The 57,671-nt window shown below is 38.4% G+C and carries 52 protein-coding genes (1 of these 52 running past the window's edge); 41 read left to right on the forward strand and 11 right to left on the reverse strand.

Translation table 11 applies throughout. The annotated features are described in order from the left end of the window. Nucleotides 1-120: 120 nt before the first annotated feature. Genes AAIB49_RS08970 through AAIB49_RS08985 form a run of 4 tightly spaced genes read right to left on the reverse strand, consistent with a single transcriptional unit; the run spans nucleotide 121 to nucleotide 2,659 of the window. The gene (locus AAIB49_RS08970) at nucleotides 121-777 is read right to left on the reverse strand and encodes an ABC-2 transporter permease (RefSeq protein ID WP_343457868.1); all 657 of its coding nucleotides are present in this window, start codon (nucleotides 775-777) and stop codon (nucleotides 121-123) included. A gap of 12 nt (nucleotides 778-789) precedes the next feature. Next, on the reverse strand, nucleotides 790-1,428 hold the full coding sequence (locus tag AAIB49_RS08975; protein WP_339213703.1) for an ABC-2 transporter permease: 639 nt from the start codon (nucleotides 1,426-1,428) through the stop codon (nucleotides 790-792). Nucleotides 1,429-1,433: 5 nt separating this feature from the next. Then, a complete protein-coding gene (locus tag AAIB49_RS08980; RefSeq protein ID WP_339213705.1) occupies nucleotides 1,434-2,282 on the reverse strand; it encodes an ABC transporter ATP-binding protein in 849 nt (282 codons plus the stop codon). Next, nucleotides 2,279-2,659, reverse strand: a complete 381-nt coding sequence (locus AAIB49_RS08985) for a GntR family transcriptional regulator (RefSeq protein WP_339213707.1) — start codon at nucleotides 2,657-2,659, stop codon at nucleotides 2,279-2,281. Before AAIB49_RS08985 ends, AAIB49_RS08980 begins: the two co-directional genes overlap by 4 nt. Before the next feature lie 161 nt (nucleotides 2,660-2,820). On the opposite strand from AAIB49_RS08985, the gene AAIB49_RS08990 reads away from it, so the two are divergent. The 12 genes from AAIB49_RS08990 (at nucleotide 2,821) to AAIB49_RS09045 (ending at nucleotide 14,928) form a co-directional block, all read left to right on the forward strand. After that, a complete protein-coding gene (locus tag AAIB49_RS08990; protein ID WP_343457869.1) occupies nucleotides 2,821-3,720 on the forward strand; it encodes an AEC family transporter in 900 nt (299 codons plus the stop codon). Nucleotides 3,721-3,925: 205 nt separating this feature from the next. Beyond that, entirely contained in the window at nucleotides 3,926-4,693 is a 768-nt protein-coding gene (locus tag AAIB49_RS08995) for a GntR family transcriptional regulator (protein ID WP_343457870.1), read from the forward strand. A gap of 170 nt (nucleotides 4,694-4,863) precedes the next feature. Beyond that, nucleotides 4,864-5,784 carry a 2,4-dihydroxyhept-2-ene-1,7-dioic acid aldolase gene (gene hpaI / locus AAIB49_RS09000; RefSeq protein ID WP_339213713.1) on the forward strand — a complete coding sequence of 307 codons (921 nt, stop codon included), beginning with the start codon at nucleotides 4,864-4,866 and terminating at the stop codon, nucleotides 5,782-5,784. A 13-nt stretch (nucleotides 5,785-5,797) separates the two neighbouring features. Beyond that, nucleotides 5,798-7,285 (forward strand): 5-carboxymethyl-2-hydroxymuconate semialdehyde dehydrogenase, encoded by a 1,488-nt coding sequence (gene hpaE / locus AAIB49_RS09005; RefSeq protein WP_339213715.1) that lies wholly within the window; start codon nucleotides 5,798-5,800, stop codon nucleotides 7,283-7,285. Between the two features lie 12 nt (nucleotides 7,286-7,297). Continuing rightward, nucleotides 7,298-8,764 carry a 4-hydroxyphenylacetate 3-monooxygenase, oxygenase component gene (hpaB, locus tag AAIB49_RS09010; RefSeq protein WP_339213717.1) on the forward strand — a complete coding sequence of 489 codons (1,467 nt, stop codon included), beginning with the start codon at nucleotides 7,298-7,300 and terminating at the stop codon, nucleotides 8,762-8,764. 12 nt (nucleotides 8,765-8,776) lie between these two features. Further along, a complete protein-coding gene (gene hpaD / locus AAIB49_RS09015) occupies nucleotides 8,777-9,760 on the forward strand; it encodes a 3,4-dihydroxyphenylacetate 2,3-dioxygenase (RefSeq protein WP_343457871.1) in 984 nt (327 codons plus the stop codon). Between the two features lie 241 nt (nucleotides 9,761-10,001). Next, nucleotides 10,002-10,478 carry a flavin reductase family protein gene (locus AAIB49_RS09020; protein ID WP_339213721.1) on the forward strand — a complete coding sequence of 159 codons (477 nt, stop codon included), beginning with the start codon at nucleotides 10,002-10,004 and terminating at the stop codon, nucleotides 10,476-10,478. Between the two features lie 31 nt (nucleotides 10,479-10,509). Beyond that, nucleotides 10,510-11,652 (forward strand): Leu/Phe/Val dehydrogenase, encoded by a 1,143-nt coding sequence (locus AAIB49_RS09025; RefSeq protein WP_339213723.1) that lies wholly within the window; start codon nucleotides 10,510-10,512, stop codon nucleotides 11,650-11,652. A 10-nt stretch (nucleotides 11,653-11,662) separates the two neighbouring features. Further along, complete coding sequence (locus tag AAIB49_RS09030; RefSeq protein ID WP_343457872.1) at nucleotides 11,663-12,901, forward strand: dihydrolipoamide acetyltransferase family protein; 1,239 nt, start codon at nucleotides 11,663-11,665, stop codon at nucleotides 12,899-12,901. Nucleotides 12,902-12,995: 94 nt separating this feature from the next. Then, nucleotides 12,996-13,787, forward strand: a complete 792-nt coding sequence (locus AAIB49_RS09035; protein ID WP_343457873.1) for a fumarylacetoacetate hydrolase family protein — start codon at nucleotides 12,996-12,998, stop codon at nucleotides 13,785-13,787. Then, a complete protein-coding gene (locus AAIB49_RS09040) occupies nucleotides 13,784-14,539 on the forward strand; it encodes a fumarylacetoacetate hydrolase family protein (protein ID WP_343457874.1) in 756 nt (251 codons plus the stop codon). Before AAIB49_RS09035 ends, AAIB49_RS09040 begins: the two co-directional genes overlap by 4 nt. Before the next feature lie 11 nt (nucleotides 14,540-14,550). Beyond that, the gene (locus AAIB49_RS09045; protein ID WP_343457875.1) at nucleotides 14,551-14,928 is read left to right on the forward strand and encodes a 5-carboxymethyl-2-hydroxymuconate Delta-isomerase; all 378 of its coding nucleotides are present in this window, start codon (nucleotides 14,551-14,553) and stop codon (nucleotides 14,926-14,928) included. Nucleotides 14,929-15,674: 746 nt separating this feature from the next. Here the strand turns inward: AAIB49_RS09045 and ytaF are convergent. Continuing rightward, nucleotides 15,675-16,313, reverse strand: a complete 639-nt coding sequence (gene ytaF, locus AAIB49_RS09050; RefSeq protein ID WP_339213730.1) for a sporulation membrane protein YtaF — start codon at nucleotides 16,311-16,313, stop codon at nucleotides 15,675-15,677. A gap of 184 nt (nucleotides 16,314-16,497) precedes the next feature. Between ytaF and AAIB49_RS09055 the strand changes: the two genes are divergently transcribed. From AAIB49_RS09055 to AAIB49_RS09070, 4 genes are all read left to right on the forward strand, one after another. Beyond that, nucleotides 16,498-16,911: a hypothetical protein gene (locus tag AAIB49_RS09055; RefSeq protein ID WP_339213732.1), complete on the forward strand. Its 414-nt coding sequence runs from the start codon at nucleotides 16,498-16,500 to the stop codon at nucleotides 16,909-16,911. Nucleotides 16,912-16,961: 50 nt separating this feature from the next. Continuing rightward, entirely contained in the window at nucleotides 16,962-19,139 is a 2,178-nt protein-coding gene (locus tag AAIB49_RS09060) for a DNA topoisomerase III (RefSeq protein WP_343457876.1), read from the forward strand. 113 nt (nucleotides 19,140-19,252) lie between these two features. Beyond that, nucleotides 19,253-19,693, forward strand: a complete 441-nt coding sequence (locus AAIB49_RS09065; protein ID WP_339213736.1) for a GNAT family N-acetyltransferase — start codon at nucleotides 19,253-19,255, stop codon at nucleotides 19,691-19,693. Between the two features lie 113 nt (nucleotides 19,694-19,806). Continuing rightward, on the forward strand, nucleotides 19,807-20,046 hold the full coding sequence (locus tag AAIB49_RS09070; RefSeq protein WP_339213738.1) for a DUF362 domain-containing protein: 240 nt from the start codon (nucleotides 19,807-19,809) through the stop codon (nucleotides 20,044-20,046). A gap of 85 nt (nucleotides 20,047-20,131) precedes the next feature. Here AAIB49_RS09070 and AAIB49_RS09075 read toward each other — a convergent pair whose 3' ends face one another. Both AAIB49_RS09075 and trpB read right to left on the reverse strand, forming a co-directional pair. Then, nucleotides 20,132-20,266, reverse strand: coding sequence for a hypothetical protein (locus AAIB49_RS09075; protein WP_255488130.1), 135 nt, complete (start codon nucleotides 20,264-20,266; stop codon nucleotides 20,132-20,134). 122 nt (nucleotides 20,267-20,388) lie between these two features. Further along, the gene (trpB, locus tag AAIB49_RS09080; RefSeq protein ID WP_343457877.1) at nucleotides 20,389-21,555 is read right to left on the reverse strand and encodes a tryptophan synthase subunit beta; all 1,167 of its coding nucleotides are present in this window, start codon (nucleotides 21,553-21,555) and stop codon (nucleotides 20,389-20,391) included. 118 nt (nucleotides 21,556-21,673) lie between these two features. On the opposite strand from trpB, the gene AAIB49_RS09085 reads away from it, so the two are divergent. From AAIB49_RS09085 to AAIB49_RS09090, 3 genes are all read left to right on the forward strand, one after another. Then, nucleotides 21,674-21,949 carry a hypothetical protein gene (locus tag AAIB49_RS09085; protein WP_343457878.1) on the forward strand — a complete coding sequence of 92 codons (276 nt, stop codon included), beginning with the start codon at nucleotides 21,674-21,676 and terminating at the stop codon, nucleotides 21,947-21,949. Next, nucleotides 21,867-22,145: a DUF2691 family protein gene (locus AAIB49_RS19990; RefSeq protein WP_481857856.1), complete on the forward strand. Its 279-nt coding sequence runs from the start codon at nucleotides 21,867-21,869 to the stop codon at nucleotides 22,143-22,145. The genes AAIB49_RS09085 and AAIB49_RS19990 overlap by 83 nt, the downstream gene beginning before the upstream one ends. 314 nt (nucleotides 22,146-22,459) lie before the next feature. Further along, complete coding sequence (locus AAIB49_RS09090) at nucleotides 22,460-22,819, forward strand: carboxymuconolactone decarboxylase family protein (protein ID WP_339217924.1); 360 nt, start codon at nucleotides 22,460-22,462, stop codon at nucleotides 22,817-22,819. A 20-nt stretch (nucleotides 22,820-22,839) separates the two neighbouring features. On the opposite strand, the gene AAIB49_RS09095 is transcribed toward AAIB49_RS09090, so the two are convergent. Further along, nucleotides 22,840-24,900 carry a thioredoxin domain-containing protein gene (locus AAIB49_RS09095; protein ID WP_343457879.1) on the reverse strand — a complete coding sequence of 687 codons (2,061 nt, stop codon included), beginning with the start codon at nucleotides 24,898-24,900 and terminating at the stop codon, nucleotides 22,840-22,842. Between the two features lie 807 nt (nucleotides 24,901-25,707). Further along, nucleotides 25,708-26,712, reverse strand: a complete 1,005-nt coding sequence (locus AAIB49_RS09100; RefSeq protein ID WP_343457880.1) for a tetratricopeptide repeat protein — start codon at nucleotides 26,710-26,712, stop codon at nucleotides 25,708-25,710. A gap of 314 nt (nucleotides 26,713-27,026) precedes the next feature. Here AAIB49_RS09100 and AAIB49_RS09105 point away from each other — a divergent pair, with 314 nt between their 5' ends. Then, the gene (locus AAIB49_RS09105) at nucleotides 27,027-28,520 is read left to right on the forward strand and encodes a peptide MFS transporter (RefSeq protein WP_339213748.1); all 1,494 of its coding nucleotides are present in this window, start codon (nucleotides 27,027-27,029) and stop codon (nucleotides 28,518-28,520) included. A gap of 178 nt (nucleotides 28,521-28,698) precedes the next feature. Next, on the forward strand, nucleotides 28,699-29,454 hold the full coding sequence (locus AAIB49_RS09110) for an acyl-[acyl-carrier-protein] thioesterase (RefSeq protein WP_343457881.1): 756 nt from the start codon (nucleotides 28,699-28,701) through the stop codon (nucleotides 29,452-29,454). A 141-nt stretch (nucleotides 29,455-29,595) separates the two neighbouring features. On the opposite strand, the gene AAIB49_RS09115 is transcribed toward AAIB49_RS09110, so the two are convergent. Further along, nucleotides 29,596-31,356 carry a glycoside hydrolase family 13 protein gene (locus AAIB49_RS09115; protein ID WP_343457905.1) on the reverse strand — a complete coding sequence of 587 codons (1,761 nt, stop codon included), beginning with the start codon at nucleotides 31,354-31,356 and terminating at the stop codon, nucleotides 29,596-29,598. Between the two features lie 410 nt (nucleotides 31,357-31,766). Here AAIB49_RS09115 and AAIB49_RS09120 point away from each other — a divergent pair, with 410 nt between their 5' ends. From AAIB49_RS09120 to AAIB49_RS09185, 14 genes are all read left to right on the forward strand, one after another. Next, a complete protein-coding gene (locus AAIB49_RS09120) occupies nucleotides 31,767-33,035 on the forward strand; it encodes an extracellular solute-binding protein (RefSeq protein ID WP_339213752.1) in 1,269 nt (422 codons plus the stop codon). Nucleotides 33,036-33,100: 65 nt separating this feature from the next. Next, nucleotides 33,101-34,408, forward strand: coding sequence for a sugar ABC transporter permease (locus AAIB49_RS09125; protein ID WP_343457882.1), 1,308 nt, complete (start codon nucleotides 33,101-33,103; stop codon nucleotides 34,406-34,408). Between the two features lie 2 nt (nucleotides 34,409-34,410). Then, entirely contained in the window at nucleotides 34,411-35,262 is an 852-nt protein-coding gene (locus tag AAIB49_RS09130) for a sugar ABC transporter permease (RefSeq protein ID WP_339213755.1), read from the forward strand. A gap of 41 nt (nucleotides 35,263-35,303) precedes the next feature. Continuing rightward, nucleotides 35,304-36,125, forward strand: a complete 822-nt coding sequence (locus AAIB49_RS09135) for a DUF1189 family protein (protein ID WP_343457883.1) — start codon at nucleotides 35,304-35,306, stop codon at nucleotides 36,123-36,125. A gap of 65 nt (nucleotides 36,126-36,190) precedes the next feature. Further along, the gene (locus AAIB49_RS09140) at nucleotides 36,191-38,524 is read left to right on the forward strand and encodes a glycoside hydrolase family 31 protein (protein ID WP_339213759.1); all 2,334 of its coding nucleotides are present in this window, start codon (nucleotides 36,191-36,193) and stop codon (nucleotides 38,522-38,524) included. 29 nt (nucleotides 38,525-38,553) lie between these two features. Beyond that, nucleotides 38,554-39,573: a LacI family DNA-binding transcriptional regulator gene (locus AAIB49_RS09145; RefSeq protein ID WP_339213761.1), complete on the forward strand. Its 1,020-nt coding sequence runs from the start codon at nucleotides 38,554-38,556 to the stop codon at nucleotides 39,571-39,573. Between the two features lie 676 nt (nucleotides 39,574-40,249). Continuing rightward, nucleotides 40,250-40,429 (forward strand): hypothetical protein, encoded by a 180-nt coding sequence (locus AAIB49_RS09150; RefSeq protein ID WP_343457884.1) that lies wholly within the window; start codon nucleotides 40,250-40,252, stop codon nucleotides 40,427-40,429. Nucleotides 40,430-40,709: 280 nt separating this feature from the next. Beyond that, on the forward strand, nucleotides 40,710-42,005 hold the full coding sequence (locus tag AAIB49_RS09155; protein WP_343457885.1) for an ABC transporter substrate-binding protein: 1,296 nt from the start codon (nucleotides 40,710-40,712) through the stop codon (nucleotides 42,003-42,005). Nucleotides 42,006-42,249: 244 nt separating this feature from the next. Further along, a complete protein-coding gene (locus AAIB49_RS09160; protein WP_186870363.1) occupies nucleotides 42,250-43,116 on the forward strand; it encodes a carbohydrate ABC transporter permease in 867 nt (288 codons plus the stop codon). Nucleotides 43,117-43,128: 12 nt separating this feature from the next. Beyond that, nucleotides 43,129-43,974 (forward strand): carbohydrate ABC transporter permease, encoded by an 846-nt coding sequence (locus tag AAIB49_RS09165; RefSeq protein ID WP_186870362.1) that lies wholly within the window; start codon nucleotides 43,129-43,131, stop codon nucleotides 43,972-43,974. 14 nt (nucleotides 43,975-43,988) lie between these two features. Beyond that, nucleotides 43,989-45,155 carry an exo-beta-N-acetylmuramidase NamZ family protein gene (locus AAIB49_RS09170; RefSeq protein ID WP_343457886.1) on the forward strand — a complete coding sequence of 389 codons (1,167 nt, stop codon included), beginning with the start codon at nucleotides 43,989-43,991 and terminating at the stop codon, nucleotides 45,153-45,155. A gap of 12 nt (nucleotides 45,156-45,167) precedes the next feature. Beyond that, nucleotides 45,168-46,043 (forward strand): N-acetylmuramic acid 6-phosphate etherase, encoded by an 876-nt coding sequence (murQ, locus tag AAIB49_RS09175; protein WP_343457887.1) that lies wholly within the window; start codon nucleotides 45,168-45,170, stop codon nucleotides 46,041-46,043. An 11-nt stretch (nucleotides 46,044-46,054) separates the two neighbouring features. Then, nucleotides 46,055-47,020, forward strand: a complete 966-nt coding sequence (locus AAIB49_RS09180) for an N-acetylglucosamine kinase (protein ID WP_343457888.1) — start codon at nucleotides 46,055-46,057, stop codon at nucleotides 47,018-47,020. A 23-nt stretch (nucleotides 47,021-47,043) separates the two neighbouring features. Then, a complete protein-coding gene (locus AAIB49_RS09185) occupies nucleotides 47,044-47,922 on the forward strand; it encodes a MurR/RpiR family transcriptional regulator (RefSeq protein ID WP_339213770.1) in 879 nt (292 codons plus the stop codon). Between the two features lie 400 nt (nucleotides 47,923-48,322). On the opposite strand, the gene AAIB49_RS09190 is transcribed toward AAIB49_RS09185, so the two are convergent. Beyond that, the gene (locus AAIB49_RS09190) at nucleotides 48,323-49,891 is read right to left on the reverse strand and encodes a SpoIID/LytB domain-containing protein (RefSeq protein WP_339213772.1); all 1,569 of its coding nucleotides are present in this window, start codon (nucleotides 49,889-49,891) and stop codon (nucleotides 48,323-48,325) included. A 321-nt stretch (nucleotides 49,892-50,212) separates the two neighbouring features. On the opposite strand from AAIB49_RS09190, the gene AAIB49_RS09195 reads away from it, so the two are divergent. From AAIB49_RS09195 to AAIB49_RS09220, 6 genes are all read left to right on the forward strand, one after another. Beyond that, a complete protein-coding gene (locus AAIB49_RS09195) occupies nucleotides 50,213-50,944 on the forward strand; it encodes a PIG-L deacetylase family protein (RefSeq protein WP_343457889.1) in 732 nt (243 codons plus the stop codon). Between the two features lie 6 nt (nucleotides 50,945-50,950). Continuing rightward, entirely contained in the window at nucleotides 50,951-52,549 is a 1,599-nt protein-coding gene (gene nagZ, locus AAIB49_RS09200; RefSeq protein WP_343457890.1) for a beta-N-acetylhexosaminidase, read from the forward strand. A 5-nt stretch (nucleotides 52,550-52,554) separates the two neighbouring features. Next, nucleotides 52,555-53,745, forward strand: coding sequence for an anhydro-N-acetylmuramic acid kinase (locus AAIB49_RS09205; RefSeq protein WP_343457891.1), 1,191 nt, complete (start codon nucleotides 52,555-52,557; stop codon nucleotides 53,743-53,745). Nucleotides 53,746-53,813: 68 nt separating this feature from the next. Next, nucleotides 53,814-55,172, forward strand: coding sequence for an extracellular solute-binding protein (locus AAIB49_RS09210; protein WP_339213779.1), 1,359 nt, complete (start codon nucleotides 53,814-53,816; stop codon nucleotides 55,170-55,172). Between the two features lie 759 nt (nucleotides 55,173-55,931). Further along, entirely contained in the window at nucleotides 55,932-56,849 is a 918-nt protein-coding gene (locus AAIB49_RS09215; RefSeq protein ID WP_339213781.1) for a carbohydrate ABC transporter permease, read from the forward strand. Between the two features lie 12 nt (nucleotides 56,850-56,861). After that, nucleotides 56,862-57,671, forward strand: partial view of a carbohydrate ABC transporter permease gene (locus AAIB49_RS09220; RefSeq protein ID WP_339213783.1) — the 5' portion only. It continues 156 nt past the right edge of the window; only the first 810 of its 966 coding nucleotides appear in the window; the start codon lies at nucleotides 56,862-56,864; its stop codon lies beyond the right edge, outside the window.

Raw genomic sequence — 57,671 nt, forward strand, 5'->3', positions numbered from 1 at the left:
TTCATTGAAAATGCCTCTATACTACTACCGCGCTCCGCTTGCTGGCCTCATCTTTGGTGTTGAAGTCGTAAGACTTCAACACCAAAGATGAGGTATATGTTCTCCCATAAACATTTTACTCTAACTCTTAGCTTGAAAGGCTTTCGTAGTAATGGCAATAGATAAGCCATAAAAGAGTAGACCCAAAATAGGTAAAACTAGATAAGGATATACGACTATTTTTTCTTCAATCAGTGGAATGATCCATTGGTCTAAATCGTTAAAGATAATGCTTGTTGTCATTCCTGATACAGTCACTAAAGCATCGATTGATAGTAACAAGGTAATAAAGAAACATACCAATATTAGGATAGAAGGAACGATGAAAGAGCGAGTCATGACAAATAAAGGGATGTAAATAGCAATAATTAGTAATCCTAAGCTAAGTAACACGACAATTTCCTTCCAACCAAAGGCATATATCGCATAAGGAATAAAGTCTTCTAGTAGCTGACCAACTGCAAACTGGTATAGCACGGTGAAAATCCATATGATGGCGAAAGAAATATACCGGCTTATCATAATGGTTTTACGTTTTATCGGTAAACTAGTTACAAAGGAATTTATTCTTGCTCGATGATCTAGAAAGAATATAGATAGGATAATAACCTGTAATATGAATGCTAAGCTAATCATAAATGGAGGCAATGATAAGATATAGCCTAGCGGGATTAATATGAGCGTATAGGGTATTAGACCTTTAGAAAGGATTAGGTCCCGAATTAATAAAGATTTCAATGGATTAACCTCCTATTCCAAATCGAATTTTATAAAGAACCAATTAGATATGAGATAAGATACAAACATCACGAGTAACGAAACAACCAAAGGTATGACGAAAGGTTGTATATTCCAAAGGGGTTCAATTAGAGATGCAATTTTGTCATCTAGTGTGATATATGGATTTCCTCTGACGATGCTATACGTGAAGACGATAACGAAATGGGAAATCATTAACACCGACATGGCATGCATGAAGTTTTTTATAAGATAAAAAATTGGTAAATAAACAGCTAACAGCAACGTAACCATGACAAAATAATGGACGATATCTTTAGCAGTTAAGTAAGTAAAGGTTCCTAGGTATAGGTTGTTGAATGCGATCGAATCGACTAACCAAATGAACAGCATGAATACGATCGTCAATGAATACAAAAATACGTATCTTGCTCGAACGATTTGCTTTCGATTTATTGGCATACTGACTAGAGAGCGCAGTACATGATGCTGATAATCGAAATAAAACAATAAAATAAGAAATCCTAATATGACAGTCATGTTTATTCCCATACTGTTTACATGGAATAGATAGGTTAGCAGAATAAACAAGGCAAAGAGAAGGATGTATAGACTAGAGATCTTTAAATCTTTTACATATAACTGTCGCAAGTGCACTACTCCTTCCTCGTCATGAAATACATTATATCTTCTAATGTAGCTTTTTCAACGAAGACATCCTGTCCGAAAGGTTCAAATAAGGCTGGATTTCCCTCGAATAAGCCATGGAAACCAGTGTTGGATAATTGCAACCCAGAAAAGAGTTCTCTTGTGTCATCATCGATCAGCTCTTTCTTCCCTTTTACTACATGGAAAGTGTCTTTAACTTCCTCCATACTTTTTTGGAAGAGAATTTTTCCTTGATAGATAAAGATAATATAATCGGCAATTCGATCTAAATCTGTTGTGATATGAGAGGAAAGAAAAATCGTTTGTTTTTCATTCATCATGAGATCCTGTAATAAATCGAGAAGCTCTCTACGGAATATCGGATCAAGGCCAGAAGTAGGTTCATCCATGACGATAAATTCAGGTTCATGACTTAAGGCAAATAAGAGGGAGGTCTTCATTTTCATCCCTTTTGAAAACTTTTTTACCTTCTTTCTTAATGGAAGTTCAAATTGCGCCAAATATCGTTGGAAAAGATTTTCATTCCATGTTTTATAGAGTGGTGCAATAAAAGCTTTCATATTAGCGATAGTAAAATCCTCATACATGTAAAGTTCATCATAAACAAAGCCAATTCTTTGTTTGTTGTGATGATTTTTATGGGAGTTTCCAAAGATTTGTATGTCTCCTTTGTCAATTTGTAATACATTCATCATCATTTGGATAGTCGTTGTTTTTCCGCTTCCATTTGGTCCAATAAAGCCAGTTATAAAGCCTGTTGGAATCGTAAAAGAAAGGTTTTGGATGGTGAAGTCCTTTCGATTTTTTGCGACGTTTTTGAATTCAACCGTATTCATCGGCTCTCCTCCTCATAATAGATGTTAAGCATTTCTAGTAATTCTTCCTTTGAAAGTCCAAGTTGTTTACTGGCGTTTACAAGCTTTTCTAATTCATTTTCCAATTCTCGAATTTGCCACTCGCGTAAAACATGGGCCTGTTGTCCTGCAACGAAAGTTCCTTTTCCAACGGTTGAAACGAGGAAACCTTCCTTCTCCAGTTCTTCATACGCTCGTTTTGTTGTGATGACACTAACCTTTAAATCTTTTGCTAGAGCACGCATCGATGGAAGTGCATCTCCTTCCTTTAAATCACCGGAAAAAATTTGCTGTTTTATTTGCTCTTTAATCTGGAGAAACAATGGATCCTTGTTACTAGATGAGATAATTAGATTCATGCTTACACCTCCTTATAATTGTTAATATTGTATATATTGTATATACACAATATACGAGTTGGGGATGAAAAAGTCAACCATAATTCTGAAATTAATTACAATATTAGCAAAAAGTGAGATACAATGTATGGTGTATTAAAGCTAAATGGGGTTGAGAAGAAATGAGCATATTTTTTAATGTCATCCTTCCAGTAATAGCAGTATTTGGTGCAGGATTTGTATTGCAGAGGTTTAAACCAGTTGATATTAGGGCAGTATCAACACTATTTATCTATGTATTTCTACCAGCATTAGTATTTACGAAATTATATGAAGCGACATTTGATAGAAGCTATACGATATTATTGATTTTTGCATTTGTTCAATTAGGTTTGATGATAAGTTTAGGCAAATTAGCTAAGCATATATTTAAATGGTCCCATTCAGTGGAAAGTGCTTCGATATTAACAGCGGGATTTATGAATGCCGGTAATTACGGAGTACCTGTGATTATGTTTGCTATTGGAGATCAAGCAATACCATATGCCATATTTTTTATGGTAATTCAGACGATGTTCATGAATTCCTTTGGGGTGTATTATGCATCGAGGAGTTCTAGTGGGATTAGGCGAGCGGTTACTAAGGTCTTTACATTGCCTGCTACTTATGCGGCACTAATCGCCATAATATTACAAAATATTTCCTGGGAAATACCAGAAACTGTCTATTCCACCCTTTCGATGGTTGGTGGAGCGGCAATTCCAGTAATGATGGTAATCCTAGGAATGCAGTTAGCATCGATCACTTCTATTAAATTTAATTGGCAAGTCATTATTTCTACCGTATCGATAAGAATGTTAATTGGGCCTCTCATTGCGTTCGGTTTTATAAATCTAGTAGATGTCGATCCAATAGTCGCAACGGTCTTACTAATTGTAGCATCCATGCCAAGTGCAGCAACGACAACAATGTATGCAATACAGTTCGATACAGAACCAGAATTAGTATCAAGTATTACATTAGTTTCCACATTATTCAGTATAGTTTCGATAACTGTTTTATTAAATCTAATTCCGTATTAAAAGTATGACTTCCAAGGATTTACATCATGCCAGCTAAGAATATGAATGATTGTTCTATATAGTACTTATCGCTCTAGAGACTAGGGGTTAGACAATAATATTTATCCTAAAGGAAAAAGCGAATAATAATTAAAGACCTCGCTCTAGGGTGGTTAGTTGACTAGAGGAAGTCACCCTATTCCTATCCACCCGCAGGAGTCTGACCATGTGTTATTCGGTTTTTCATTTATGTACCAACCTCTCAAGTTTTGTTTTCAGAATATTGACATTATATATCATTTCCTATACTATAATAAGTATGATGATAAAAGAAAACAAACAGCAAAAAGTATATCGAATAATAAAAGGAAGAATTATAGAACGAGAATATGTTCCAGGCCAACGAATTGTTATCGACCAAATAGCGAAGGAGCTGGAAACAAGTTCGATACCAGTACGTGAGGCGATTAGGCAATTAGAAGCCGAGCGTTTAGTAGTCTATAAGCGGAATGTCGGGCCTGTTGTAGCAGAAGTGAATGAGTCGGACTATTTGGATACTGTTCGAGTTCTAGCGTTACTGGAGGGCTATGCAGCATCGCTTGCAGCACGGAATTTTCCGCAAGAAAAGCTAGTTCAGTTAAAGCAGTTAAATGAGCAAATGGAGGAGGCTTTAGAGGATTTTGACATTATCCAGTTTAGCAAACGAAACGCTACATTTCATCGAATCATTTGCGAACAATGTGGTAATACATACTTATTAGAAACAATTCAGCATACGTGGAATCGTATTGATTCCATCCGAGGGACTGGATCAACACTTTATTCAAAGCGGGTAAAAGAATCGATTGAAGAACATAAGGAAATTATTAACCTATTAGAAGCAGGAGATGGAGATCAATTAGAAGTGGTTGCTAGAGAACATAAAATAAAAACGGCTCTCAACTTCGAAAAAAGAAGAAAGAACCTGATTGATACCAATATTTTTCCTTCATAAGGGGAGAACTAGAGATAATATCTAGTTCTTTTTTTTAGACTAGAATCCTAGCAAACTGCTAGTGGCATATCCACCTAAAAAATTCTATATTGACATAACATATGAAATCATATATGATTTAATTGTTCTGAAAATTAATATTAATGAAAACAATGAGGTGAGGTAATCAAATGGCTTTTGAAGAGGCGAAGGAACGATTACGAGGCTCGATTGCACCAGTGATTACACCGTTTAAGGAAGATGAGCAGATTGATTTTGACAAGTTTCAGGAATTAATTAATTGGCAAATTGCTAGTGGAAGTCATGGTATTTCCGTAACCGGTACTTCGGGTGAACCAAGCTCTATGTCCGTAGAAGAGCGGATTCAAGTAATGGAAATTGCCTGTAAAACAGTAAATGGTAGAGTTCCCTTTATACCAGGAACTGGATCAACCAACCACCAAGAAACACTCCGTATGACACAAGCAGCACAAGAAATGGGTGCAGATGCTGCTATGGTCATTGTCCCATACTACAATAAACCTAACCAACACGCATTGTACAAACACTTCAAAGCAATCGCAAATTCAGTAGATATTCCTATCATTTTATACAATATACCTGGTAGAACAGCGATAAATTTGGAAGCGGTTACAATATCGAGACTTGCTGGGGACTGTCCAAATATTATCGGGGTGAAAGAATCGAACAAGGACTTCGAACATGTTAATAGCGTCCTACTACATTGTGGGCGAGATTTTAACTTATATTCTGGAATTGAAGTGCTTTGCTATCCAATGCTTGCTATTGGAGGAGCTGGCCATATTAGTGCGACTGCAAATGTAGCTCCTAGAGAGGTTGCTGAAGTATATAACCGATGGGCAATGGGCGATATAAAGGGCGCTCAGGATTTACATTATGAATTAATGCCATTAAATGATGTGCTTTTCCGCGATACTAATCCAGCCCCTGTCAAAGCTGCATTAGGGATGATGGGGAAAATTAAGCCGATACTTAGAAAGCCGTTAGATGTTCCATCACCAGAGATCCGGGCTGAGATTAGAGAAGTATTATTAAATTACCAGCTTATTACAGAAGATGTCCAACTATAAGGAGGGACTGTAATTGGAAGAGAGATTAGCGAATATCCAGCTCTATATCAATGGAGAATTTGTAGATGCAACAACCAATGAAACCTTTGAAAATAAGAACCCCTTCTCCAATGAGGTAATAAATTCCATCGCTAAAGGTGATGCGGCTGATATTGATAAGGCTGTTTCAGCGGCAAAAGAAGCCTTCACTAACGGACCTTGGGGACAGATGAAGGTTAAAGAAAGAATGAAGTATATGGAAAGAATTGCAGATTTAATTGAAGAGGAATCAGAAACGATTGCACGATTAGAGTCGCTCGATTCTGGATTACCAATTAGTCAAACTCGTAAAATGGCGGCACGAGGTGCGGAGAATTTTCGTTTTTACTCTCGAATGGTTCAGGCAAGATTACATGGAGATGCCTTTCAGGTTGACGATGAGTTTATGAATTATACGGTGTACCAGCCACTAGGTGTTGTGGGCTTAATCACGCCTTGGAATGCGCCATTTATGTTATTAACATGGAAGGTTGCTCCGGCTTTAGCTACTGGTAATACGGTAGTACTAAAACCAGCAGAGCTATCACCACTATCCGCTAATATACTTGCAAATGTTATCCAAAAGGCAGAACTACCAAAGGGCGTATTTAATGTAGTTCATGGATTTGGAGAAACGGCGGGAGAAGCACTTGTCAAGCATCCAATCGTGAAGGCGATATCGTTTACAGGGGAAACAACTACTGGTAAACGAATTATTAAAAATAGTGCAGATTCGTTGAAAAAAACATCGATGGAGTTAGGGGGGAAGTCACCATTAATCGTATTTGATGATGCAAACATTGAGCAAGCTCTTGATGCGGCGGTTTGGGGAATATTCTCCTTTAACGGAGAACGCTGCACAGCAAATTCGAGAGTATTTGTTCATCAAGCTATAAAAGAGCAATTCGTTGAAGCGTTAAAAGTGCGTGTCCAAAACATTATTGTCGGTGATCCGAAAGAAAACGAAACAGAGCTTGGACCGCTTATCGATACAGGTCACTTCAAGAAGGTAACAGGATATATTGAATTGGCAAAAGAAGAAGGTTGTGACGTGTTTCAAGGAACAGTACCGAAAGAATACCAAGCAGGGAACTTTGTACCGCCCACTTTATTACTAAATGCGAAGAATGATATGCGAGTTTGCCAGGAAGAAATATTTGGACCTGTGATGGCAGTGATGGAATTTAAAACGGAAGAAGAAGTAGTCCATATGGCCAATGACGTAGAATATGGTCTTGCAGGCTATGTATGGACGAATGATATTAAGCGAGCTCATCGTGTAGCACAAGCAATCGATTCAGGAATGATTTGGGTAAACTCGCAAAATGTTCGGGATTTACGCATTCCATTCGGTGGAATGAAAGCAAGCGGGATTGGTAGAGAAGGTGGACACTTTGCAATGGTTGAATTTTATACCGAACCAAAAGCGATTCATGTCGCCATTGGAGACCATCCTATACCGAAATTTGGAATAAAAAGATAAGGAGGGACTAACATGCCAGCAAAAACAGGGAAAGAATATATCGAAGGATTGAAGAAGGCGAATAATAATATCTATATTCACGGGGAAAGAGTCGAGGATGTTACAGAGCATCCAGCATTTAAAAATGTCATTAAATCGATGGCAAATTTATATGATTTACAATACGAGAAACCTGAGAAAATGCTATATACCTCTCCTACTACCGGGGACAAAGTAGGAATGACATTCTTACAACCGAGAACTGTCGATGATTTGATTAAGCGACGTGAAGCGATGCAAGAGTGGGCGAGAACATCGGGTGGAATGATGGGGCGATCACCTGATTATCTAAATGCAGAAGTGATGGCTATGGGAGTAAATAATAGCCTATTTGCCGAGGGGAATCCACAGTTTGCAGAGAATGCTCGTAATTATTATGAATACGCTCGAGAGAATGACATTAGTTTAACCCATACATTAATCCACCCACAAGTTAACCGTGCCAAGGCACAGCATCAGCAAAAGGATGCTAATGTTGCCCTTCATTTAGTGGAAGAAAAGCCAGATGGCATTATTGTAGACGGTATTCGCCTACTGGCTACACAAGGTGGTATTACCGATGAGATTTTAGTATTTCCTTCCACTGTAAAAAAAGCCGGCGAGCTAGATGATCCTTATTCGTTAGCATTTGCGATTCCAAACAATACACCTGGCTTGAAATTCATTAGCCGTGAATCCTTCGATTATGGCAAGAGTGCATGGGATCATCCACTAGGTGCACGATTCGAAGAGGGCGATGCCATTGTTTCGTTTGAAAATGTATTCGTCCCGTGGGAAAGAGTTTTCGTTTGTGGAAACTCCTCTGTATGTAACCGGACATTTAAAGAAACGAATGCGGTTGTCCATATGGCCCATCAAGTGCTTGCCAAAAATATTGTAAAAACCGAATTTGTTCTTGGGGTTGCACTAAGTATGATGGATGCAATTGGAATTGACGGATTCCAGCATGTTCAGGATAAGGGATCTGAGATAATGCTGACACTAGAGACAATGAAATCGCATCTGTATCGTGCAGAGCATAATGCTAAGCTTGATCAATCAGGCACGATGACACCGGACTTTGAAGCATTAGATGCGGCACGTAATTGGTATCCAAGAGTGTATCCGAGATTATCTGAGATCATTCGTATTTTAGGAGCATCAGGGCTAATGGGAATCCCGACAGAAAAAGATTTCAACCATGAGGAAATCGGTCCAATCATACACCGTGGATTACAAGGAAAGAATTTAGAAGGATATGAACGGGTACAATTATTCCGTCTTGCTTGGGATATGACCTTAAGTGCCTTTGGAAGCAGACAGACCCATTACGAATACTACTTCTTTGGCGACCCAATCCGAATGGGGATGACATATTTTGATCAATACGATAAAGAGCCATTTAAACAATATATCCAGGATTTTTTGAAAAAATCTACCAGTGTGAACGCTTCTAATTAAAGGAGGATTACGATGGATTATAATGTGATTCGCTGTGCTAGGGCTATTCTTCATGTAACCAATCTTGAAGCATCAAGAAGGTTTTATGTCGATACGCTTGGGTTTATTGAAACAGAATCTGATGAAGAACATATTTTTCTTCGCGGATTAGAGGAGCATAATCACCATAGTTTACTGCTGAAAAAGTCCGATAAGCCTGTAGTGGAGGCATTAGGGTATAAGGTTTCATCAGAACATGATTTGGAAGCGTTAGCACTGCTGTTTGAAAAAGAAGGCTACCCAACGAAGTGGATCGAAAAAGGTGAACAGCATGCGATAGGGCGGGCATTACGTGTAAATGATCTTTCTGGTTTACCATTAGAGTTCTTTGCGGAGATGGATACGGTAGACCGGCTATTACAGCGATATGATTTATACAAAGGCTCCAGGATGCAACGAATTGACCACTTTAATTGTGCTGTTCCAGATGTAGAAGCAGCATATGATTTTTATAAAGAAAAATTAGGCTTTGCATGCTCTGAATATACCGAGACCTCTGAAGGGGGTATTTGGGCAGCATGGCTACACCGGAAGCAAAATGTACATGATGTTGCATTTATGAATGGAAAAGGACCTCGATTACATCATATAGGCTTCTGGTTGCCTGATCAATTATCACTTATCCATACGTGTGATGTACTGGCGGCCAGTGGTTACGGGGAATCGATTGAACGTGGACCGGGAAGACATGGACTATCCAATGCTTTCTTCTTATATTTACGTGACCCGGATGGACATAGAATCGAATTATATAGCGGGGATTACCTAACCAGTGACCCAGATTTTGAACCGATACGTTGGGATATCAATGATCCAATGCGTCAGACCTTCTGGGGGCATGCAGCACCAGATAAATGGTTCACCGAGGCATCTACTGTCTTACAGGTACACACTGGTAAAGAAGTACCTATACAAACGGCTAAACTAAAACAACACAAACCGACATTTGTGATTTGATGTTTAGAAGGCTTGGCATAGTGGTTAGGAATAGAAGCTCATACATGGAGCAGTCTGACTGTACTTTTATGAGATTACTAAGGGTGGGTAAATCCACAGTATAAGCTTAGGGATTCCTAAACTAACATTCTAAGTCATCTTAGAAAGCAAGGGACCGGTGCCCGATTGGAGCATCACCATATGAAACGTATAAGTAGTATGCCATGTATGAGTAGAAAACATTTTATGAGGGGGTTAGTTAATGGATGATCGTGCATTCCGACATGCAATGGGGAAATTCGCTACTGGCGTTACCATTATTACAACAAAGCTTGGAAACGATATCCACGGCATGACCGCAAATGCTTTCATGTCCGTATCCTTAAACCCAAAATTAGTACTTGTATCTGTCGACCATAAAGCAACGATGAAACACTATATCAATCATTCTGGGAAATTCGCTATTAGTTTTTTAAATCAAGACCAAAAAGATCTCTCAGCCTATTTCGCAGGCCAAATGAAAGAAACAAGAGAAATCGATTTTCATTGGTTTCATGAATTACCAACGATAAAAGAAGCGCTAGTGAATCTCGTCTGCGAGCTGCATGATGCTGTTGACGCTGGCGACCATACACTCTTTATCGGGAAGGTTACGGATTTAGAGGTGCGAGATGGAGAACCACTAGCATTTTTTGAAGGGAAATATCGAGAATTAGTGAGTAGTGAACGAGTTAAATAGATTCATATTCTTGCTGAATGGGGGGTTGACCATGAAACAGCAAATAGATCAATCAGCCGTGAAGTCAATCGATATATTTGAAAAGATAAGTGGGCACGAACAGGTCGTATTTTGTAATGATCCTAGTACAGGATTACAGGCAATTATAGCGATACACAACACGACACTTGGCCCAGCACTTGGTGGAACTAGAATGTATCCTTATGCCAATGTAGAGGAAGCATTGGAGGATGTGTTGCGTCTATCAGAGGGAATGACCTATAAATGTGCAGCCGCGGATATTGATTTTGGTGGTGGTAAAGGTGTGATTATCGGAGACCCGAAAACGGATAAATCACCAGCACTATTTCGAGCTTATGGGCAGTTTGTAGATTCCTTGAATGGTCGATTTTATACCGGAACAGATATGGGAACTACGATGGATGACTTTGTGCAAGCATCGAAGGAAACGAACTTCATTAATGGTATTCCAGAAGAATTCGGCGGTGGAGGTGACTCGTCTGTCCCTACTGCAGAGGGCGTGCTTTACGGATTAAAAGCGACAAATGAATATTTGTTTGGCAATGAAACTCTAGCTGGGAAAACTTACGCAATCCAAGGTTTAGGTAAGGTAGGATTTAAGGTTGCGGAACAATTACTACAGGTTGGAGCACATATCATCGTAACCGATATTTCTGAAGAGGCAATTACTGCCATCCGTGAAAAAGCAACTAATTATCCAGGCATGGTAACCGTAGTCGAGTTGGATGACATTTACGAGGTTGACGCAGATATCTTCATTCCATGTGCACTGGGCGGAATTTTAAACGATGAAACGATTGAAAAGCTAAAGGTGAAGGCAGTTGTCGGATCAGCGAATAACCAGTTGAAGGAAGATTTTCATGCAAAAGCACTTCATGATAAAGGAATATTATATGCGCCTGACTATATCGTCAATGCAGGAGGATTAATCCAAGTAGCCGATGAACTATATGGAGCAAATAAAGCTCGTGTTTTATTAAAGACAAAAGCCATTTATCAATCGATTTTGGCGATTTATCATCAATCAGAATTAGATGCGATTACAACACTCGAAGCGGCCAATCGTAAATGCCAGCAACGCCTAGAAGAACAGCAAGGTCGTAATAATTTCTTTAAAAGAGAAAAAAGCCCGAAGTGGACATTTTATAAATGAGGTGTAACCAATGGTTGAAGTGAAATTTCATGATATTGGCGAAGGAATGACAGAGGGCGAAGTTGTAAATTATTTAGTAAAGGTGGGGGACAGAGTAAAGGTTGATCAGCCATTAGTGGAAATGCAAACCGATAAAATGGTCGCTGAAATCCCTTCGCCAACTTCTGGCATCGTGAAAAAGATTCATATTGAAGAGGGTACGACCATTACGATTGGCTCTGTATTATTAGAAATTGATGATGGCAAAGTAAAGGGGGCGGAATCCAGTTCAGAGCAAGAGGTTGCTGCTGTGCTAGCACCTGAAAAGAGGGATAAACCAGTTCATCCACCAATTGTCAAACAAGCTCCTAAACGGATTATCGCTGCCCCACACACAAGAAGAATTGCACGGGAAAATGATGTGGATATTGAACATGTCGTTGGCTCCGGACCAGCAGGGAGAGTGACAGATGAGGATATCTATCGATTTATTCGAGATAGGGGAAGAAAGGGAGAAGAAAAGCTAGAGGTTACAGTAGAGAAAGAAGTAAGGGAAGCCGAAGAAACGAAAGTATCGAAAGCGGACACCATACCTTTCACTGGTATTCGCAAACAAATTGCCATGAAAATGACAGCGTCACTTTCTACGATTCCACATGTAACTCACTTTGATGAAGTGGATTTAACGAATCTATTAGAATTTCGTGGGGAGCTAAAAGAGGCAGGGGAGCATATATCTGTTGTGGCCTTTTTTCTAAAAGCGCTCACCATTACACTGAAGGAATTTCCTTTATTCAATGCACAGTTAGAGGAAGAAAATAATGTGATTAGACTATTAAAGGATTATCATATAGGCCTGGCAACGAATACAGAAAAAGGATTACTAGTCCCGGTACTACGTGATGTCGATAAGAAATCATTGAAACAGGTGCAGGAAGAAATGAAAGCATTAACAAAGAAAGCACAGGAGCAAAAACTAGCTGCAGATGAAATGAAGGGTGGAACATTTACGATAAGCAATGTAGGTCCAATTGGAGGTATAGCAGCAACACCAATCATTAATCATCCACAAACAAGTATTATTGCTTTCCATAAGACCAAAAAAATGCCAGTTGTAATGGGTAATGATGAAATCAACATTCGTTCCATTATGACGATGTCCTTATCTTTTGATCATCGTATTATAGATGGGGCGGACTCTGTTATGTTTACGAACCGTTTTATCGAATTAATCGAACACCCTAAAAAGCTTCTATTATATTTACACTAACAGTACGGGCAGCTTGCAACTAATTTTGGTTCTCTGCCCTTTCACCTTGGAATAAACTATGAAAATAACATGAATAGTTAGGGGGAAGGCGTTCATGATATATCATGCAAAAGCAAGATTTGCTAACGGGATTGGCCTCGAGGATATAGCTGTTGCACAGTCTTATATTGAGTGGAAGGGTGAAAAACTTACTGAGGATGCCTTATCCTGGCAATCTCCTGTGACTGGAACAGTCTATGGTACGTTACTAAATTTTCAAGAACAGATGGATGCCTTACAGAATCAATTTGAGAAGCCACCTTATCATAAAGCACCAGAGCGCCCAGTGTTATATATTAAGCCACGAAACACGATTAACGCGCATTTGAAAGAGGTGGCAATACCTTTAGATGTAGACGAAATTGAAGTGAATGGGACACTTGGAATCGTGATGAGCAAAACGGCAACCAATGTAAAGGAGCAAGATGCCTTTGATTATGTGGAAGGCTATACGATAGTCAATGATGTTTCCATTCCACATCAAAGCTATTTTCGTCCAGCTATTAAACAAAAGGCTCGTGATGGATTTTGTCCAATCGGTCCGTGGATTGTTCCAAAGGAAAATGTCCCTGAACCAGATTCCTTAATGATTTGGACATTTAAAAATGATGAATTGATTCAAGTAAATAATACAAAGGATTTAATTCGACCTATCCCTCGTCTTATTCAAGATGTCACGGAATATATGACACTTGCAAAAGGGGATTTGCTACTAGTTGGTTTGCCGAATCACCCCCCAACTGCTAAGCACGGAGATACTATTCGGATAGAAATTGATTATATTGGTAGCTTAGAGAATCGATTTGTTTATGAAAATGTCCAGATTGCAGGAGGGGAGAAGCGTTGAAATATGCAAGAGTTGCTTGTCTTGGCGCAATACATGAAGCTGTTCAAGCTGGAAATAAGCTGAAATTACGTGATGGGCGTTTAGTAGATGAAAATGAGGTTGTTTGGTTACCACCAATTGAGGCAGGGACCATTTTTGCCCTCGGACTAAATTATGCAGACCATGCGAGTGAAATTAGCTTTCAGGCACCAGAAGAACCGCTTGTTTTCTTAAAAGGCCCGAATACATTAATTGGACATAATGGTGAAACGAGAAGACCAGTAGGTGTTGAAATGATGCATTATGAGTGTGAGTTGGCTGTGGTGATTGGAAGAACAGCTCGAAATGTTAAGCGGAATGATGCCTATGAATATATTTCGGGCTATACGATTGCTAACGACTATGCCATTCGGGATTATTTGGAGAACTATTATCGCCCTAACTTAGCGGTGAAAAATCGAGACACGCTAACCCCAATCGGCCCTTGGTTTGTGGAAAAAGAAGATATTCCAGACCCAATGAACTTGAAGCTCTTTACTTATGTGAATGGTGAATTAAAGCAAGAGGGCTCTACGAAGGATATGGTATTTGATATCCCGTATTTAATCGAATATTTAAGTAGCTTCATGACACTATCTGAAAACGATATCATTTTAACTGGAACACCTAAGGGAACGGTCAATGTGAACGAAGGGGATGAAGTTGTCGTGGAAATTGAAGGAATCGGGTCACTACGAAATAGAATTGTTCGTGATACGGTCTTTTCGAGATAAGGAGTGTAGCGATGCCACATATTACAGTAGAGTATACCGATAATCTAAAACAAGCTGGTAATATGAAAGAACTGTTACAGCGTATTAATGAAATTCTGATTGATGAAGGCTTTCCAATTGGAGGCATCCGTTCAAGAGCAGTAGCATTAAAGGATTATGTTATAGCAGATGGAACAGCTGAAGATGACAGTTTTATTCATGTCACATTAAAAATAGGTCCAGGTAGAACAGAAGAGGTAAAAAAAGTGACGTGTGACCGAATATTTGCTTTACTAGAAAATCATTTTGAAAAGCAATTTGCCACGCGTTATATTGCATTATCACTAGAACTAGTTGAGTTTATGTATCCGACTTATAAAAAGAATAATATCCATCATCGATATCGGTGATGGATGATTAAATTATATGGCTTAAATAAAAAACTATATAGTAAAATAATATTGAACAATTTCGTATGTAGGTAATAGTCAATTGGACATATTACTATGTAATATGTATAATAAAGGTAAATAAGTCATAATAATAAAAAAACGAGAATGTTGGTACCATTCCCGGTTTAGCATGATACTGATGTTCGGGTGGGTTTCCCTCCTGAACACACTGTTTCTAAGAGAAGAACCCCACCCTGAATTTGATTAGCGATCAAAGGGTGGGGTTCACTTTTTATCAATCAAATCTTTGATTAATTGCCTAATGAAGTTTAGCAGTGTTACTAAAAAAGCTCCGGCTGTAAAAAGTACTATCAAAAGTGATAATACAATCTCCATCGACATCCCCTCCTTTCCACCAATAAAATGGTGTCCAGAAGGGAAGGGAAGGCCCCACCCGTACAACTATATCATGCTTGTCTTAATTTTATCTGATTATAACTATATGGCAAGTAATTTAGTTATCTTTAATTTTATTGTCTCGAAACTGATCTGGTTCCTGTTCATGTTCGTTATCTTGAGATACTTGTCCATCTTTTTTCTGTTTGTAAGTTTTTTCTCCGAATAGGAAAGTACTTCTAATATGATTAAAGCTATGGAAGAGGGGAAATATTAATCCCCTTTCCACACCATTTTCCGAATACCGTAAAGTAATGCTCCATAAGAGTTATATAATTCTTTACAAGCATTACGCGCAGAATTATCTCTTAAATCAAATTCAATACACCGAGTGTAATTAATAAAATCGGAGGTAAGAAGTTCATTCGCTCTAGTCGTTTGTTCTTAGATAGGATAACGCCAACTTTAATTCCAAGATGAACGAAAACACCACTCATAATGGCGATTAATACTGGTGTAATGTATGGAGAATAGCCTAAAATAGCGGCTCCGATACCTGCACCAAAGGCATCTAGCGCTAGAGCGGTACCAAGTAATGTTGCCTCACCTAAAGAAATAGTTCCAGAACGGTCAAGGTCTGCTTTGTCTGGTTTGGCAATAACCGTTCTAAAGCTTTGGAAATTTCCAGCTGTGGTTGCTTGGTATTCTTCTTCCTCTATTTCCCCTTGCTTTAGTTGATTTCGTATAATGTTAAGTAAGGAAAATAAACCAATTACGATTAAAATCACTCCACCTATCGTTTCAGCGACGCTTACAGATAGGAACGAATTTAATACAGTACCAATTAACATAGATAGCAGCACTACTACCCCTGAGCACATCATGATAATGAATAAGGCACTTTTTGGGACTACTATTCTACGCATCCCGTAGGTAATCCCCACTCCAAAACCATCCAAACTTACTGCAATTACTAGGAATAATAATCCTGTGTAAAATAAAATCATAGCACCATATCCTTTTCTTGTTCTAGTGTATTGTATTGTATGAAAAATGGGCAGTTATGTGCTTCCTACATTGGACTGAACAAAATGTTACTTAATCCTGTTCTTGTAAGCAAGATTTTGGTATCGTTGGAATAAGGAAAGGCAAGTAATGAAAAATTGTATAGGAAATGATGGAGGAAAATTAATGTGGAAGAAATTATTAACAGCGATTTTATCAGCTGTTATCTTTAGTTTTTTATTAAGTCTTATTAGCTATCTGACGTACACATCGGATAACCTATGGGTGTCGATGGGTTACTTTATTCTATATGCTGCCCCAGTATATGTAATTGGTGGAATTCCACTATCTTATCTAATTGAATCCTATTTAAAGAAAAGAAACTTTTCATCCCAATTAGCGCGTCACTATAGTAAGTATGGTCTATATATCGTAGCGGGGGTATTCGTTGCCATTATTTATATTGTGATAGTCTCCATAACGGACGATCAATTTGTCATGTTATCCCAAGCTTCATTAACCTACATGATTGGTGGGATTCTTGCCGCTTTAGTTTATTATTATGTATCACTCCTAACAGATAGAAATAGTTCGAATTAAAATATGATATAGTGTTAGGATAGAAGTTTTAAGAGAGGAAATACACAAAAATGAGTAAAACATTAGTATTAGCAGAAAAACCTTCCGTAGGTCGTGATATTGCACGAGTACTTCAATGCTCCAAGCAAGGAAATGGATTTATGGAAGGATCAAAATATATTGTGACCTGGGCGCTTGGACATCTTGTTACGTTAGCTGATCCAGAGACCTATGATGATAAATATAAGCAATGGCGATTAGAGGATTTACCAATGCTTCCATCTAATTTGAAGTTAGTTGTAATGAAAAAGACGGGGAAGCAGTTTAGTACCGTCAAAACCCAAATGAATCGGAAGGACGTAAGTGAAATTGTTATTGCCACGGATGCAGGTCGTGAAGGAGAGCTTGTTGCCCGATGGATTATTGAAAAGGCCCGTATCCAGAAGCCAATTAAACGACTTTGGATTTCTTCGGTAACGGATAAAGCAATTCGTGATGGATTTAAACAGCTGAAGCCAGGCAAACAGTATGAGAATCTATATGCTTCTGCTGTTGCACGTTCTGAAGCGGATTGGTTTGTCGGACTTAATGCGACAAGAGCACTTACCACTAAATTTAATGCACAGCTTTCCAGTGGTCGTGTACAGACACCAACACTAGGAATGGTAGCAGCACGAGAAGAGGAAATAAGGAACTTTAAGCCACAAACCTATTATGGTGTCCAAGCGAAAGCACAAGGAAAAGTAACCTATACTTGGCAGGATAACAAAAGTAACACACGTATTTTTTCTAAGGAAAAAGCAGATAGTCTATTTGGTAAACTGAAGGATCAACCATTAAAAATCGTAAAAGTTGATCAAACAGCAAAAAAGAAATATTCACCACAACTATATGATTTAACGGAATTACAGCGTGATGCGAACAGGATGTTTGGCTTTTCTGGTAAACAGACCTTATCGATTATGCAAAAGCTTTATGAACGTCATAAAGTATTAACCTATCCAAGAACCGACTCACGGGTAATTTCAACAGATATAGTCCCTACGTTGAAGGATCGTCTTCAAGCTTGTGGCGTTGATCAATATGCTCGCTTTGCCCAAACAATCCTTCAAAATGGGATTAATAAGCTACCGAAGTCGGTCGTAGATAATTCGAAGGTCAGTGATCACCATGCAATCATTCCGACTGAAGAACCTGTTATTTTAGCAGACCTAGATGATAAGGAACGTAGAATATATGATTTAGTCGTAAAACGATTTTTGGCAGTTCTGATGGATGCTTATGAGTATGAGCAGACCGTGATTCATGCTGTTATCGGAAATGAATCCTTTACTGCTAAAGGAAAAGTAGTGAAGAAGCAAGGATGGAAAGCAATCTATGATCGCACCTTTGAAGAAGAGGACTCGGATGATCAACAGTTACCTATGGTGAAGCAAGGAGATGTTTTTTCTACTATTAAGTTAGCTGTAACGACAGGTGAAACGAAGCCACCAGAACGCTTTACAGAGGGTGCCCTTTTACAAGCGATGGAAAATCCGGTACGTTACATGAATCCAGATGAAAAACACTTAGCTGGTACACTGCAAAAAACAGGAGGTATTGGCACCGTTGCTACGCGTGCAGACATTATTGATAAGCTTTTCAATAGTGGCTATATGGAACTGAAGGGAAGACATATTTTCCTTACTTCAAAGGGTAAGCAGTTGCTAGAGCTTGCTCCAGAGGATTTACGCTCTCCAGCTTTAACAGCAGAATGGGAACAAAAGCTAAGCTTGATTGCAGAAGGTAAACTGAAAAAAAATAAATTCATAACGGAAATCAAAGATTACACGAAGGAAATTGTTCAAGAAATTAAAGGAAATGATAGTAAATTCAAGCATGACAACATGACTGGCACTAAATGTCCAGATTGTGGCAAGTTGATGCTTGAAGTGAATAATAAGCATGGTCGTATGCTAGTATGTCAGGATCGTGCTTGTGGTCATAAGAAGAATATTGCCAAAAAGACGAATGCCCGTTGTCCGAATTGTCATAAACGATTAGAGTTACGTGGAGAAGGAGAAGGGCAAATGTTCACTTGCTCCTGTGGTCACCGTGAAAAGCTATCAACCTTTAATAAGCGTAAGGAACAAGAGAAGAAGGGTAAAGTTTCTAAGAAAGATGTCAATAAATATCTTAAAAAGCAAGATGACGGATTTACAAATAATGCATTAGCAGAAGCATTAGCGAAATTAAAGGATAAAAATTAATAGTTAATGAATGCCTAGGATAACTTTTTCTTAGGCATTTTTTTATGGAAGGATTTTTAGCGAAAAACAAGAATATATATGGTATGTAATGTTTGTAAGGGGGAGATAGCGAGATGGAGGTTAGAGAGGTTAGTCCTGAAACTACCTATGAACTAAGACATGCTATTTTAAGGCCACATCAACCATTTGAGGCCTGCATATACGATACAGACCGTGATGTAACTACTTTTCATGTTGGTGCTTTTTACGAAGGTACCTTAATAAGTGTTGCATCTTTTTATAAAGAAAAGAATTCCGAGTTTACTAAGGAGAAGCAATATCGTCTACGGGCGATGGCAACTCGACCTACTCATCGCAGGCTAGGAGCAGGAAGAGCGGTGATTGATTATGCAGAGAAACGGATAAGAGAAGAGGATATCGAATTATTGTGGTGTATGGGTAGGACATCGGTACAAGGCTATTATGAGCGGTTAGGTTTTCAACCATATGGTACCGTATTTGATTATCCACCAATTGGACCGCATATTGTGATGGTGAAGGATTTGATGGTATAGAGCTTATTTTCGTTAGCGCCAATTTTCTTTTTTGAAACGGTTTACTTGAATTAATAGTAGATGTATCATTAAAATGAAGATGTACCTTGAATAGATTAGGAGGGTAAACATAGATGGCTTTTGTTATTTTAGATCCATGCAGACAAGAAAAAGCAGCTGAATGTGTTAGTGTCTGTCCAGTTGATTGTATAGAAGAAGGTCCAGATCAATTCTACATAGATCCAGATATTTGTATTGACTGTGGTGCTTGTAAAGCAGCCTGCCCAGTAAATGCGATTGAGGAAGAATATGATTTGACTCCAGACCAAGAAGTATTTTTAGAAAAAGCAGAAGAATTCTTTGCCAACCGTTAATCAGTATAAGTAAAATCCCGTCAGTTCCTAAGAGACTAACGGGATTTTTATGTAGGTTTCCTTGAATTTTTATGAATATCATTTCTTATTCTTCTACAGCTACTGCTAGTTTACTTGCTATCCAGCGTTTGGCTGTTTTTTCATCTACTTCATATACTTTCCCTGCCCGAAATAGTTCTCCATGGTAAGCAGTTTGAACATTCATTTTTACTTTAATCATAAGCTCTAACCCCTTCCTATTCTCATTATAACGAACTACATGTAGTGAAGCTAATGTTATGTAATGGAAATGATATGTAAAATCCCCCCAAAGCGAAATCTTGGGGGGATAGAATTATTTATTTATTTATTTAATAAATCAAATACTTGATTAACATCTTTATCGCCTCTACCAGATAGGTTGACGATGATGGTGTCCTCGTCAGCTAGTGTTGGTGCAAGCTTTATCGCATGGGCAATGGCATGAGCGCTTTCTAAAGCAGGGATAATTCCCTCTGTTTTTGATAGTATTTGAAAAGCTTCTAACGCTTCATCTGCTGTAACCGTTACATATTCTGCTCTTCCAGTCGTTTTTAGGTAACTATGCTCTGGCCCAACACCTGGATAATCAAGCCCTGCGGCAATGGAATACGTCGGTTTCGGCTCCCCATTGTCATCAAGTAATGTTAAACATTTAAATCCGTGAATAACAGCGGCTACACCTTCTGTCATCGTTGGAGCTTCATAAGGTTCGGCACCAATTAATCGGACATTTGGTTCATTTAAGTAGTGAGCAAATGCTCCAATGGCATTACTACCACCACCTACACAAGCAATAACGGCAGTAGGTAGCTTGTCTTCTTTTTCCAGTATTTGCCGTTTTGATTCTTCACTGATGACAGCCTGGAAATGCTTCACGATGGACGGATATGGATGTGGTCCAACTGCTGATCCAAGCAGATAAAATGTGTTTTGGTAATTTTCTACAAGGTCTTCTAGCGCAGCATCAACAGCATCCTTTAAACGACCTTGCCCTTTTTCTACAGGGACAACATTAGCTCCTAACAGCTCCATACGAAACACATTGAGAGCCTGTCTTTCTGTATCCACTTTACCCATATACACGGTGCAAGGAATATCAAACATGGCACAAGCAGTAGCAGTAGCAACACCATGTTGACCTGCCCCAGTTTCTGCAATGACTCTCGTTGCTCCCATTCGCTTAGCCAGTAGAATTTGCCCTATTACGTTATTAATCTTATGGGCTCCTGTGTGATTTAAATCCTCACGCTTTAAATAGATTTTTGCTCCGCCTAATTTTTTGGTTAAGTTTTTAGCTTCCGTTAATGGGTTTTCTCTCCCCACATACTCCCTAAGATAGTACCGGAATTCACTTTGAAATTCTGGATCATCCTTGTACTTCTCGAATTCCAGTGCTAAATGATCTAACACCTTCTGCAAATCTTCAGGGATGAAGCTACCTCCAAATTCACCATAAAATCCTGTCTCCACTACACTCTGCTCACTCATCTCTCTAAACTCTCCTCTATTCTATTTTTTTGTATTCTATTCAGAATACTTGCTCATTATTGTATCATAAAAGTGGGCCAACACCAATAAGCATTTAGTTCTAAAGGGAGTCGTTACATTGGAAAAGATAGGTCTATTTTTTCGGGTACCAAATACGTACGGAAAAGTATTATTAGATCTGTTGGATAGTTTATTAGATGAAGATGAGTATATATGGAAAAAAGGGAATCATATAGAAATATTGTTTTCTGATGATTTTAATTCTGAAATGAAATATATAGATAGGCTAAAGACACTGAGTAATGATCCAAATGAAAAGATATGTTTCGTTTGGAAGTTACTATCCCATAATAGCTACATTTTCCGGATATTTAACGAATGGAGAAATTGGTAGTTCAATATTAAATGGGAAAGAATTCTTGAATTCATCTTGCAATGTGTTAATTAGTATTGTAGATACTACAGAAGTGACATTCCTATCAAAGAATAATGCCGTTATGACAGATATGGAGAAAAAATACCTTCAATATAATTTCTCTGATCTTAGATATATGGATGTAGAGGAATGTGTAAAGTTACGTTTCGATTAGTTCTATCATCAAATGTTGCTGCTACTAAAGTATAAAATCTTTTATCGACAGTCTATTTTTGCTTAACACTATATGGGGGGATGGACTAATTATTTGTTGGGTATTGGATGCACTGTAAAATAGCGGTGTAACAGGGGGGGCTAGTCGACGCTATTAATTTCTTTCTAATGAGTATAACAATTGTCTTTGTGGCGGAAAGGACAGAAGCGTCGAATAGAAAACAGTTTTTTAGATTAATTAATTTAACGACTATGCTGATTGTTTTCGTTCATACTAACAGTAGACTTTCAAATCTGAATAATGGAGATGATCAAATGGAAGCAAGAAATCTTACGGAAGAGGCTTTAATAGACTATAAAGAAGGAATAGGCATGTTCACGAAAAAAATGCCAAAGCTAGCCGAATTATATAATGCTTTTACAGAAGAATGCTTCAAAGAAGGTGCGTTATCTAAAAAGCATAAACAATTAATTGCATTAGCAATTAGTTTATATGCACAGGATGAGTATTGTATGATCTATCATACAAAAGGTTGCCTGGATCAAGGGTGTACAGAAGAGGAAATCCTAGAGGCAATTGGTGTAACAGCTGCTTTTGGTGGCGGAGCAGCAATGAGCCAAGCGGTTACCCTTGTACAAGATAGTATTCAAGATTTAAATCAGTTAAAACAATAAGAGGTGCACTTGCACCTCTTTTACTTTGTAGTGATCGAATCTAGAGCGATGTCCATATTGTTTGTTGGCTGCTGACAGGCAAAATTCTCACATACATATACAGTTGTTTGTCCATTTAGTGTTTTATATTCTGCTGCAAACGGAGCAATATTTCTAAATTGTTCTGGTTCATTTGCTACTAGTAATGCAATCTCCGGTATAAAACGATCATGGAGTAATTGTAAGAGTTTAGCTCTGGAAGAATCAGATTCGCCTAGAACAACAACTTCTTTTGTCGGATTCTCAGTAAGTATTATGCTTTGGAGAAAGAACACCCCAGCAGAAGGTTGCTTGGTGATATCTTCATAAAAGGTGGAAAACATCTCCGCTACTTTATCTAAGTAACTTGTTTCTCCAGTTAGGCTCCCCATTTGGACGAGCATTAGAGCTGCAACGCTATTTCCTGAAGGGGTTGCCCCGTCATAAATTTCTTTATCATTCGAGATTAGCTGTTCATTATTCTTACCACTAAAGAAAAATCCACCATATTGCTTGTCCCAAAATAAATCAATCATTACATCCAGTTGATGTTTTCCTTTGGATAAATATTCTAGGTTGAAATCTACTTGATACAATTCTAAATATGCCCAAACTAAATAGGCATAGTCATCGAGATAAGCGTGGTATTTTGTTTCCCCATCCCGATAGCGAGCCATCAGCGTACCATTATCAAAGAGTTTTTTCTCCACAAATGAGATTGCTGTTTTCGCCATATCTAAATATTGATCGTTTTGAAATACTCTACTAGCTTTGGCTAAGCCAGCAATCATCATAGCATTCCATGAGGTTAGTACTTTATCATCAACATGTGGATAGACACGTTTCTCCCGTTCTTGAAGGAGCTTTTGTCTTGCTTCTTCCAGTTGTGTTTCTAAAGCTTCCACAGTTAAGTCAAATTCCTCTGCTACACTTTGAAGACTGGAGCGAATTAGATTTGGGATATTCTTTCCTTCAAAGTTACCATAAGGAGTAATACCGTACGCTGTCGTATAAATATCTCCTAAATCCTCCCCGAGAATATCAAATATTTCTTCATCGTCCCAAACATAATACTTACCTTCTACCCCTTCCGAGTCAGCATCAATAGCGGAGTAAAAAGCACCTTCCGTACTCATCATTTCTCGTTTCACAAAATCGATAATTTGCTCAGCAATTTTTCTATAAAACGGCTTCTTTGTTACTTGATAACATTCGGTATAGGCGATGAGTAGAAGCGCATTATCATATAACATTTTCTCAAAATGAGGTACAAGCCACTTTTCATCTGTTGAATATCGGGCAAAACCAAACCCAATATGATCCCATATCCCACCGGCAGCCATGTTTTGCAAGCTATTTTCCACCATTTTTAAAGCAGCCGTTTTCCCAGTAAAATGATAATAACGGAGTAAAAATAGTAAATTCTGTGGCTGTGGAAACTTAGGTGCTTCAAAGAACCCACCATAATTAAAGTCAAACCCTCTTCCTAATTGCTGGTAGGCTAGATCAGCTGCTTTTTTTGTTAAACGATGTTCGCTCTTGGCACGAGTAGAGCTATCTAAGGCTTGTTTCACACTTTCGGTTACCTCAGAAATGTGCTCAGGGTCTGAAGTATATTTGATATGTAGTTGTTCTAAGGCTTCTAATAACCCAGGTCTACCGTACTTGCTTTCTTTAGGAAAATAAGTTCCCGCATAAAATGGTACTTTATCTGGCGTCATAAAAATCGTAAGTGGCCATCCACCATGACCAGCCATCATTTGACATACCTTCATATAGATAGAATCCACATCCGGGCGTTCCTCACGATCGACTTTAATGGAAATATAATGCTCATTTAACATCTGTGCTACTTCCTCATCTTCAAAGGATTCATGAGCCATGACATGACACCAGTGACATGTGCTGTAGCCAATTGATAGGAAAATTGGTTTATTTTCTTTTTTTGCTTTTTCAAACGCTTTTTCACCCCAAGGGTACCAGTTTACGGGGTTGTAGGCATGTTGTAGTAGGTAAGGTGATTTTTCATTTATTAAGAAGTTAGGATTAGTATTTTCTTGCATGGAATCCGCCTTTCATTCATTGTTGTTTTAAGTATATCCTATGTGCGCGATTGGTACACGGAAAGTAGATGATTGGTCTTGGTTGGGAATATTACATTATTGTTGGGTAAGGTAATGAGAATTTTTCTATTAATGAGGAAAGGTAAAGAGATGAGAAGGTAGATGGAATGTCTGTTCCCTTAATGGAGCGATATATCGGAAAAGGGTAACAGAGAGGAGCTATCGGTTCCCTTATCGGGGTGGAATATCGGAAAAGGGTAACAGAGAGCAGTTATCAGTACCCTTAATGGGGTGGAATATCGGAAAAGGGTAACAGAGAGCAGTTATCAGTGCCCTTACTGGGATGGAAAAGCGGAAGAAGGTAACAGAGAGAGGTTATCAGTGTCCTTAATGGAGAGGAAAAGTGGAAGAAGGTAACAGAGAGAGGTTATCAGTGCCCTTACTGGGGAGGAAAGGCGAAAAAAGGTAACAGAGAGCAGTTGTCAGTGCCCTTACTGGGATGGAATAGGAAAAAAAGGTAACAGAGAGAGGTTATCAGTACCCTTACTGAGATGGAATAGGGAAAAAAGGTAACAGAGAGCGGTTATCAGTGCCCTTACTGGGGAGGAAAGGCGAAAAAAGGTAACAGAGAGCTTATAGCGGGGATTGTCTTGTATAAAATCTCTCCCGCCAGAATAAGAAAAACTAACACATTCACGAAAGGAAGTATGTGTTAGTTTTTCATTCATAATCGGCTCATTTTATCGTTCTAATCTATTTTGTTATACAAGAAAGACAATAGAACATATTGTCTTTCATCAAGGGTAATTATAATCCTTTCAGTCTCTCCTTAGCTTGTTCATCTCCTTTTAACGCCGCTTTTTGGTACCAAATTTTTGCCTTCTTTATGTTAATAGGAGTTCCGATTCCATTCTCATAGCATAGTCCAAGATTAAATTCCCCATAGGAATCGCCTTGTTCAGCCGCCATTTTATACCAAGAAATCGCCTCTTCTCCTTTTCCATTTTCCACTGCCTCATGACCCAGGCGGTTTGCTGCAAAAACATCACCAGCTAGGGCTGATTTCGTAAACCATGCTTTGGATTCTTCTAAATCAATCTCTGTTCCGACACCATTTTCGTACATATAACCTAATGTATACATCGCCTCAGGTACTCCATGTTCAGCCGCTTTTTTGAATAGTTTAAGAGCTCTCTTATTATCCTTTTCAACATATTCACCACGTAGGTACATATCGGCATAATTATTGATCGCATCTGGATAGCCTTTTTCGGCTGCCTCTTCATAGCATAAAAATGTCTTCTCTAAATCCTTTTTCACGATCTTACCCATGTAATAATAATTACCTAGCCAATAGAGGGCCTCAGGATTTCCCGCTTGAGCCGCGATATTAAACCACGGAAAAGCCCATTCGTTCCGTTCAATTAGTCTGTACAAATGCCCGAGCTGAACTTGTGCGTCTTTATCCCCATTTGCTGCTTCGCTATAAAGGGAAACCGCTTCATCTAATTCTTCATCTTCCATATAAATAATGGACTCTTCATCTGAAGGCATCACTATCTCCATGACGATAGTCCGCAAATCTTGAATAACAATCGTTTTTGTATCTTCTTGTACAGAGGATACATGATGCAATTGCTTGTACAACATATAGATATCATCTGGTAATTCTATATTAGGAGAAATACATTCGTTTAATATTTGCTGTATCTCAACGATAGGGTTGTTGCTAAATGCTATATTTTGTAAATTATTTGCGGTATAGGTAAATCCTTTGTTCCGTAATTCTTTCTGTAATTCCTGCTTGTCCACCGAAAAGACACCTTTCTACAATTCGTTTTTATAGAGTATCTCATATTTTATGTTTAGAATCACGTATTACAATTGCAGGGAACAATTAATTTTATTACCATATTTTACTGTACAGGAAAAAGTAAAACCTTATAATATCGGTATGTTAATCGATTACATTAAAATGATTGGCTATTTTACTATTTTTTAGAACAATTTCATTTCATTAAAACCCCTTTACGTCAATACTAATTTGTCCTAAAATGTTTAAGTCGACTTCGAAATAGTTTTCAGTTTATTTAAGAAATTTAAAAACATCAGGAGGCTTTTCTTCAATGAAAAAACTAGATAGAGATGCCATTCTAAAGACCATTCCTCAGAAGGGATTTTTCGGGCATCCAAAAGGTTTATCGACGCTATTTTTCACTGAGTTCTGGGAACGTTTTTCCTATTACGGAATGCGTGCTATCCTACTATTTTATATGTATTATGAGGTTTCCGACGGTGGACTTGGTATCGATCAAACAACAGCTAATTCCATTATGGCGATATATGGCTCACTTGTTTATATGTCCGGTATCATTGGTGGTTGGATTGCTGATAGAATATTAGGTACTGCACGGACTGTTTTCCATGGTGGAGTGCTTATTATGATTGGTCATATCATTCTTGCCCTGCCATTTGGAGCACCTGGTCTATTCGTATCCATGGGATTCATTATCATCGGTACTGGACTACTTAAGCCGAATGTCGGTGGTATGGTTGGGGATCTATACAGTAAGACAGACCCACGCCGTGATTCAGGATTTAGTATTTATTATATGGGTATTAACATGGGTGCATTTATTGCGCCATATATTGTAGGAACATTAGGGGAAGGTGTTAGCTTCCACTTAGGATTTGGTGTTGCTGCAGTAGGAATGTTAGTTGGACTAATTGTATATGTTGTAACACGTAAGAAATATCTAGGGTTAGCAGGTACAGTTGTTCCTAATCCATTGAAGAAAGAAGAAAAAGGTCGTCTATTATCGATTATCTTAACAGTCTTAGTGATATTAGGCATAGTTGGCTGGTTAGGTATAAACGGTGGTTGGCTAACTGTCGATCGTGTTATTTTCTCTATTAGTATTCTTGGGGTTATTATTCCGACTGCTTACTTTATCTTTATGTTCCGCAGTCCTAAAACAACTTCAGAGGAAAAGTCACGCTTACTTGCCTATATTCCTTTGTTCGTTGCCGCAATGATGTTCTGGGCAATCCAAGAACAGGGATCAACCATTCTTGCAACTTATGCTAATGAGCGTACCGACTTGCACTTCCTCGGAATTGAATTGAAGGCATCATGGTTCCAGTCACTTAATCCATTATTTATTATCATGTTTGCTCCTTTATTTGCAGGCATGTGGACAAAATTAGGAGATAGACAACCATCTGTTGCACAGAAATTCTCGTTTGGATTAGTGTTCGCAGGATTATCCTTTATTGTGATGATGTTCCCTGCATACTTCAACGGAACGGAATCATTAGTAAGTCCTTTATGGTTAGTACTAAGCTTCTTCCTAGTAGTATTAGGTGAATTACTATTATCACCAGTTGGGTTATCTGCATCAACGAAACTTGCACCAGCTGCCTTTGCTGCACAAATGATGAGCTTATGGAACCTTTCCAACTCATCAGCACAAGCAATCAATGCACAGGTCGTGAAATTTTACTCAACTGAAACAGAAGTTATGTACTTCGGTGTTATTGGTGGTATTGCTATTCTATTGGGTATTATTCTATATTTGTTCTCTCCTAAGCTGAAAGAATTTATGAGAGGGCTAAACTAGTAATGAAAGAGCTGATACGTGAATGGATACCGTCCCATTTACGTATCAGCTCTTTTTCGTATAAGAAGCTAATCCATTAACTGTAAAATGGAGGGGGAGGATAGAATGCCACGGTCCACTTTCTCAACCAATTTATGGTAATCTATTCATATGGATAATATTTAGGAGAGAGATAAACATGCAACCAACAATTCGATATAAGAAAAACTACCATGTAGACTTAAGCGATGTCGATTTTCAAAAGGAATTAAGGCCGAGTGCATTATTTGGGTATTTTCAAGATATAGCAAATTTAGCAGCCGAGAATCTGGGAGTTGGAATCAATCAACTACTGGATAAGTACGGTGTAGCATTTGTGCTAATGCGAATTCGGGTAGATATGATCCGTAATCCAATCTTAGACGAGGAGATTACGATTGAAACGTGGCCACTGAGACCAGGGAAGCTCGAATTTGAACGGGATTATCTGGTCCGTAATCAAAATGGTGAAGTAATTGCCCGTGCTGTATCTGTCTGGGTTATTATGGACTTGAAAAAGCGTCGTTTAAAACGAAGTGAAGCAATTAATTTAGATTACCCGGAATATATAGAGGATAGAGCAATTAACATAACGTTAGGGAAGATAAAAGCATCAGAAAATCTAGAAGCGGTTTATCAGAAAACGATTGGCTATAGTGATATTGATTTTAATGGTCATTTGAATAATGCCAAGTATGTCGATTTTATTATGGATTGCTTCTCTTTAGAGGATCTTCAAACCTATCCTATTCGATCGATTGAGGTGAATTATTTAAATGAGGTCTTACCTGGTGATAGACTTGTTTTAAAGAAAGATTCTACTAATAAGTCGAATCATACATTTTTCGTAGATGGTGTTCGCGAATCAGATGAAAAGATTGTTTTTCGCTCTAAAGTGATCGTAGAGGGAAAATAAATAATATGTGAGTGTTGATAGCCCAGGTACCAGGTAACAATTCACCGGCAATGGGATTAGGTCTACCTACACTAATTAGCAATATAGTAGTAAATAAAAGTACCCGAATACCTTCTAGCACATATTCGGGTACTTTCCCCCCTACGATAATTCGAAAATACGAAAGCTTAGTGGACTAACATGAATCGTTGAACCTAATGTCAGTTTTTTCTTCTGGTCACTTTCTATATCCCACTCGTGAACGGTAGTCAATTTCAACGCATCACTAGAGATTTCAACAGAATCTAGACTATTATTGATAATAAATCGTAAACAAGTATCCTGATTGAATTTCTCATAAATGATATAGTTCTTTTCGTTATTAACATCAATGAAGCGGATATCAGAATGGTTCCCAAAGACTGGCTCGGTTCTACGCCATTTTAATAAAGACCGGACGTATTCAAATAAGTCTCTATCCTGCTTTTTCTCATCCCATTCCATACAACTACGACAGCCAGGATCCTGTCCGCCGTCCATTCCAATTTCGTCACCATAATAAATACATGGAGATCCTATAAAGCTTAATTGGAATAGGTACAAGAGTTTAACTCGGTCACGATTTCCATTAGCGAGTGTTAGAATACGTGGTGTATCATGGCTATCTAATAGGTTAAACGCTACTTCATTTACATTTTTAGGGTACATGTGAAGCACTTTTACAATTGAATCGACAAAATCCTGTGCCGAAATACTATCCTTCGCTAGGAAATCGATTGCACTATTTGTGAATGGGTAATTCATAACGGCATCAAATTGGTCCCCTTGTAACCATGGCATCGAATCATGCCAAATTTCACCTAGAATATAGGCATCCGGCTTTACACTTTTTACAACCTTACGAAACTCCCGCCAAAATGCATGGTCTACCTCATTCGCTACATCTAAACGCCATCCATCGATATCAAACTCCTCCACCCAATAACGAGCGACATCTAGTAAATAGGCTTTAACCTGAGGGTTTTCTGTATTAAGCTTTGGCATGGAAGGAACAAACCCAAATGTATCATAATTCGGTCTAGGTTCAGTCACGATTGGGAAATTCCATAGATGAAACCAGTTCTTATACTTTGATTCCTCTTGCTGTGTTAAGACATCCTGAAATGGGGGGAAATAAAAGCCACTATGGTTAAATACAGCATCTAGCATGACACGGATTCCTCGCTTATGACATTCTTGGACAAGGCGACGGAATGTTTCTTTGTCTCCAAATTGTGGGTCTATTTCCATATAATCAATCGTGTCATATTTGTGATTGGAGTATGCTTTGAAGATAGGCGTAAAATAGATTCCGGAAATGCCTAATTCCTCCAAATGATCTAAATGATCGATGACTCCTTGGAAATCCCCGCCGAAAAAGTTAGACGGAGTCGGGTCAGTACTCCCCCATGGTAATGTACCTTCTGGATTAATAGACGGATCCCCGTTTCCAAATCGCTCAGGAAATATTTGATACCAGACTGTATCTTTAACCCATGCTGGTGCTTGAAATACATCAATATTATTTACATAAGGGAAACAGAAATAATTTGCGATGTCAGTTGGAGCAGAGGTGAAGAAGCCTCCTTCCATATAATATAAAGTCTCGTTTGAATCGGAGCATTTGAATCCGTAACGCATACGGTGAAATTCAGGCTCAACTGCAATAACCCAATAATCATAAAGAGAAGTTGAACCTGATTTGGTCATAGGTTTAGTAATAGTTTGCCAACTCCCCTCTACCCAATCATATGGATCACCAAATAGGAGTTCAACAGAATACATATCATCCTTTTTCGTTTGCAACATGATGTGTAGTGTATCGTTGTCATAGGCATAGGCGTAATTGTTTTTTGGTCTGTGAAAAATGGCTTCCTTAATCATCACAATTCTCCTTTTCATAAAAATAACCCCGTTTACTTTTATTCGTAAACGGGGTTGTTGTTTAATAACAAAGCATTGCCCTTAAATTTATACTATTAATCTACTGTAAGCGTTTTATAAAGTCAAATAAAATTTGAAACGTAAAATAGTTGTAAAAAAATTTAAAGAAAATTTATAAAAACGATTGCATAAAAAATGAAATAAGGGTACAATTTCATTGTAAGGTTGCGCAAACGTTTTCACTGTACTGAGTAAACAGTTTTAGAGGGGGGCAATATTAGTTTGTAATAAAGTGGACTTTTATTTGTCATGATGCATTACCTTACAAGATAAATAGATATGGCGTTTTACAAAAATAATAATCTATTGGTTACGTGATAACCAAAAATGAAAGAGGGGACTTGTAAATTATGAAAATCAAATGGAAGAATCTTGCTTTTGTAGCAATGTTAACGAGTTTACTTGTATTAGCTGCATGTGGAGGCGGAGATAAAGATGGTGATAACTCTAGTTCTGAGAAGGATGAAGGAAGTAGTGCTGGTACATTAGAAATTGGTGTAGAGGATGGATATATTGATTATGTAAAATCAATCGTTCCGGCATTTGAAGAAGAGACAGGAATTAAAGTAAAAGTAACAGAAAGAGATTTATTCGAAACTTTGGAAGCCCTTCCATTGGATGGACCTGCTGGAATAGCTCCTGATGTTATGGTTGCCCCTTATGACAGAGTTGGTAACTTAGGTCAACAAGGTCATTTAGCGGAGTACACGTTTCCTGATGATGGTCGCTATGATGACTTAGATAAACAACAGGTTACGATTGACGGTAAAATTTATGGTGCTCCATTCGTAATTGAGTCACTAGTACTCTACTATAATAAAGATTTAGTTGATCAAGCTCCTCAAACATTTGCGGATTTAGAAGCGTTAGCAGAGGATGATCGTTTCGCCTTTTCTTCGGAATCTGGAAGAACAACAGCATTTTTAGCTAATTGGTTAGATTTCTATAGCACATACGGATTACTTTCTGCTTACGGTGGTTATGTATTCGGTGACAATGGTTCGGATCCATCTGATATTGGACTAAATACAGAAGGTGCCATTGAAGGTATTGAATATGCAACAGAATGGTTCAACAAATGGCCACAAGGGATGTTAGATTCTACAACAGCAGGTAACTTTATTGACGAACAATTCACAACTGGTAAAGCTGCTGCAATTATCGGTGGACCATGGTCTGCTTCTGACTATAATGAAGCTGGTATAAATTATGGGGTTTCCATGATTCCAACATTACCAAATGGTGAAGAATATCAACCATTTGCTGGTGGTAAAGCGTGGATTGCGAGCAATTATGCTAAAGACCCTGAAGCTGCACAAAAATGGTTAGACTTTGTGACTAACGAAGAAAATCAACAAAAGCTATATGATGATAAAGGTGAGGTACCAGCGAATCAAATGACAAGAGCAACAGTTGCAGAAGCTGGAGATGAGCTGACTGCTGCGGTTATCAACCAATATAACAATGCAATTCCTATGCCAAATATTCCTCAAATGGCTGAGGTTTGGACAGGTGCAGAAACATTAATGTTTGATGCTGCTTCTGGTAACAAAACTGCAGAAGAATCAGCAAATGATGCGGTAGACGTTATTAGTGAAAATATCTCTCAAAAATACTAATAATGTAATCTAATTGGCAGAGATCAGCTCTCTGCCAAAGTTTATTTAAAAGGGAGTGAGAACTGGTGGATTATACAGAAGCAGATGGCAAACAACGCATTAGAAAAGCAACATTACTCTCGATTATTCCTGGTATAGGACAAATGTATAACAAACAGATGTTTAAAGGGATAGCCTTTCTTGCCATTTTTGTTTTATTTATTTTAGAAATGATTAATTTTGGTGCAGAAGCAATAGTAGGTTTAGTAACACTAGGTAGTACCCCGGGTACAGACCATTCACTGTTTATGTTAATCGAAGGTTCACTACAACTATTAATTCTTCTGCTATTTATACTTTTTTACGTTATTAATTTAAATGATGCTAGAAAAGTTGCTAGATTATGGGCTGAGGGCAAAAAAGTAAATACTAAGACGAAAACCATTCTAACGAATATGGTGGATAAAGGCTTTCCATATTTATTTACAATTCCTGCCTATATCGCAATGATATTTGCAATTGTATTTCCGGTATTAGTTACCATATTTATCGCTTTTACAAACTATGATTTCTATCATATTCCACCAGCGAAGTTAATTGACTGGGTTGGTTTTTCTAACTTTACCGATATATTTTTCTTAAGCTCTTATCGGGATACTTTTTTTGCTGTTTTTGGATGGACTGTAATATGGACCTTAGCAGCAACCACACTACAAATCGTAATTGGTATTTTTACAGCGCTTGTATTAAACCAGAAATTCATTAAATTCAAGCGTGTATTTGGTATTATTTTCTTATTACCGTGGGCAGTACCAGCATTTATTACGATTATGAGTTTTTCCAATATGTTTAACGATAGTATTGGCGCCATTAATACACAAGTTATTCCGCTAATCGATGCCTTAATACCTTTTGTTGAGATCGGAAGTCTTCCATGGAAGACAGATCCGTTTTTTACTAAAATAGCTATCATCTTAATTCAAGGGTGGCTTGGATTTCCGTTTATTTATGTACTTGTATCTGGAATTTTACAATCCATTCCGGAAGAACAGTATGAAGCTGCACGAATTGATGGGGCTGGTATGATACAGCGCTTTAAACATATTACCATGCCAGCTATATTTACGATTGCTGCACCAATTTTTATTACACAGTATACCGGTAACTTCAATAACTTCTCGATGATTTACCTGTTTAACGAAGGGGGACCTGGAAGTATTGGAGCTGGTGCTGGTTCAACCGATATTCTTATTTCATGGATTTATAAGCTGACAACAGGAACATCTCCACAGTATTCGATTGCTTCTGCTGTGACATTGTTTATTTCCTTATTTGTCATTATTATTTCGTTAATTGTCTTTAAGAAAACGAGAGCATTTGAAATGGAGGATTAGAGATGAGCAGAATAATGAAATCGCAAAAAACCTCCCGGATCATCAACAAAATCTTTACTTATATTTATTTAATCCTATTAGCGGTGATCATCATTTATCCGCTACTTATTACAGCAAGTTCTGCTTTTAAAGCTGGTAACGTAACCGCGTTTAATTTAAACTTTAATGCGGAATGGACGCTAGTCAATTTCCAAAGACTATTTACAGAAACGTTATATGGTAGTTGGTATGTAAATACATTAATCATTGCCTTCGTGACCATGATAGTTCAAGTTACCTTTATTACACTAGCAGGTTACGTCTATAGTAGATATCGTTTCGTTGGACGGAAAAAGAGTTTGCTCTTTTTCTTAATTATACAAATGGTACCGACGACTGCAGCGTTAACTGCTTTCTATGTTATGGCGTTATTGATGGGAGCTTTAGATCAAAGCTGGTTCTTAATGTTCCTATATATTGGTGGTGGTATCCCGATGAACACTTGGTTGATGAAGGGATATTTTGATACAGTTCCATATGATTTAGACGAATCAGCAAAATTGGATGGTGCGGGCCACTTCCGTATTTTCGCCCAAATTGTACTACCATTGGTTAAACCGATGATTGCTGTGCAATCATTATGGGCCTTTATGACACCGTTTGGTGAGTACATGCTAGCGAAGTTCTTACTACGAACGCCAGAAAACTATACGGTTGCGATTGGTTTACAGACATTTATTAACAACCCACAAAATCAAAAGGTAGCACTATTTGCAGCGGGTGCAATTTTAATCGCTATACCTATCACAATATTATTCTTCATGCTGCAAAAACATTTCGTTGCTGGTTTAACATCAGGTGGTACCAAAGGATAGTCCTAGGTGAAAACAGAATCTCTGAAGGAATGAAGTGAACAATGAAAAAAGATATATTTCCAATCAATTATTTTAAAAGCATTATTTCGCCGAAGCGCGTGTTTACTGGTAGAAAACAACTGAATTGGTTCCAAATCATCATTGTCTTATTATTTTTGAATGGATTAATGATGATTCCGTTATCCATTAATATAGCGAAAATGGATTCCTATCCTGTAGAAGAGACCTATCCAAATGCCTTTTCATTACTAAATGAAGCTGTGATTGGTGAGTTGCAGGATGCAGCATATGCACAAGGGCAACTGACTTTGCCAACTAGTTTTTTAGTAGAAAATGAACATGGAATAGTTGGGGGAAATATATCCACTTCTGATGAAGAGCATGCTTTAAAAGCAGAAAATGCACTGATTTTCCAAGAGGAAGAATTTATTATAAAGGACCAGGAAAATCCAGTAACAGCGGTAATGTATACGAATGATTTTGCCATTGAAGAGATAACGACGGTTCAGATGTTAAAGGACGAACTGTCAAGGCAATGGTTTATTCAAAATAGAGGTTTTATTGTTGGAAGTCTATTATTATCTTTATTTAATTTGTTGCTTGTAAGTATTGTCGTTATAAGCCTAGGATCTTCTATCTTTGTTTATCTTACGAAGAAAGGACAAATATCTACTATTCGAACGTATAAAGAATCGGTGAATTTAATTGTGAATACGTTAGGAATGCCGACAGTAGTGGCTTTGATCCTTGGTTTAATTCAATTTAATATTATTACGATGATTATGATACAAACATTCGGTTTTATTATGATGCTACTTTTCGTATTTATGAAAACTCGCTTCAGTGATGAGGTCGTAGCATAACTGGAGAACAACAGATAACCGGCTATGAATGATTACTTAACATTATATTTTCAGGAGGTACATCCATGCTTCAAGATACAAGCTTTGCCATACACCCAGGAAAAGAAAAAAAGGATGGGGCGGTCGTCTACCGTGACATTGGAAACGTAGATTCTTATTCAACTAGCTCTGATGGTTATTTATTTTCTTGTCGTAACGGATTTGTTCATATACAGTTTTATACGGATTCAATCGTTCGCATAATCATGAACCCAGAGGGAAAACCGTTATTGACTAATTCCAAGGCGGTAGTTGGACAACCTCAAAATGTAGCGATTAAAGAGGTGAATACAGAAGACACCCTATTACTTCGTACAGATAAACTGGTACTTCGTATAACGAAGTCACCATTTCGTTTAACGATAGAAGATACGACCGGTAGGGTAATCATATCCGAGGACAAACACGGTATGGCTTTCCGAGAAAACGGTGAAGTAATTGCCTTTAAAGAAATGTATGATCACGATCATTTCTATGGCTTTGGTGAAAAGTCAGGGCATTTAGATAAACGTGGCGAAAAATTAGAAATGTGGAATACCGATGTGTATGCACCGCATAATCCAGAAACAAATGCACTTTACGAGTCCATTCCTTATTTTATGACACTTCGAGATGGGAAGGCACATGGGATTTTCTTTGATAATACGTTTAAAACATACTTTGATATGCAATCATCGGAGGAATACTATTCCTTCTCGGCAGAGGGTGGGCAGCTAGACTATTATGTGATGGCTGGACCGCATCCGAAAACAGTGCTTGAGCAATATACCTTTTTAACAGGTAGAATGCCACTACCACCAAAATGGTCACTCGGCTATCACCAGTCTCGTTATAGCTATGAAACAGAGAAGGAAGTTAGAGAACTTGCGAAAACATTTATTGAAAAAAATATACCAATAGATGTTATTCATTTAGATATTCATTATATGAATGGCTACCGGGTATTTACCTTTGATAAAGAAAGATTCCCTAATCCTAAACAGCTAATTGCCGATTTAAAAGAAATGGGTATTCGTGTTGTGCCGATTGTTGATCCAGGTGTAAAAAAGGATTCTGAATATCAGATTTATCAAGAGGGTGTCTTAGAGGACAATTTCTGTAAGTATATCGAGGGCGATATTTACTATGGTGATGTTTGGCCAGGAGTAAGTGCTTTCCCTGATTTTACTGAGGAAAGGGTTCGTAAATGGTGGGGGGATAAGCATGCCTTCTATACCTCCATCGGGATAGAGGGAATCTGGAATGATATGAACGAGCCGGCAGTGTTTAATGAAACGAAAACAATGGATTTAACCGTTATGCACCGTAATGATGGGAATCCGACTACCCACCGAGAACTACACAATGTGTATGGGCTATTAATGGGGAAAGCAACCTATGAAGGAATGAAAGAGCAGCTAAATGGTAAACGTCCATTCCTATTAACTCGTGCTGGTTATGCTGGTGTACAGCGTTATGGCTCTGTGTGGACAGGTGACAATCGAAGCTTTTGGGAGCATTTACAAATGTCTTTACCAATGGTGATGAATTTAGGCTTATCTGGTGTTCCATTTACTGGTCCTGATGTTGGTGGTTTTGCCCATGATACAAATGCTGAATTATTAACTCGTTGGACACAGGTCGGGGCATTTACGCCATTTTTCCGTAACCATTCAGCAATTGGTTTCCGTTATCAAGAACCATGGCAATTCGGTGAGAAATATGAAACCATTATGAAAAAATATATTCAAATGCGTTATCAATGGATGCCACAGCTTTACTCATTATTCTATCAAGCTAGTAAACAAGGGTTACCAGTGATGCGACCATTATTAATGGAGTATCCTGAGGATGAGAAAACCTATAACTTGAATGACCAATTCATGATAGGAGATAACGTTATTATGGCACCAATTTTAAATCCTTCTGTAACAGATCGAGTGGTCTATCTTCCTAAAGGTGAATGGATAGAATATACTACTAGAGAATCCTATGAAGGGGAAAGGGTACACCTTATCCATGCAGAATTAGAGGATTTACCAATCTTTGTTCGTAAAGGTACAGCCCTGATGCAAGGTGAATGGAGCTCCAATCACGATAAACAAACAAAGACGCTTACGATGAAAGTAGCTCCATCTGATCTGGAAGAGAAGTATTCTTTCACATTCTATGATGATGATGGAGAAACATTTGCTTATGAAGCCTTAGAATTTGTTAAAATGACATTTGATATTCAATCTTCTGCCGATAAAGTAGATATCCAGATGGTCTCAAAAGAAGGAAATTACCAGCCTGCATATAATGAAATAAAGGTTGAACTAATCGGTTTAGATCGCACGATATTCGTTAATGGGAAACCTAGTAGTATAATTAAACTATAAAATTACGTTCAGAGGTAGAGGTGGGAAGAATGGTAACAATTAAAGATGTAGCAAAAGTTAGTGGGGTTTCCCCCTCTACAGTTTCTCGTGTTATTGCCAATAACCCAAGAATAAGTGAAGATACAAAGAAGAAAGTCCGTAAAGCAATGAAGGAGTTAGGCTATCACCCCAATGTAAATGCTCGGAATTTAGTTGCAAAATCGACTAAAGCAATAGGGGTTATTATGCCATCTTCTGCAAATGTGGCTTTACAAAACCCTTTTTTTCCAGAAATTTTAAGAGGAATTGGCTCGGTTATTCATGAAGCGGAGTATTCCATGTATCTATCAACGGGGGAGACAGAAAAAGAGATTTTTAGTGAAGTTCAGAGGATGGTGTACGGTAGCTATGTGGATGGTGTAATACTTCTTTATTCCCGTATTAATGATAAGGTTACCAATTTTTTAAGGGAGCAAGGGTTTCCATTTGTTATGGTTGGTAAGCCCCAAGAACATGATACCGAAATCACCCACGTCGATAACGATAATGTTAGAGCTGGAAAAGAAATCACGCAGCATTTAATCGATATGGGGCATGAGAGAATTGGTTTTATCGGTGGTTCTAGAGATTTACTAGTTACACGTGACCGTGAAAGTGGCTATGTTGCTGCATTAGAAAAGGCAGGAATTCAGGAGTGTGAAGGCTACAAAATTCATACGGAATTTCTAAAATCTGGTGGACGAGAAGCTGTAGAGCATCTAATGTCTTTATCAACACCACCGTCCGGCTTAGTAGTTAGTGACGATTTAATAAGTTTAGGGATTTTAAGTATGCTAGAGAACTACGGTTTACGAGTCCCACAGGATATCTCATTAGTAAGCTTTAACAATGTCTATCTTTCCGAAATTACAAGACCGGCACTAACAACAGTTGACATTCAAATCTATACACTAGGTGCGCAATCCGCTAAGGCACTTATTGAAAAAACATTAAATAAAAATGAGCCTGCCAAACGAATCATTATTCCATATGAAATTGTTTATCGGGACTCGGTTAGTCAGCTATCTTAAGGGAATTCCTTAGGATAGCTTTTTTAGTAGGAAAGAATCTGGTCTATTTCCTTGTGAGAGAGAAGAAGAGGAAAAAGGTAATCGAGAAGTTTAATCAGTGCCCTTTTTGGTGGAGAATAAGGAGAAAAGGTAACAGAGAGGAGGTGTCAGTGCCCTAAATTAGAAAGGAAAGCGAAGAAAGGTAACAGAGAGAGTTTGTCAGTGCCTTAAATTAGAAAGGAAAGCGAAAAAAGGTAACAGAGAGAGCTTGTCAGTGCCCTAAATGAGAAAGGAAAGCAGAAAAAGGTAACAGAGAGAGCTTATCAGTGCCCTAAAAGAGGAAGGAAAGCAGAAAAAGGTAACAGAGGGATCTTATCAGTGCCCTAAATGAGAAAGGAAAGCAGAAAAAGGTAACAGAGAGAGCTTATCAGTGCCCTAAAAGAGGAAGGAAAGCAGAAAAAGGTAACAGAGAGAGCTTATCAGTGCCCTAAAAGAGAAAGGAAAGCAGAAAAAGGTAACAGAGAGAGCTTATCAGTGCCCTAAATGAGAAAGGAAAACGGAAAAAGGTAACAGAGAGAAGTTGTCAGTGCCCTAAATGGGAAAGGAAAGCGGAAAAAGGTAACAGAGGGAGGTTATCAGTGCCCTAAATGAGGAAGGAAAGCGGAAAAAGGTAACAGAGGGAGGTATCAGTTCCCAAATGAGAAAGAAAAAGAAAAAAAGTAACAGAGAGCTTTTCTCCTTACCAAAAATGAGTGGGAAAGAGATAATCGATACCTTATTTGGATCAATAAGGGAAAATGTAACAGAGAAATCCGCCCCCGTGCCCCTTTGGATGGATGTAAAAATAGCACCATCTATACAAAGAAAAAGCTTCTAAAAAATCATTTCAATATAATGAAAGATTGATAAAACAGATAGACTATGAATATAGCCAATTATTATAGAAAGATTCTTATATAATCTAACTTAATCTACCAAGAATGAAATATTATTTCAAAAACATAGTTTGACTATTGGAATAATATTTACTATAATGGGTTATGTTTGAAAGGGTTTTCAATTTTGTGGTGAAAACCGTTCTATCGAGATTAAATAGTAGATTGCTAGATTATCCACTATTTAATACAAATTTGATATGGATCAAAGGGGGAAAAAGCATGAAGAAGAAATTAGGTTTCTTAGCCTTTTTGCTGGCTATGTCTATGGTGGTTTTAGCTGCATGTGGAAATGATGACAGTGGCTCAGAAAAGAGTGGGGATTCAGATGGTGAGCAAATTACACTTGAATTTTGGACGATGCAATTGCAACCAACATTCACTGACTACATTAATGGTATCATTGAGGACTTCGAAGCAGAAAATCCAAACATCAAAATCGATTGGCTAGATGTACCGGCTGCAGATCTAGATAAGAAAATTCTTTCAGCGGTAAGTACAGACACAGCGCCTGATGTTGTCAACTTGAATCCGACATTTGCATCTCAGCTTGCAGAACTTGATGCACTTGTTAATATGGAAGAAGCTGTATCTGAAGATGATAAAGCATTATATGTAAAAGGTGCTTGGGAAGCAAACCAAATTGGCGATGTTACATTTGCGATTCCTTGGTATCTATCAACTTCTGTTACATTAAACAATAAACAAATATTTGAAGAAGCAGGACTTGATCCTGAAAAACCAGCAACTACGTATGAAGAAGCAGCAGAATATGCCAAAATCATTAAAGATGAAACAGGAAAGTATGGATATTTCCCATCTCTTGACCTATCTTTAGTTCTACAGCATATGGTTATGATGGGTGCTGAATTAACGAATGAAGATGGAACAGAAGCAGCTTTCAATACTCCAGAAGGTCTTTATGCTTTTGAATATTTCACTGATTTATATAACGAAGGACTAATCCCGCGTGAAGCATTAACTGGCGATCAACGTGCTACAATCGATATGTACCAAGCTGGACAAGTAGCATTCTTTGATGGATCTCAGTTCATCGTACAGGTTAAAGAAAATGCACCTGAAATCTATGAAAATACATTACCTTCTGAAGCAATTACAGGTAAATCTGGCAAGAAAACCATGTCCGTACAAAACGTGGTTGTACCAAAACAAACTAAAAGTCAAGAGGCAGCAGTTAAATTTGCATTATTCTTAACGAATGGTGAAAACCAATTAGAATTCTCCAAATTAACACCAATTCTACCATCAAATGTAGAATCGTTAGCTGATCCTTACTTTACAGAAGCTGATGATGATGCGGAGCCTACGGATTTAGTGCGTATTGTATCAGCATCACAATTAGAAAGTGCTGAACTATTAGTTCCTCCAATGAACAATTATACGGAATTAAGACAAGCGATGTATGATGCTATTTCAGCTGCGATGCTTGGTGAGATGACTCCACAAGAAGCACTGGATAAAGCAGAAGCAGAGTGGAATGAGATTTTAGCACAGTAATTAAACAAGGGAGGGGATTATCCCCTCTCTATTAGTTTAGTAAGTAGAAATTTTCCGATCTGGATAAGAACAAATTACGAGGTTAGGACGCATCGAAAAAGCTGTGCATAAGAAACGAATGAGGCATGATAGTTCCAGTTCGGGGGCAATGTTATTCATTCGGTTTTTCTTTTAATCGAAACAGTTGTGTTCTGAACCCAACTGTTTTAAATATAGAACCGCTTAAGAGAACGGGGTGGAATCCTTGAGAACGAATAAGCTTACACCATATTTATTTTTATTACCTGGCTGTCTTATATTAGGAGCATTTATTTTCTATCCAATGCTACAGGCGATTTGGTTGAGTTTTACTGATTATAATATGATAACGGAAGCGTCATTTGTAAAGTTTGATAACTATCAAAATCTTTTCCAAGATGCATTATTTTGGAAAACATTAACGAATACCTTGATTTACTTAGTAGGGGTAGTACCTGCATTAGTTGTCATTCCGATATTTTTAGCTGTACTAGTCAATCAAAAATTAAAAGGGATTGCTTTTTTCCGTAGTGCCTACTATATCCCTGTTGTAACATCTTTAGTAGTCGCAGGTATTGCTTGGGACTGGGTGTATAAAGAAAATGGACTACTTAATTATGTACTTGAACTATTGAATATAATTACTGAACCTATTCCTTGGTTAACTTCAACCCAGACTGCTTTATTTGCAGTCATGGTGGTGACGGTGTGGAAAGGTTTAGGTTACTATATGATTATTTACTTAGCTGGCTTGCAATCTATTCCAGAGAGTTTATACGAAGCAGCTGATATTGATGGGGCAAACTGGTGGCAGAAGATGACGCGTGTAACTATTCCAATGCTGATGCCATTTGTTCTTATCGTTACGATTATGTCTTCCATTGCGGCGATGAAAGTGTTTGAAGAAATTTATGTGATGACAGGTGGCGGACCGCTACATAGTTCGGAAACGTTAGTGTTTTATATTTACACACAAGCATTTGAGCGTCTGAACATGGGCTATGCTAGTGCTGCAGGCGTAATTTTATTCTTATTAACCTTAGTATTCTCACTCATTAACTTAAAAGTTATGGGTAAGGATAATTCGGAATAAGGGGGAATCATGATGGCGAAACAATCAAACTCATCTAGAAAAGCAGTTAAAAAGATATCCTCATATATTCTTTTAGTATTAATCACGCTCTTTATGATTGGTCCATTTCTATGGTTACTGTCCACTGCATTAAAATCAGGTAGTGAAAATATCTTCCAATATCCACCGAAATTATTACCGGAAGAACCTACTTTAGCAAACTTCGGTAAGGTGTTAGATGTTTTCCCTTTTTGGAGATACTTATTGAATAGTGTCATTGTAGCAGTATTAACGGTTATATTGAACGTATTATTCTGTTCCCTAGCAGCATATCCATTAGCAAGAATGAATTTTAAAGGAAAAAATATCATATTCATTCTTATTATTGCAACGATGATGATTCCTTTCCAGCTATTAATGATTCCGGTATATGTTATTTCCTTAAAGCTTGGACTTCAAAATACGTATTTAGGAATGGTTTTACCACATGTGACAACTGCTTTTGGTGTGTTCCTAATGAGACAAGCATTTATGACTGTTCCGAATTCATTGGATGAATCAGCAAGAATGGATGGTGCAAATAGCTTCCAAATCTGGTACCGGATATTAATACCACTGGTTAAACCTTCGATTGTCACATTGACCATTTTTACATTTGTTTCGGCTTGGGGTGACTTCCTATGGCCATTAATCATAGTGAATGATCAGAATATGTTTACATTACCACTTGGTTTAAATATGTTATCTGGCACATTTACATCTGATTGGCGATTAATTGCCGCTGGTGCAATCATCTCGATGATTCCAATTATTACGATTTTCCTTCTGTTACAACGATTCTTTATTAGTGGGGCAATGAAAGGTGCAGTTAAAGGATAAGAGGGGGGAAGCAAATGAAGCTTGGCTTAGAAGTTTTTTTAGAAAAATATACGAAAGATTATAGTACGGAAAGAATTGGTCTATTAACGAATTTAACTGGTGTAAATCACCAACTAGAATCAACAATTGACTTGTTCTATTCACATCAACATTTAAACTTAACTGCGTTGTTCGGACCGGAGCACGGTTTACGTGGTGAGGTTCAAGAAGGAAAGCTAATTGATTCGAGTGTTGATCCATATACAGGTGTTCCAATTCATAGTCTTTATAATAAGGATAAGAAGCCTAATGTCGAGATGTTAAAAGACGTGGATGTTGTCTTTTGCGATTTACAGGATATCGGGACGAGATATTATACCTTTATTTATTCTATGGCAAACACGATGCAAATTTGTGGTCAAGAAGGGAAAAAGGTTGTCGTTCTTGATCGCCCGAACCCAATTAATGGTATAGACGTAGAAGGAAATCTAGTTCAAGACGCGTTTCGCTCCTTTGTTGGTAAGTTTCCGATTCCGGTGCGCCATGGAATGACTATTGGCGAGTTAGCAAGGTTATTTAAACATGAATTTAATATAGCATGTGACTTAGAAGTCATTCCGATGGAGGGATGGAATAGAGAACAGTACTTTGATCAGACAGATTTATACTGGGTCTCCCCAACCCCGAATACAACAACAATTGATATGTGTATGCTCTATCCTGGTACTTGTTTAATAGAAGGAACGAACATATCGGAAGGTAGGGGAACGACGAAACCGTTTGAAGTGATTGGCGCGCCCTTTATTGATGGAAGGAAGCTTGCTGAAGCATTGAAATCTCTATCATTACCAGGTGTACAGTTTAGACCGGCAGTTTTTAAACCAATGTATCAAAAGTTTGCCGGTGAAGTATGTGAAGGAATCCAGGTTCATATTTCTAATAGAGATACACTTTCCGCTTTTGATATTGGAATTTCCATATTAGAAACCATTTATCGTCTTTATCCAGAGCAAATGATGTTTATTCAAGCAGGGGAACAGAACCGTTATTTCATCGATTTATTAGCTGGAACAGATCAGTTAAGAAAACAGATTATACAAGGGGATACGAAGGATTTTCGTGAACAACTACCAACCGCAGTACAACAATTTATGGCAATGAGAGAGAATTATTTATTATATCCAACAAACGATATGGCATAAGGAAGTGGTAATATGGCACTAGAATTAGATACAATGTCGGTCGATCAATTATTAACTGCAATGAATGAGCAAGATAAACAAGTGCCATTAGCGGTGGAAAAAGCACTCCCTCAAATAAAACCGGTGATTGATGCTTGTGTCGAGGCAATTAAGCATGGTGGAAAGGTAATCTATATGGGAGCAGGTACCAGTGGTAGACTCGGTGTACTAGATGCATCCGAATGCCCTCCTACATTTGGTGTAAAAGCAGACGTCTTTATCGGGATGATTGCAGGCGGGGAGCAGGCAATTCGATATGCAGTAGAAAATGCTGAAGATGATAAGGTTCAGGGAGCTTTAGAAATAGAAATGCACGCTACGGAAAAGGATGTCCTAATTGGGATAGCAGCAAGTGGTAAAACACCATATGTTATCGGTGGAATCCAGAAAGCGAAAGAAATGGGGATACATACAGTAGGGATAGTCTGTAAACCCAATTCTGAAATAGCATCCCTTGTTGATAGCCCAATCGAATTACTGGTAGGCGAAGAAATTCTCCGGGGTTCAACTAGATTAAAGTCTGGTACAGCCCAGAAATTAGCTTTGAATATGATTTCCACGATTACGATGATTCGCTTAGGCAAGGTTTATGGAAATTATATGGTTGATGTACAAGCATCCAATGATAAATTGCGAAAGCGGACGATTAGTATTATATGTGACATTACAAGTGTAGAGGAAGAGGTTGCTAGAGAAGCTCTTGTGGCTTGTGGGAATAAATTGAAAGCAGCTGTCTTAGTATGCAAATACCATATATCTGCTACCGAAGCATTACAGATTCTAAAAGATTACGAGGAAAATCTAAGAGATTCAATGGAATATTTGGATGCCATAAACGCTGTATATTAGGGTGATGAGAGATGGAGTATGTAATTGGGATTGATGGTGGAGGAACAAAAACACAAGTCGTCTTAACCGATATGGAGGGGAGAGTAGTATCCCATACACAGTATGGTTCTACGAATCCTAATGCCGTTTCGAAGAGTGAACTAATCGATACGTTTCAAACAATTTTTCATGATCTCCAGCAAAGTGTACCAGATGTCGTACGTAACGTATCGACTATATTTGCAGGGATATCAGGAGCTGGTAGTCAGCAATCCGCATCGCTAGTAACGGAAGTAATTCAATCCACTCTTCCATCAGATGTAAAAGTTAAAGTAGAACCTGATTCGGTCAATGCATTATACGCTGGTACTTATGGGAAGCCTGGAATCGTGCAAATATCAGGGACTGGTTCCATCACATTTGGAGTAAATGAGAATAACCAACAAGGCCGTGTTGGTGGTTGGGGATATTTACTAGGTGATGAAGGCAGTGGTTATGATTTTGGAAGAAAAGGGATTATGGCAGTATTACAACATGAAGATGGTCGGGGACCAAGTACGATGCTAAAGGATATACTCTTCTCCTATTTTCAAGTTACTTCTGGTCGAGAGCTTATTGATCAAATCTACCATTCCCGAGCACCTAGAATGACTATAGCACAAGTATCCAAGCTAGTTTTCCAAGCCTACGAGGCCGGTGATGCTGTGGTGGCAACGATGATGCAGAATGTAGCAAAGGATATTAGCCATAGTATTAAAACACTAGATCAGAAGCTTTTTACTACTAATAATGAATTAGAGGTCATTTTATGTGGTGGATTATTTTCTAATCGATTGATTTTACCACCTTTATTAGAATTGGAGTTTAAAGGCTATTCTAAACCAGTCTCTTTTATATTACCAGAACTTCTACCAGTCGCAGGCTCAATTATTGGTGCATTACTAGAAAATAAGCAAGCAATTTCTACTAGCATCATCGATAATCTCCGTACGATTTAATGTCGAAAAGGCAGGTGTAAAGGATGGCCAATTTAAAAGGTGGATTAACGATTATCAAAGAAATGGTAAAGAGTCTACCAAATTCAGAACGAAAGATTGCAGAATACATTTTAAACCATCCTAGAGAAGCGGTTTTATTAACAGCCCAAGCACTAGGGAAGAAAAGTGAAACGAGTGGTGCTGCGGTAATTAGACTTTGTAAGTCACTTGGATTTAATGGGTTTCAGGAATTAAAGCTACGCGTTGCCGGTGATCTTCAGGAAGATAGCCAGAGCGAATTTCGTGATATTGAACCGAAGGAAGATTATGAGAAGATTATTGAAAAAGTTACCTCTAACACTATGCAGACGATTAAAGATACGGTCAATATGATACATTTTGACCAACTAAAAGAAGCAGTCCATACAATCATCCATGCTAATTCGATTACGTTTATCGGGTTTGGGGCGTCCTTTATCACCGCAAAAGATGCAGAGCAAAAATTTATCCGAATTAATAAACAAGTTCATGCATTTTCCGATATTCATATGGCATCTACGGCTATCGCGAATAAGGGCTCACATGATGTGGTAGTTGGGATTTCTTTTTCTGGTAATACGGTGGAGGTTGCGAAGCTGTTAGACCTTGCTAAATCAAGGAATGTGAGGACGATAAGTATTACGAAGTATGGCAACTCCATGTTAACGAGTCATGCGGATATTAATTTATTTACATCAACTGCTAAAGAGGCCGTTAATCGAAGTGGTGCGACATCATCAAGAATTGCCCAACTTCATTTAATTGATATTTTATTTATGTGTGTGGCCTCAGAGGAATATGAAAAGGCGGTTGGATATTTGGATTCCACAAGAGAAGCAGCAAATTATGTTAAGCGGCAGTTAAATGGGAAGCGAAGAGATTAACTGAGGTTATTCTTTCATAATGAAAAGAGGATGGGACAAAAGATTTACCTTAAAGTAAAAACCGAATGATGAGCTACGACCCCGCTCCGGAAATATACTTCGCTTTCACTTCCAGTACAGGGGCGACATTTGCTCGAAAAGACCATCGCAGTGTCTACCTTGTACTTTATCACAGCATAAGTGCGACATCTGCTCGAAAAAACCTCGCAGTGTCTACTTTACCGCCGGGCGGCTGCCTTAGCCTCCTCGTGCTACTTCTTTAGGGGTCTCAACCTTGCCCTTTCCTCCCGCAGGAGTCTACGTATATTTCCGGAGCTAGTATAGTATATTACTCGGTTTTACACTTGATTCTTTTAGTTTTGTCCCAGCCTCCACCTTATAGTAATTTTTATAAGCTTTTTTAATAGATTTCTTCCAATTCAATACCTTGATAGTAATGCTTCAAGATTTCGTCGTACGTAAATCCTTTAGTAGCCATACCCATTGCGCCGGTTTGTGATAGACCAACACCATGGCCCCAGCCTCCGCCATATACTTCAAACCCAATGACCTCTTTTGTTCTTTTTTCCTTTACTGGTTCGATGTAGAATAGCGTACTCAATAAAACACTCTTTGCTCCAGCATCATTAAAATACTGCAGAGCCCAACGAATACGATCTTTATATTCATAGAAGGTTCCATTTTCAGTTACAAATTCAATTTCTAGTACTCTACCGGAATTAGCTCGGTCTAACACATTAATTTCATAGACCTGCCCAACATCTGTACTGAAATAGTCACTTAATACTTGGCTGATCTCCTCACTTGTCCATTCAAAATACCAGCGATGGTATCTGGACCAATCGGATTCGAAATCTCCATTTCGCTGTGCCCTAAGGGATTTCGGGTTAGCACTGTTTTTGAAGACATTCAAATTAGGGACATTGTCTAATGCTTTACCACGCTGGGAATCTGGTACGCCACGAAGGTAAGGAATTGGGTCAGAGTTCCACACATCTTCATTATTCGCTGTATGTCCACCACTAGTAGAATGATAGACGGCATCAATTAATTCTCCATTATAGGTTGCCACAATCCCCGCTGTTTCTTGAACTGCTTGAGTAGAAATTGGGTGCTCTACATCATATCCACCGTATACTTGGTCAGAAGTAGTTGGTAATAAATCATACCCGTCTGCACTACGCTTTCCAAGCCCTCTAATCGCATAAGTTCTAGCAGCTACTGCCTGAGCCTTTTGCGCTTCTAATTCCCCATATGGATTTGGTGGGAGCTCTCGTGGTACTACTCCATATAAATATTCTTCTAAAGGTAATTCATTAATTCCCGCTAACGTACCTGCACTGTTGAATCCGACCTCACCAATTCCACGATATTGACTACCGTTGATCTTCACAATACCATTTTCGGAACTAATTTGTACCGCGTTAGAAACAAGAGTCTCGACGTCATTTGCAACAATGCGAATTTGTGTTTCTCCAGACGATTCGGTAATCAAGCGCCAATAGGAATCAATTCCGGCAAATCCTTCCGTAATCATTTGCTGTCGGAATGCTTCTCGATCTCCCCAGCTAGCATCCTGCGGGAACTTTCCGATTAATAAACGCCATCCACCATTATAGTCCTCGACAAACGTATCATATCCCGCAGCTTCGGCTCTGTTTAACCAATCCTGTATGTATGGAACACTCGTTGTCCAAGAAGTTTGCAAACGATAATTCGTTTCGATTGTTCCAGATGAAGCTAATTCCACACGAACCTCATCATTTTCACCGGTATACATCACTTCACCTGTTTCTTTATCCGTAATGGTGAAGCCTTGATTGCTTCCGATGCTAACCGATTCAGCTGTCGGCACAACCCCAATCCGAATCATCTGGGTGTTGCTTTCTGCAAAACTAGTAATCCCACCTGAAAAAATTCCAGAAAAAGCTAATAAACTAATCAATAATACCATAGCTAGTTTCTTCAACCATTCCACCTCCATTTTAATGAAATAAAACGCTTACAATATAACTATTCAACAAATAGACCAAGAATCCTCTTTCACTTTTGTAGGCAAAAAGAACCTTTTTTAGTGTTCTAATAGGTCCGTCGGCATAATAGAAATGAAATATGATAACATTTTTAATAAAAAAATCATGAATTACTATTTTAAAATGATTATTTTCATGTATAATGAAAGTAGTTTTTAAAGGGATATAACATTAATTCTATTTTAAATTATTTATTTATTTCGAAATGTAAGCGATACCAAAATGTGGTACTATATTCCTGAAATGAGGTGTGAAAGATGAGTGAGAAAATTCATCTAATGGTAGTTGGAGCACATTGTGGTGATGCGGAAATTCAAGCAGGTGCAATTGCTTATAAATATGCAAAGGCAGGGCATGACGTAACATTTTTACATTTAACCGCTGGGGAGAAGGGGAATCCACCTCATATTGCTGTAGAGGACTATCGAGAGCAGAAAATCAAGGAGGCGGAAAAGGCGGCAGCAATACTTGGCGGGAAAAGTATTACCCTTGATTATAAGGATGCAGAACTAAATGAGGAGGATGAAACAATAACTAGGGTTGCGAGACTATTTCGGGAGTTAAAGCCAACTATCGTGATAACCCATTGGGAAAATAGTATGCATCCAGACCATGCACGTTGCCCACGAATTGTTCAAGCTGCATGGCTGAAAGCTGCGCTAGCTGGATTTGATATAGATGGTTTACTACCACATTCGTTAACTAGAATGTTTCATAGTGAGAATTGGGAAGACATGGAAGGGTATATACCGGATGTTTATGTGGATGTTTCCGATGAATTTGATACGTATTTAGAGGCATTATCCCAGTATTGGTTCATCATGAATTCTAGTGATTTTCGCTATTACGATTACTATAAAGCTCTAGGTACGATGCGTGGTTGTTTAGCTAGAACAACCTATGCCCAAACATTGAAGTATCCAGTTGGTGCGAACATTCGAAAAGGAAATGCAATCCCAGGATTTGAATTAAAACGGAATGTGGAGTGATACATAATGGCAGAAACACTACAAGAAAAAATTGGTCAACTCATGGTGTTGGGATTTAAAGGAAAAACCGCAACACCTGAAATAAAAAAGCTTATTCGTGAACGACATATTGGTGGAATTATTCTTTTTGGAAGGAATATTGGAACAACAGAGGAAGTTTTAGCCCTTACGACAGAACTGCAGCGCGAAGCTAAAAAAGCAGGACATAAAAAGCCACTCCTAATTTGTATTGATCAAGAAAATGGAGTTGTGCGTAGACTTGGTGAAGGAGCAACAATACTTCCTGGTGCTATGCTGCTTGGGGCAACTGGCCGAAGTGAAAATGCCTATATTACGGGCCTTCTTACTGGGCGGGAATTAAAAGCATTAGGCATCAATTGGAATCTAGCTCCTGTAGTCGATGTGAACAATAATCCAGATAATCCAGTTATCGGTGTTCGATCATTTGGTGAAAAGGCGGAACTTGTTTCAGCGTTTGGAAAACAAGCGGTTAAAGGATTGCAGGATGCTGGTGTTATTACGACATTAAAGCATTTCCCAGGACATGGAGATACGAATGTGGATTCTCATCTTGATTTGCCCACTATCTCCCACCCTTTAGAACGACTTAAGGAAATCGAGCTAAAACCATTTGTAGATGTGATCGAGCAAGGGGCAGATACGATTATGTCCGCACATGTGTATTTCCCAGCTATTGAAAATCAAGAAAATGTACCAGCAACTCTTTCTAGAAAGGTAATTACTGGATTGCTGCGTGAAGAATTAGGATTTAACGGTGTGGTGACAACAGACTGTATGGAAATGAATGCCATATCAGAAGGAATTGGAACAGCAGAAGGAGCAGTTGAAGCCCTAAAGGCTGGAGTTGATTTAATCATGATTTCACATTTGCAATCTAGGCAATATGAAGCATTAAGTCTTATAGAGGAAGCAGTTAGAACAGGGGATATCGCAGAGGAAATCATCGAACAGGCATATAGCCGCGTGATGGCTTTAAAGGATACCTACTTGTCTTGGGATGATATTTCATTGGATACTAAACCGATTGTCTCAAAGGATGTGGGGGCTAAACTACATGAGGTTGAAGCATATGAAATGTATAAGCAAGGGATTACCATGGTAAAAAATGATAATCAGATTCCCCTACATTTAGAAAGTGCGGATCGAGTTTTAGTAGTATATGCAACGAACAGCTACGCTATGCAGGTTGAGGATAAGCGATATTCGACGTTTAGTCTAGGAGAAGCCGTAGCGAAACTTCATGAAAACACGGAAGTAATCGAGCTTTCTAATCCACCGACCGATAAGGAAATCACCCGCGTAAAGGAGATAGCTAAAGACTTTCAAGCAGTGATCGTCGGTACGCTCTCTGTAAAAGCGCATGATCAGCAAGTGAAGCTGGTGGAAGCATTGGTTAAGGAAAATGAGAATGTAATCGTTATTGCTACAAGAAGTCCTTATGATATTGCTTATTTGCCAGATGTACCAGCCTATATAGCAACCTATGAATTTACCAATCCTGCCCTACAAACAGCGGTAGAAGCGGTATTTGGCAAGGTTAAAGTAAAAGGGAAATTACCGGTTACCCTGCCGCAGAGAGGGTGAAAGCGATGCTTTTAGACAATAGTTTTACATATGGCGTTGGTATCATGTCAGGAACTTCCCTAGATGGAATTGATGTTGCTGTCGTTAAACTATCAGAAGAAAACGATTCGGTACATCTAGAATTGGAACACTTTGATACGATACCGTACTCCGATGAGGTAAAGCAAGAAATTCTCGACCTTTGTGATCCAATTACTGCTAGTATTCAACTGATTTCTAGCATGAATATGTTATTAGGAAAGTTGTATGCAGAAGCGGCTATAAAGGCTATAGATGATTCCGGCTTACGATTAGCGGATATTAGCTTTATCAGTTCCCATGGTCAAACGATATTCCATCAGCCAGAGCCTATGGATGCTGCAGGGGAGCTAGTTGCTTCAACCTTACAAATTGGTGATATTAGCACGATTGCTGAACTAACCGGAATTACTACTGTAGGTGATTTTCGTACAAGAGATATGGCGGTAGGTGGGCAAGGTGCTCCATTGGTACCATATGCTGATTATCTATTATTTCGTAGTCAGGAAATTGGTAGAGTACTAGTGAATATCGGTGGAATAGCTAACCTTACAATACTACCTAAAAATAGTGCGCCGTCTCAGGTGAAAGCATATGACACTGGACCTGGAAATATGATAATCGACTATTTTGCTAGAAGAATGACGAATGGTGAATGGTTTTATGATAAAAATGGAGAGCTCGCTGCTAACGGAATCGTTAATCAAACATGGTTGGATATCTTATTACAAGAGCCCTACTATAAAATCCCTCCACCGAAGTCAACCGGTAGAGAGCTATTTGGGGAAGAGTACGCGATCAAACTTTGGAATGATGCAGATAAACTATCGATAAATCTAGCTGATCGAATCGCAACAATTACGAAGCTAACGGCGGTAACACTAACAAAAGATATTAAACGACATATTGAACCCGATGGAATTCGTGAAGTATTTATAAGTGGTGGTGGTAGCTACAATCCTATTTTAATGAAAGAAATACGAAATGGGTTACCTGATCATGTTCAACTGAGGAAGATGGATGAGATTGGTATGCCTGCTGATGCCAAGGAAGCGATGATTTTTGCTTTATTAGGTTATCAGTGTTTGAAACAAAGAACCAATAATTTCCCCCCAGCTACTGGAGCCAAGCGCGAAGTCGTCATGGGGAAAGTAGCCTGGGGCAGATTAAGGGGGTGAATTACTTCAAGCAATCATAATCATTTTTAGCTACTTATTTAAAAAATTATGTTAGGGGGAAGTAAACCATGAAAGGTAGAATGAAGTTATTTTCATTAATGTTACTAGCATTAGCGTTTGTACTAGTGCTAAGTGCATGTGGTAACAACTCAGACGGAGATACAGATGAAGATGGTAACTGGACTGGAACAATCACAATTTGGGATGGTCCTCGTTGGGCAGAAGAAGGGGATACATCAGGTGAAGAAGGTAAGGGTAATCAATACTTCTGGTTAGAAGGAAAAATTAAAGAATTTGAAGATGCAAATCCAGGAGTGAAAATTGAGCTTATTCAAGTACCTTGGGCTGAAATGCCTGATAAGCTAGGCGTTAATATTGCGGGCCAATCTTGGCCGGATATTGCACCAGTTGATATTAGTGGTAGTGCTGTAAGTATTGATCACATTGAACAAGGTGTCATTGAATCGTTAGATGATTTATTTACAGAAGAAGAGAAAAGTGATTTCTATGAAAATGCATTAGAGGCGTATACATTCGATGGGAAAATGTATGGCATACCGAATTCATTAACGGTTCACTCTATGCTGCTTAACTTAGAATTATTTGAAGAAGCGGGTGTTGAAGCACCTGAAAACGGTGAATGGACTTGGGAAGAGTTCGTGGATGCAGCCGAAAAATTAACCTTTGACCGTGATGGAGATGGAACTATTGATGTTTATGGTTTCTCTACTTATATCCTTCCTGGTTATTATGAAGCTTGGCCATTCTTCTACATTAATGGTGGTCAGCCTCTAAGTGATGACTTATCGGAATTCGCATTTGACTCACCTGAAGCAATTGAAGCAATTCAACAGCTTGCTGATTTAAAGCTAGTAAATGAAGCAGCACCTGTATCCATGGGGGGGTCTGATGTAGGTGGCACCTTCCAAGCTTGGGCAAGTGAAGAACAACGTACCGTAGCAATGCAACCTTGGGCGACTTGGGCTATTACATCTGCTCAAACAACATACCCAACTGACTTTATGGTAGCGAACTACCCAACTGGTACGACAGGTGAACCGATCACAATCGGTGGTGTTGGCGGCTGGACTATGTTTAAGCAAGAGAGTGAAGAGAAGAAAAAAGTCGTAGGAGAGTTCATGAAGTTTATCTCTACTACAGATGAGCAATATTTAATGTCTAAATCATATGGTATTTTCCCTGCTCGTATTAGTGCAGCAGAAATGAATCCATTTGAAGACAATGAGCAAATGGCTCGCGCACAAGAAATGTCTTCCCAAGTGGTGATGCCTCCACGTCATCCAGAATGGAAGAAAATCGATGAAATCATCCAACGTGAATTACAGCTCGTATTTAACGGAGAGAAAACAGCTGAAGAAGCGATGGCAACAGCCAAACCAGAAGTTGAAGCATTGTTAGGTGAATAATTGATAATCTGGTAGACTTTGGAGATTTAAGCTTTCGAAGTCTACCGGATTTTATTCAGTAGATTGGAAAGTTAATTTGATGGAGTGAGCTCTTTTTGAGGGGGTGCGAAAGGGAAAGGTAACAGAGAGAGCGTGTCGAAGCCCTTTTTGAGGGAAAGAAGCAGGAAAAGGTAACAGAGAGAGCGTATCGAAGCCCTTTTTAAGAGAATGGAGCAAGAAAAGGTAACAGAGAGAGCGTGTCGAAGCCCTTTTAAAGAGAAAGAAGCAGGAAAAGGTAACAGAGAGAGCGTGTCGAAGCCCTTTTAAAGAGAAAGAAGCAGGAAAAGGTAACAGAGAGAGCGTGTCAGAGCCCTTTTAAAGAGAAAGAAGCAGGAAAAGGTAACAGAGAGAGCGTGTCAGAGCCCTTTTTAAGGGAAAGAAGCAAGAAAAGGTAACAGAAAGAGCGAGTCTGTAACCTTTTTAACAGAAAGAAGCAGGAAAAGGTAACAGTGGGAGCGTGTCAAAGCCCTTTTTGAGAGAAAGAAGCAGGAAAAGGTAACAGAGAGAACGTATCAGAGCCCTTTTTAAGAGAATGATACAGAAAAAGGTAATAGATAAAGAAACTGTGCGCTTTTTATGTTAATTAACGAATCATCGTTACTTTACTAAGAATAGTGAAAAAAGGTAATCATCAACATTCAGCTTGTAATAGCAGGAACCTAAAAGAATGCTTGAGGCAATTTTGCTACATATTCCAGGAGACAGCAGGGAGGGAGAATTTTGGAATTATCAGGACGTTTTAAAAATGCTGGTAAGAGTATAAAAAGAACAGGTAAATTGATGCGTAAAAACTATGCAGCCTATCTCTTTTTACTCCCGAAATTGATTCTATTTACATTGTTTATTGCCATACCCGTAGTTTGGGCATTTGTTTTATCATTTCAAGAATATCGCATAATGGATGCTAATAATTTGGTCTGGTTAGATAATTATAAAAAAGTATTTGAAAGTGATGCATTTAAGCAGGCATTACTTAATACAACTATTTATACCGTCGTCACCGTGCCTTTCAACGTCATAACAGCTTTAATTGCTGCAACTTTAATACATTCGTTAGGCAAATTTGCACAGAATTTCTTTCGTGCAGCATTTTATTTACCAACTGTTACGTCGATGGTAATTATCGCAATGGTATGGCGGTGGATGTATAACTATGAATTTGGACTATTTAATCATGTAATAGGATGGTTTGGTATGGAACCGATTAACTGGTTAGGACAAACCAATTCCGCATTATGGGCAATCATAATTATGCAAATGTTAATTCCTTTTGGAGTTGGAATTATTCTATATATGGCTTCGATGAGCTCCATTTCAGACTCGTTATACGAAGCTGCGACAATAGATGGTGCCAATGCATTTCAGAAATGGATCAAGATTACCATTCCAATGCTAACACCGTCGACCGTATACTTAACCCTTTTAAGTACGATTGGATCTTTCCAGGTGTTTACCCAGATTATCCTCATGACCGGTGGCGGACCAGGGTATGCCACAGAAACATTAGTGCACTTAATCTATAAAACTGGTTTTAGAGACTTTGAATTTGGATTGGCTGCGGCACAATCAGTCGTACTATTCTTTATTATTTTTATCATCTCTGTACTGCAATACAAAGTCTTAAATCGGAAAAGTTAGGAGGGGAAATACTTGAAGAAGCGATTTACACTCAATAAATTGATAGTCTATGTTTTGTTATCTGTAGCAGCAGTTATTTCCCTTTTACCGTTGTATTGGGTATTTAGTACCTCGTTACAGCTTAAAAGCTATCAGGATGAAGGGCTAGACCGTCCAACATCGTACGTCAATGCAAACCCACCGAAGATGTATCCTGTTGGTATACCGGAATACTTCGAGCACTGGGGAAAGGCTAGAGAAGCTAAAAAATCTGGAGATGCGGAAAAAGAAGCATACCACCGTGATATTATGTCCCATATTATCCGTGATACTTTTTCTGGCTTTACTAACTTATTTAGTAAAAATCAAATGGGATGGTGGTTCTTCAATAGTTTATATATTGGTATAGTGGTTACGATCGGGATTCTCTTATTGGACTCTATGGCCGGCTATGTGCTCGCCAAGAAGAGGTTTCCTGGGCGAAATCTCATATTTTGGCTTATCATATCCACGATGATGATTCCATCACAGGTAACCTTAGTACCAATGTTTATTATGGTACGTGATCTCGGACTAATGGATACCCATTGGGCGCTAATTTTACCGGACTTATCCATGGTATTTGGTGTATTCCTTATGCGGCAATTTATGCTCTCAATTCCAGATGAGCTGATCGAAGCAGCCAAAATTGATGGGGCGAGTGAATGGAGAACGTATTGGAAAATTGTATTACCACTAGCAAGGCCAGGACTAGCAGCACTTGGCATCTTTACATTTATGAACGTTTGGAACTCATTCCTATGGCCAATTATCGTATTAAACAGTGCTAAACTCTACACATTA

It is taken from the genome of Ornithinibacillus proteolyticus (assembly GCF_039581225.1).
GTDB lineage: Bacteria > Bacillota > Bacilli > Bacillales > Amphibacillaceae > Ornithinibacillus > Ornithinibacillus massiliensis.

Coding starts and splice junctions, on each gene's coding strand:
- AAIB49_RS08980 (WP_339213705.1), bottom strand. CDS start 2,282: ATGAATACGGTTGAATTCAAAAACGTCGCAAAAAATCGAAAGGACTTC.
- AAIB49_RS08985 (WP_339213707.1), bottom strand. CDS start 2,659: ATGAATCTAATTATCTCATCTAGTAACAAGGATCCATTGTTTCTCCAG.
- AAIB49_RS08990 (WP_343457869.1), top strand. CDS start 2,821: ATGAGCATATTTTTTAATGTCATCCTTCCAGTAATAGCAGTATTTGGT.
- AAIB49_RS08995 (WP_343457870.1), top strand. CDS start 3,926: ATGTGTTATTCGGTTTTTCATTTATGTACCAACCTCTCAAGTTTTGTT.
- hpaI (WP_339213713.1), top strand. CDS start 4,864: ATGGCTTTTGAAGAGGCGAAGGAACGATTACGAGGCTCGATTGCACCA.
- hpaB (WP_339213717.1), top strand. CDS start 7,298: ATGCCAGCAAAAACAGGGAAAGAATATATCGAAGGATTGAAGAAGGCG.
- hpaD (WP_343457871.1), top strand. CDS start 8,777: ATGGATTATAATGTGATTCGCTGTGCTAGGGCTATTCTTCATGTAACC.
- AAIB49_RS09020 (WP_339213721.1), top strand. CDS start 10,002: ATGGATGATCGTGCATTCCGACATGCAATGGGGAAATTCGCTACTGGC.
- AAIB49_RS09025 (WP_339213723.1), top strand. CDS start 10,510: ATGAAACAGCAAATAGATCAATCAGCCGTGAAGTCAATCGATATATTT.
- AAIB49_RS09030 (WP_343457872.1), top strand. CDS start 11,663: ATGGTTGAAGTGAAATTTCATGATATTGGCGAAGGAATGACAGAGGGC.
- AAIB49_RS09035 (WP_343457873.1), top strand. CDS start 12,996: ATGATATATCATGCAAAAGCAAGATTTGCTAACGGGATTGGCCTCGAG.
- AAIB49_RS09045 (WP_343457875.1), top strand. CDS start 14,551: ATGCCACATATTACAGTAGAGTATACCGATAATCTAAAACAAGCTGGT.
- ytaF (WP_339213730.1), bottom strand. CDS start 16,313: ATGATTTTATTTTACACAGGATTATTATTCCTAGTAATTGCAGTAAGT.
- AAIB49_RS09055 (WP_339213732.1), top strand. CDS start 16,498: ATGTGGAAGAAATTATTAACAGCGATTTTATCAGCTGTTATCTTTAGT.
- AAIB49_RS09060 (WP_343457876.1), top strand. CDS start 16,962: ATGAGTAAAACATTAGTATTAGCAGAAAAACCTTCCGTAGGTCGTGAT.
- AAIB49_RS09065 (WP_339213736.1), top strand. CDS start 19,253: ATGGAGGTTAGAGAGGTTAGTCCTGAAACTACCTATGAACTAAGACAT.
- AAIB49_RS09070 (WP_339213738.1), top strand. CDS start 19,807: ATGGCTTTTGTTATTTTAGATCCATGCAGACAAGAAAAAGCAGCTGAA.
- AAIB49_RS09075 (WP_255488130.1), bottom strand. CDS start 20,266: ATGATTAAAGTAAAAATGAATGTTCAAACTGCTTACCATGGAGAACTA.
- trpB (WP_343457877.1), bottom strand. CDS start 21,555: ATGAGTGAGCAGAGTGTAGTGGAGACAGGATTTTATGGTGAATTTGGA.
- AAIB49_RS19990 (WP_481857856.1), top strand. CDS start 21,867: ATGAAAAGATATGTTTCGTTTGGAAGTTACTATCCCATAATAGCTACA.
- AAIB49_RS09090 (WP_339217924.1), top strand. CDS start 22,460: ATGGAAGCAAGAAATCTTACGGAAGAGGCTTTAATAGACTATAAAGAA.
- AAIB49_RS09095 (WP_343457879.1), bottom strand. CDS start 24,900: ATGCAAGAAAATACTAATCCTAACTTCTTAATAAATGAAAAATCACCT.
- AAIB49_RS09105 (WP_339213748.1), top strand. CDS start 27,027: ATGAAAAAACTAGATAGAGATGCCATTCTAAAGACCATTCCTCAGAAG.
- AAIB49_RS09110 (WP_343457881.1), top strand. CDS start 28,699: ATGCAACCAACAATTCGATATAAGAAAAACTACCATGTAGACTTAAGC.
- AAIB49_RS09115 (WP_343457905.1), bottom strand. CDS start 31,356: ATGATTAAGGAAGCCATTTTTCACAGACCAAAAAACAATTACGCCTAT.
- AAIB49_RS09120 (WP_339213752.1), top strand. CDS start 31,767: ATGAAAATCAAATGGAAGAATCTTGCTTTTGTAGCAATGTTAACGAGT.
- AAIB49_RS09130 (WP_339213755.1), top strand. CDS start 34,411: ATGAGCAGAATAATGAAATCGCAAAAAACCTCCCGGATCATCAACAAA.
- AAIB49_RS09135 (WP_343457883.1), top strand. CDS start 35,304: ATGAAAAAAGATATATTTCCAATCAATTATTTTAAAAGCATTATTTCG.
- AAIB49_RS09140 (WP_339213759.1), top strand. CDS start 36,191: ATGCTTCAAGATACAAGCTTTGCCATACACCCAGGAAAAGAAAAAAAG.
- AAIB49_RS09145 (WP_339213761.1), top strand. CDS start 38,554: ATGGTAACAATTAAAGATGTAGCAAAAGTTAGTGGGGTTTCCCCCTCT.
- AAIB49_RS09150 (WP_343457884.1), top strand. CDS start 40,250: ATGAGAAAGAAAAAGAAAAAAAGTAACAGAGAGCTTTTCTCCTTACCA.
- AAIB49_RS09155 (WP_343457885.1), top strand. CDS start 40,710: ATGAAGAAGAAATTAGGTTTCTTAGCCTTTTTGCTGGCTATGTCTATG.
- AAIB49_RS09165 (WP_186870362.1), top strand. CDS start 43,129: ATGGCGAAACAATCAAACTCATCTAGAAAAGCAGTTAAAAAGATATCC.
- AAIB49_RS09170 (WP_343457886.1), top strand. CDS start 43,989: ATGAAGCTTGGCTTAGAAGTTTTTTTAGAAAAATATACGAAAGATTAT.
- murQ (WP_343457887.1), top strand. CDS start 45,168: ATGGCACTAGAATTAGATACAATGTCGGTCGATCAATTATTAACTGCA.
- AAIB49_RS09180 (WP_343457888.1), top strand. CDS start 46,055: ATGGAGTATGTAATTGGGATTGATGGTGGAGGAACAAAAACACAAGTC.
- AAIB49_RS09185 (WP_339213770.1), top strand. CDS start 47,044: ATGGCCAATTTAAAAGGTGGATTAACGATTATCAAAGAAATGGTAAAG.
- AAIB49_RS09195 (WP_343457889.1), top strand. CDS start 50,213: ATGAGTGAGAAAATTCATCTAATGGTAGTTGGAGCACATTGTGGTGAT.
- nagZ (WP_343457890.1), top strand. CDS start 50,951: ATGGCAGAAACACTACAAGAAAAAATTGGTCAACTCATGGTGTTGGGA.
- AAIB49_RS09205 (WP_343457891.1), top strand. CDS start 52,555: ATGCTTTTAGACAATAGTTTTACATATGGCGTTGGTATCATGTCAGGA.
- AAIB49_RS09210 (WP_339213779.1), top strand. CDS start 53,814: ATGAAAGGTAGAATGAAGTTATTTTCATTAATGTTACTAGCATTAGCG.